Genomic DNA, 57,671 nt, shown 5'->3' with positions numbered 1-57,671 from the left:
CAGCTCCGTCGTCAAGCTCGCTCTCCCCGGCTACGGCGCCTACGCCGCCACCAAGAGTGCAGTCGATGCCCTGACCTTGATCCTGGCCAAGGAACTGCGCGGCCGACACATCACCGTCAATGCCGTCGCACCCGGACCCACCGCCACTCCGTTGTTCCTCGACGGTAAGCCACAGCAGGCCATCGACGCCATGCGGAACATGACTCCCCTCGAACGACTCGGCCGGCCCGAGGACATCGCCGAGACCGTCGCCCACCTCGCCGGACCGGCCCAGTGGATCAACGGCCAGGTGATCTACGCCAACGGCGGCATCATCTGAATTCGATGGCCGCGCAACCTGCCAGGAACACCAGTGCACTGCTCGAGGCAGAGGGTTTCCCTGACCCACGACTTTTCGGCGAACACAAGCTCCTCGCACTTCGGCCCGCGCCCGGTTGGCCACCGCCGCTCGACGGCCAACGTGCGAGTGAGGTGCGTTGGCTACCGGCCTCTCCCCCGAAGCCTGGCTGTCCTACGTGTCAGCTGCCATGACCCGAAGCGAAGACATCGGTCTCGATACGCAGGCTCTGCGCGTCATTCAACGCCGCACGCTCCTGCCCATCGCCTTCGCCCCACTAACGTCGACGCACCGGCGGCTGCCGAACACCGCCGAACGTGTCATCGCAAGAAATGACGATAACAACGGACAATTGGTACAGTTGGTTATGAAGACGTCGACGAAGCCTGCGGGATTCGCCGGTCCGATCGTGTTTATGTACCTCGGGTATGCAGCCTCGGTGCCCTTTACAGTGGGCGTCGTACGAAATCTGGGAAATCCGGAAGTCTCGTTCGACGGTCTTCTCCCGCTCAGCCTGTTGGCCGTTGTCGGATTCGCGGCGTGTGTCTCGGCGGTTCGGCTCTTGCTCGTGAACGGGAAATTTCGTGGCTTTGCCGCCGACCGCACGTCAACTCCAATGCGGAAGCTGACAGCTGTCTCCGTCACCGCTGCCGTCCTCCTCATCTCCGTGTGGTACCTATTCGGTGGCGCACCAGGATTGGGGCTACTGGCCCCGATCGCTATCGCATGGTCCGTGGTGAACGCGATCAGATTGCGCCGGTCATTGCGGTAACCACACGTTCCCCGGGTGAAGATCGACGAACCGCCATGTCGTAGACCATTGAGCAACAACTATGTTGACGCGTTTCGTCAATCTGAATCGGGTACCGGCGGCCTCTTCGGAGACGTGTGCGTCCTGGACGGCGCGTTCGTTTTCCGCCTCTTGCTCTCGGCACTCCAATGGCCTCGGGATCGCAAACTATTCGCATCGAAGCTGCACTCCGCCAGTTTTTGAACCGTTCCTCCTCCCGGTATGGGAGGAGAGTGAGGAGCCGCCTGCGACTCCGGCCGTGAATAGCTCCTTGGTGGACTGGAAATCGTTGATCGACACGGCTGGAGCAGCACTGATCACGGTCTGATGTTCTCCAGGTCGTCGAGGAGACTCGCGTGCGTCGGATGCCATCCGAGCTCGTCACGAGTGAGGGCGCTGGTCGCCGGCTGATCCATCGCGAAGATCGGGCCGAAGGGGCCGAAGGTGTCCTCCGGCACCGGCCGGACCGGCAGGGCCAGTCGGCGACCGATGACGGTGGCGATGTCACGCACCGCATCGCCCTCGTCGTCGACCGCGTGCCACGCGGTCCCGGCTGGTGCGGACTCGAGGGCGAGTCGGAACAGTGTTGCCGCGTCGAGTGCGTGCACGGCCGGCCACCGCTGCGTTCCGTCACCCGGGTATCCCGCAACGCCTGTGCGGCGGGCAGCATCGGCCAGCAGTCCGGCGAACCCTCCCTCGCCATTGTTGTGGACCGTGCGCGGCATGCGCACTGCGGTCGCCCGGACACCGCGAGATGCCAATGCCAACAACGTGTTCACCGATTTACCGCGGCCGCCTACCGGTCCGTCGGTGGGGAGAGAGTCGGCTTCGGTCGACGCCCGGCCCGGTACCCACGGAGTGCCCGAAACAGTCACGATGGGGCGGCCGGTTCCCACGAGCGCGTCACCCAGGGTGGCCATCGCTGCGCTCTCCTGCGAGATGGACCGGGCGAGCGCCTCGGCGCTGCTGTAATCGCTACCGAACGCCAGACTTACGACGCCGTCGCACTGCTCGGCACCCGCCCGGAGAACCTCGAGGTCGTCCAGATCCCCGCGAACCGACTCGGCACCTGCCGCCTCGAGCGCCCGCGCAGATTCCTCCGACCGAGCCAGCGCGAGAACGGTGTGCCCGTGACCGAGCAGTTCGGAGACGACCGGTGTTCCGATAGTGCCGGTACCACCGGTGATGAAAACGCGCATGGAATGCTCCTGAAGTGATGGGATAGTTGTCCCATCACTGTACACCTGACGGGACCTTTGTCCCGTCCACTATGATGATGGCATGGCTCGATGGGAACCCGGTGCTACCCAACGACTCGTCGTTGCGGCAGTCGACCTGTTCAACGAGCAGGGGTACGACGCCACCACCGTCGCCCAGATCGCCGAACGAGCCGGGGTCACCAAAAGCACCTTCTTCCGCCACTTCTCGGACAAGCGCGAACTCCTCGTCGCCGGTCAGGAAACTCTGAGCCGACTCCTCGCCGACGGCATCGCCGACGCACCCGAGGGGTCCACCGCGCTCGACGCGGTAGCCGCTGGCCTCGAGCGAGCATCCAACGCGATGGGGCCGACCAACCGAGAACTCGGTCCCCGAATAAAAGCGGCCGTCGCCGCGAGCACGGAGCTACAGGAACGCGACGCGCTGAAAACCGTCGGCATGGCTGCGGCGATGACCAACGCCCTCGTCGACCGCGGCTTCCCCGAGCCCACCGCCCACCTCGCCGGCGAACTGGGAGTTCTGGCCTTCAAGCGCGGCTACACCGCGTGGTCCGAGAACGAGTCCGGAAAATCGGAATCGTTGGCACCGTACGCAGCAGCCGCCCTGCACGAAATGCGTTCCATCGCAACCACTTTGAATTGATCGCTGAGCCCATTGCCGCCCACACGGCTCTCAGTGCCAGTCGGCCCATCGGGTCGCTTGCTCAGTATGCGTGGGCAGGCGCCGAGGACATCAGCGGAGAACGCGGAACACAGCCGCGGCCATCGCTACGGGATCGTCGTTGAAGCACAGCCGAACACCGGTAACGAGATCGATTGCCATCGAACAGCTCGTGCGCTAACCATCACCGGGCAACGCGACCGAACAGCGACCGCTGCGCCTGGGGCTCGACTCCCCCGACAGCCAACCAGGGTGGGCACTGGCCGACGCAGCAGCTGCAGCCATGTACGGTGCCTCCGCCGCTTTCCGCGCAGACCAACGGCTGGACTTCTTCGTCCCTGACCAGACAGTCGTCCGCCGTGCGGTCACGCTGCTCGGAGCCGCAGAGACCGCCGCAACCGCCCAAGCCTCCGTGCGTGTCGCGCCCGTTCCCGCAGTAGCGCAGCTACGAATCGAGCTCGACACCAACACCCTCGAACGGCCACTCGCACATCCCGTGTTCGTCGCACTCGACCTCGCACAAGACGCTGGCCGAGGCGGAGGCCGAGGCCGAGGCCGAGGCCGAGAAATCCTCGGCACATGGACGCCCGACGGGTGGATCCGTGTCCGGTAACGACGTCTCGGGTCGATCCCACACCTCGAAGTCCTGCGAGGCTCCGCCGGAGCGGTCTCTGTAGAACCGGCTGCCGTCCTCGTTCCTACGGTGCGCTGTCCGGTCGAAGTCGACATCCTCGAACTCGTCGCCGAAATGCTGACCGACGCAGCACACAAGTGAAACATCTACTGCACAGGTGCGGCAGTCCCCGTCAGGTGAACACCATCGAAGCCAACAAGCCCAGTCGCAGTCCCGGGTGTGCCTACTGTGGGCTCGTCCAGTGCGATTCGGAGGTCTGCGGTGCACTGGATGTCCCGGTGCGGTCGGCGGTGGTCATAGTGAACTCACCTCATCATTGGTCGGTTTCGAGGGTTCAATGTATCCGAGTGGCGAGTCATCGTCGACGCGCCTGCCGCCCCATTCAGATCGTGGCTAACCGTGCCACGCTGCGCTGCGGTAGCGGAGCACAGCCCGCCCCGGGGTACGGCGGAACCTGGTGACGTCGAGTCGAAACGTTTCATTGTCGGTTCCAAGAAATCCTCGTGCGAAAAATTGTTCCGTCAATGAAGCCCCATCCTGGAGCGCGGACACGTGGCCAATCTCCGATTTCATTGCCGTCAAAGTATTCACCGTGACGGAAGACCGGTCAGGAGGACTCGTCATCTCAAGGACGTCGTTCAAACTGTTGTTTTCATATGATCCAGCCGCGAACGTTCCTGTTGACGCAGATTTAAAGCCCTTACGACTCCGTAACGCACGGACTCAGATGCCCCGATTACGATTCCAAGCTATGTCTGAAATCGCACCGTTCCGCATATTCCTGGCGTCTCCCGGTGACGTCCCCGACGAACGCGCCACCGTAGGTGCGTGCGTCAGCGAGTTCAATAACCGGGCACGAGAGGCTCCCGGCGCGAGCTTCGAGGTGGTGGGATGGGACCGTGTTCGCGGCACGGCACGTCGCCCGCAAGAAGCCATCAATGAGCTGATTGGTGAATCCCACTTCATGATTGTCCTGTTCAAGTCATCCTGGGGTAGCGAACCCGGCAGCCGATGGGGGTACACCTCCGGAACAGAGGAGGAACTCTTCACTGGCTTCCTCGACTTGGCCGAACCCGCCCAGCCTATGCGTGACGTATGGATCGCATTCCTCGACGGCCCCACTCCAGACCAACGGATACTCAGTCTCAAACAACAGATTGTCAACCACCACGCGGCGTTGTTCGAGTCAATATCGGGCGTACGCGATCTGAAGACGAAGTTGACTGCGCGACTCACGTCATGGGCATCGTCCGCAACGACAAAGACACCGCGTTTCGTGGACTTGCTCCCTTCCTCTGGGAGGGACGTACTTCGAGCCGCGCACAGCCGGCTCCGCGGAGAACAACTCATCGCGCTAGGGCAGGCTGAGGCCGGAGGTTCGCTACTGACAGAAGCTTCAGCGATCGGGGGCCCCTTGGAGCAGCTAGCTTTGGCACGATTCCTACGGCGACAAGGCGACCTCGCAGGGGCATACGACCAAACTCAATTAGCAATCTCGACTCACGCCGAAGGGGATACGCTACATACCTTTCAAGCAGCAGACGCGTTCTCTGCGCAGGCACGTGTCCTCGATGCTCAAGGGCGCCACCACGATGCTATCGGGCGGCTACAGCACGCACTCGGACTGTTGGTGTCGACTGACCACTCCACCACCACTGTCCGCAGCCGAATTCTCGATGATCTCGGTCTGGCCCACCGCAAAATCGGTGACAGTGGAAGTGCTCGGACATACTTCCAACAGAGCCTCCAACTGAGGCGCGAGGCTGGTCTGCTCAGCGAGGTACCCCAGTCGTCTATAAATCTGGCGAGGCTTGAGGTTGCAGAAAACAGACTTGCTGCGGCGCGGGAGCACGCGGATCGAGCTCTCGCTGACCTAGAGACAACACCCCCCTCCAGCATCCACGCCAATGCGGGCGTCCTGGTTGCACAGGTGAGCCTGCGTCAAGGCAAAGCATCCGAGGGCCTCACCCCCGCAGAAAGGGCTCTGTCGATAAATCGTCAGATCGGCAACCGGCAGGGCGAGGCGATTTGCCTGCTGGTACTTGGCCAATGCTACCGCGAAGTAGGTCGCATCGAGGATGCAAAAACTCAATTTCAAGCTTGCTTGACGCTCAACATCTCAATTCAGGATAAAAATGGGGCTGCCAAGGCACAATAGGGGCTAACGTCGATAATCTCCACTAGCTCACTCGACCTTGCTTCAGATCACCCATCAACGACACGTCCTACCTCGTCGACTTGCACGTATGTGCGGGACGGCCACAGAAGTGCCGTCAGCCGGCCGCCGTGGCCACCACAGCCCGTGTCTATCTGGGCTGAATAATTGTTGATGAGCGGCAACCGACCTACGGGCAGGTGCGCGCTCACACAGTATTTGTGAGTTATCGATCTTGGCGGAATATGTTGCGCAATAACAGTATCAGATTCATATCGGGTCGGCATCTGCCGAAGCGCATCAAGCACAAGGACCGGAAGGTTGGACCGCAGATCCGCCAGAACCTCCGGTCCGACTTGCGCCCCAGCATACGAGCGAATAGTTGCTGCTCCGCCCATCTTGAGGAATGCGCTGAGATCGTGGTTGTCGAGGGACTCAAGCAGGGCTGTTTCATGATTCCCAGCGAGCAATGTCGCTCGCCCAGATCTTGACCGAACGATCAATTCTTCTAACACGCCTGCCGATTCAGTACCCTTGTTGATGTAGTCACCGAGGAAGACCGTATGTCCGACGCCTCGCCGGTCGAGTACGCACTGAATGCCCCGCAGAGCGCCTAGGTTTCCGTGGATGTCGCCCACGAACGCGAGCTCGCCAGTCATAACAGAATTTTCCCCACTTCCGCGTAATCAGACCCCTGGCCCGTAACCCCGAGTGCGAGGAATGCCATCGACAGCAAATCGCCTGGGCTTTCCCACTCGTTCACAATTGTGGCCTCAAGCGATCCATGCTCGCTCCGCGGGAAGTCACCCAAGACCCCACGCAGTCGAGCCAAACATTCGGTCAATTCTCGCACTGAAGGTTCCTGTTGATGTCTCGACGCAAGGAGACGGACAAGGACCGGGTCCTTATGTCGCTTAGCGAGTTCACGGATAGAGAAGCATGGTTCCCCGTCCGAAATTGCTCGTGCGTAATAGCAGCTTCGCAACAGATACCGAGCTTCGCGTACTAGGCCTGGCAGATACTTGGGCAGATCCCGGTCGAGACTGGTGAACAGCTGCGACATTCGTCGTGCTCGCTCAAAAAGCCGATCTGTGTCGACCTCGCCCATCGAGTCGATCGCAGTACGAAGCTGGTTGTCCTTATCGATCAGAATCTTTCCGTCGCGGTTCAGATGCGCGCCGAACAGTGTCCCAATCCCGGTCTCCAACATTTGACTTGTGTAGAAGCTGATGCTTACGAGTGCGACTTGGATACTTGGTCGCGGAGCTACAGATAGCGCCAACAGGTCGAGGTCTGAGTCGTCAACAGCGTCGCCCCGCGCCTGGCTGCCGTAGACCATTAGCCCAATGACGCCACTCGGCAGGTCCGGTAGGTCGGCTGCGACGCCAGACTCCACTCCCAACCCGAGGAGCGCACGGACAATTTCATGTCGGTTCACGACCACTACCGTATCGCTCGGTAAATTCACCGGTAGTGGCACTGTTGATCTGCACCGGCTTTCGCATCGAATGCCGGGCTTGTCGCGTTTACTGGCTCGGACACTACTGGCGATGTATCCCCAATGTCAGGTCAGATATCGTCGGACAACTGCACCGACCTCGAGCGTCCGGGCGTTAGGTCCGCCACCGCATGCGCTCGTCGGGAACTCGACGAGTTGGCAAGCGTTGACGACCGATTGCGTTGGCAATGCGGATCGAGTTGTGCGTTCGCACCACGCGGTAGATCGAACTACGTCTTGCGCAACCTAGGAGAACACCGTCCATGCCTTCAGTATCGCAGCGTCCGGCGTGCATCACGCTGCGCCGATCTGGTCGAGGGCTTTCCGCGTTTCACTGAGGTGCCTTCGGTGGCCGTCAGCTATCGAAGACAGGATGTAAAGCGAAGTTTGCGACTAGGCTTCGTCTACTGGACAGTTGATATGCCTCGCTTTCTCAGCACCCACGCTCGTTGCAGATAGTCATCCATGCCTTTGTCGACACCGTTCCGGGTTAGCCTTACGACTTTCCAATAAGCACTCTCGACGTCCCTGTCGATTACCGAAAGCCATTCCGCGTTTTCAGAATTAAGGAATACTATTGAATTGATGAGCGTCGATGTCTTACCTCTTTGACGGGCCGCAGGCTTCGTAAGGTCTGCCTGCAGCTGAATAAGGGTCTCACGAGCCGAGTCCCAATCAGAATTCTTCAGGCCGTGCGCGTAGCTACCCAGAGCCTCGTTAAGTGCGGCTAACCGTTTCCAACCTGACTTTTCGATCCAGTCACGCGGAGTCGACAGTTTCCCTCGGTCATGTAGGCGTTGCGCGACAGTTGGCTTCAATCTCCACGTTCGACTGGAAGCGATCTGTTCCACCAGCACGCGAAGGCAACCCATAGATCGCTCATCGTCTTCTAACCATAGGTTGACTGCCGACCGCAGCGAATTCGCAGCAATTACCAGAGCATCAGCAGCATGGATGGTTTCGGGTGCCTCGCGAAGCCAGACCGCGATCAGGCCAGCCATCTCGCACGCAAGGATTGATTCGATGAAGGTATTCTCAATCCCGCGATTATCGAAGCTCTCACCGAACTGGTCGGCTTCAGCCAGGAATGCTTGCTTAGCGGCGTGCGCAGCTCTTGCGCGACGTTCCGCAAAACCTAACGGCCCCCATCCGTCAGAACTGAGTCGAATCGGAAAGTCCTTAGCGCCGCGGTCGACTTCACCTCTATACGCAAAGCCATAGGAGGTTAGCGCGTAGAACGCAGAGTCGTTCATGAAAAATGAAGGCAGAAGGGGCATCAGCAGGGGTTGGATGTCATCTAAGCGCATACTGACTCGACTATGTGCCCGTGTATTCCATGCATCGGCAGCAACACTATCCAGTTGCCTCGCCGATGCCGCGGTGCAAATGGCTGCATGGATGCGCTTGACTGACAGATCGAGCGCATCATGAACGAAGTCGAAGGCCTGGACCGCGGCAGCATCTGCCGCGGACAGGAGTTCGACGCTTTCCCACCAAGCTGCCCTCACTAGCTGTCCACGTCCGTGGACCAGCTCGCTCATCTCCGAAAAAGAGCGCCCTGCGTCGATCCCTGACGGACCACCAAAACTGTTCCGTCCCCCATCCTGTACCCCGTGGATCGACCACAGCCGGCCGATCCAGTCAGCCGTTTTCTCTCCTGGGTACGGCCCGGCTGCGTTGTCGTGGGCGATGTTCTCCGACCATCTCTCCAGCTGCGACCTCGCAATCACACTGGCTCCCACCACCTGGCCCGTCATCATCAATCTGCACGCGGCCGCGACGCTGTCCAGACCCCAACCCAAATGATCAACCCATTGTCGCCCTCTGAAGGCTGGTGCCCGGGATGAACTAGCACTTAACCGCGCAAGTGCAATGTCCAGGGGAAGGAACCCGTTCAGCGTCGGCAGCACCATCGATTGCATTTGATCGGCTAACAACGCCTGATTAGCTAGCCTGCGGTTGTGTCGGGCGAGTAGCGCCTGCGCCAGCCTGTCGTGGCCGTGGATGACGACCGCTTGACGCACTCCACTAACGGTCAAGTCCACTGAATCGCCAAGCCTATCGGCACGCTTGCCGATTTTGACCTGCTTTCGCAGCTCGGCTCTACGTATGGTCCGCTCCTGCCGGGCCCTCGATCTGCCGGACACACGGACCTCCTCGTGCTCAAACTCAACCTGCCTGCCTGCCTGCCTGCCTGCCTGCCTGCCTGCCTGCCAGCCAGCCAGCATAATCTGTCGCTATTTCATCCTGCACGCCTCAGCAGCTGGTGCGGAGCGACGCAGATCAGGGCGCTTCCCGCGATCGGTCATCGCGGGGTGAAGCTCTCGCCTGCGAGGATGAACACGGTGTGCAATTTGACGACGACGGACAAGGCGGTCGTACGGTCACCGGGCCGAGATCCTCACCACCGCTTGTCCGAGCAGCTAGGCAGCAGCAGAATGCCCTCCGATCGCTAAAGAATCATGCACGCGAGCTGTTCTTGCTCGATCGCCGGCTCCGCGTTGCACAAACGGGGCCCGCTCTTGCTCAATTTGCAGCCTCCTTACGACCAGCGGTCGCCAATTCCGCTGGCCGTCCCAAAAGCGACGTCCGTTTATTCGGACGGACTCATTTCAGTAGATACCTATTCCAAGCGAGTCCACTGTCCGAAGCACTGAACCAATCAGATTACTTCTCCGCAATTGGTCTGCAATATTTAACGTGTGCGAATTTTAAGAGCAGTATAGTGTTATTCCAATAGGGTCTACACGCAGGCTACGAACCAGCTTAATCAAACTACATCGTGAACCCTCACTTTCTTTGTGATGCGGGAGACCCTCCATTCCTTGTAACTTCTCCAAATAACTTTCGGCTTCAACCGATACTTGACCCGTGACGTCAGCGAGCCAGCTCGCGGTTCCAGTTTACTGTCGCTCACCCTCAACCTCCATCCTTTACCTCTGGCATCTGTGAACAGCAGATACAGAGGCATGGTGTCAGAGGTAGCCCATACGCCACCTTTGAAACTCTTCGACTCACCCGCAGATACTGCCAGCTGACCGTCCTCTGACTTTAAACCCACAGCCACAGGCCAGTATTGGTGACCCTGAATTGGCTTTCGCCTCTTCAACTCCTTCCGGAGCCGTCTTGGATTAGTACGTATATTCGCGGCCATCTCGGACACGACTTGTTCAGCAACAGAAACTTCGATCAACTGCGCATCGACGTTCAAAATCGCCGCGTCGGAAAAGTTGTGTACTGTAATTACCTCTTCTTGTGAATTGCTGGGTATCTCAACCCTGATGCTCTGGGCTTGGGACCGCGAATCGAGGTGCTTATCATATATGTAATAGGCGGCTGCGGCCGCAAACGACAGACCGGTAAGCAGCGAGCCAACCCATGCGGCGACCGTTCCGTAGATGTCTACGGGGAACGGGTACTGCCACAGATCACCCAAGTTCATCCGCGAAGTATGTCAGACCACCTGACGCACTCGGAACTCCTTGTTCGTATGCCGCGGGCGCGCCGTAAGCGGCGAAGCGAAAGCGTCCTTCATAGGGCCGCTGAGCGGGTTGTTCGGCAAATCGAGTGGCCAACGGCGTGCGGGTGATTCCCCCGAATACGCCCCGAAGCGATGAGCAGAGGATGACCCCCTTCGACTGTCTCCTGGTCCAACAACGTCGCACTTAATCCTCGATCGTCCAAGGGACTGCAATGGCCATTTGGCTCCACCTCGTATCAAAGCGATGACCTGAGACCTGGTCGAGTTCTGACAACTGACGGTACTCCCGCAGAGGGTGAGCCCGTGATTGCGGGCTGTGTCCCACACACGTGCCAATGAGTTAGAGAACCCTTGGTCCCCTATCCGTCGAAGCGGACGCAGAGCGCCCTTTGGTGTACCCGGCCTCGCATCCGCTCCGAGTCTAAAGATCACCACCCGTGGGTTCCTGGCCGCAGACAAGCCCGCAGCGCTCGTACCCGTTCACGACACCAGCGCCGTTGCGATCCTCCTCGGCAATTTGTGGATACCCACCGCCCGGATTGGGGTTGGTCGGCACGAGCTCAAGGTTCACCCAGGCGGGGTCGCCCGTGGAGAACGAGTCGCCCGTATAGACAGCAGTTCCGCGGTAATCACAGAACTGGAGGGGGCACCTGAAGCGCGGCCATCGATGTGGATCGGCTCATGCGATGCCGCGGAATGCCCACGGGCGCCGGCCACGTTCGATTGTGGGGCTCAAAAAGATGAGTAAGTGATGACTGGAGCGTCCACAGACGTCCATCAGCTATCCGGCGGTGCGAATCCGGCACACAACTCGCAGGTCAGCGGCATAGCAGCCGGAACCTGACTCCCGGTATTTGCGATTAAGAGTCAAGTCTCCGAAACGCTCAACGCCGCTTGTGAACCCGCAGGTCACAGAGTTGTCCATTCTTGCCAAGCTTGCGCTCGCCTACACGTACCCGGACAACAAAAAGTGCCCCTGACCAGCAATTATGCTGTTCAGGGGCACTCGTTGTGCGCCATCAGGGATTCGAACCCCGGACCCGCTGATTAAGAGTCAGCTGCTCTAACCAACTGAGCTAATGGCGCCGATCCGCACCGCGTGTTCTCTGCGGTGCGGGAGAAACATTAACAGCAGATGCCGCCAGATGTGAAATCGGCAGGTCGGAGCACCTGTTCGGTCAGCTGAAGATCCTGCGAACCACGAGAACCGCTACCACTGCGCCGACTCCGAGCAGGGTGAACTTCACTGCCGGCTCGTTGAGCTTGGCCACCACGGACTGCTTGGTGTTGGCGACGATGTTCTTGGGGCTGGCACGGACGCTCAGCTCGTCCAGGGTGCTGGCGAGCTGGTTGCGAGCGGCCTCGATCTCGCGCTCGATTCGGTCGGTGTCCTTGGCCACGTGTCCTCCAACTTGTTGCAAATAGTCTCGGTCGTAGTCGAGCCTAGAGCACGCCGATATTTCGATAGTCTCGTGCGGTGACCGAATACAGCAAGCTCGAGCCGGGCGACACCGCTCCGGCGTTCACCCTGCCCGATGCCGACGGCAACGACGTCTCCCTCGCCGACTACGCCGGCAAGAAAGTGATCGTGTACTTCTACCCCGCCGCGAGCACCCCGGGCTGCACCAAGCAGGCCTGCGACTTCCGCGACAGCCTCGCCGAGCTGAACGGCGAGGGCCTCGAAGTCATCGGCATCTCCCCCGACAAGCCCGCCAAGCTCGCGAAGTTCCGCGACAAGGAAGAGCTGACGTTTCCCTTGCTCGCCGACGAGGACAAGACGACGTTGCAGGCATGGGGCGCATTCGGGGAGAAGAAGAACTACGGCAAGGTCTACGAGGGCGTCATCCGCTCCACGTTCCTCGTCGACGAATCCGGCAAGATCGAGGTGGCGCAGTACAACGTCCGCGCCACCGGCCACGTCGCCAAACTCCGCCGCGATCTAGCCGTCTGACTCGGCCAATCGCTGCAGGAACAACGCCTCGGCGACGGCCATCTTCTCGATTTCCGTCGGGTCCACGCTCTCGTTGGGGGCGTGGATCCGGCACCGAGGTTCCTCGACTCCCATGAGTACGATTTCGGCGTCCGGCACGGCCTGCGCCAGCGCGTTGCACAACGGAATCGATCCGCCCTGCCCAGCCGTTCCCATCGGATGCCCGAAGGCCTCCTCCAACGCCTCCGAGAGCGCCGAATAGCCCAGCCCGTCGGTCCTGGCCCGGAATGGCGACCCGATCGCTTCACGTTCGACGGTGACCCGCGCATTCCATGGCGTGCGCGCCTGAAGATGAGCCACCAACGCATCCTGGGCCCGCTGCGGATCCATGCCGGGCGGCACTGGCAGGTTGAGCCGGGCCGACGCACGAGGCGAGATCGCGGCAGCCGACCCCACCACGGGTGGGCAGTCGATTCCCAGGATGGTCAGCGCCGGACGCGCCCACACCGCGTCGGCCACAGTGCCCGAACCTGCAAGATCGACGCCGTCCAGCACCCCGGCGTCGGACCGGAACTGATCGGCCTCGTAGGCGACTCCGTCCCAGGTCTGCGCTGCGTCGAGACCGTCGACCACGGTGTCGCCTTGCTCGTTGCGGAGCGTGGAGAGTACCTGCACGAGCGCGGCGAGTGCATCGGGTGCCGGCCCGCCGTACATGCCGGAATGCACTTCTCCAGCAAGCGTTTCCACGTGCACCACTACATTGGCGATACCGCGAAGGGTGGTGGTGACCGTCGGCAGACCAACTTTCGCATTACCCGTATCGGCGATGACCACGACGTCGGCGGCGAACAATTCCGGTCGCTGATCCACGAGCGCTTCCAGCCCGCCCGTGCCCATCTCTTCCGAACCCTCGCAGACGATCCGAATGCCGACGTCGAGGGACTCCCCCAGTGCGCGCAGCGCCAACAGATGCATGATCACGTTGCCCTTGCAGTCCGCCGAGCCTCGTCCGTACCAACGGCCGTCGCGCTCGGTGAGCTCGAAAGGATCACTGCCCCAGACATTTCGGTCACCCGGAGGCTGTACGTCGTAGTGCGAGTACAGCAGAACGGTCGGCGCGCCTGCCGGTGCCGGACGCGAGCCGACCACGGCGAGCGAGCCGTCGACCGTCTCGATCAGCTGAACGTCCGGAATACCCGCGTCGCCGAAGGCCCGCTGCACCCAGCGCGCTGCTCCGACACATTCTTCGAACGGAAACTGTCGCGGATCGTGTACCGATGTGAACCGAACCAGCTCGGCCAACTCGGCTTTCGCTCGGGGCATAGCGGCTTCGACAGCGGATCGAACGTCGATGGGTGATGCATCGGCGGGCATTAATCCTCCAGACAAGAAAATGACAGACGGGCCTTTGCCAGTCTGTCATCACTCGTCATCGTGAACTCCTGTCGTCAGTTCCCGGAGAGCTCCTGGTGAATCCACGCATCGGTCTGCTGCCAGTGCCGATCCCACGCTTCCTGTTCGAGCTGCGCCTGCGATTTACCCGGCTCGGGAACGACTACCGGCACGGTGAACTGGGGAGGGGCCACCGGTGCCGGTGCCGCAGTCGGAGCTGGCACCCACTGTGGGGTCGGCACAGCAGCGGGAGCATCCTCGGTCGCCCAGGACTGTGTTGTCGGCGCGCTCTCGACAATCGTTGCCGGATCCCGAGTCGGGGGAATTGCCTCGGGCGGCGGTGCAACCAGCGGCGGCGGTGTACTCAGGGCCGCAGCCGGGTCGGTCGTCGGATCCATGGGCCGGGTTGCGCCGACCATGTCTGCACCGGCGTTGCGCTGTCCGACGGCGTTCTCGGCGGTCGATTCCGAATCACCCGGCAGTGTTGCCGCGACTGCCGCACCTGCCGAGAGCACGCCGGCCAACAGCACGGCGGCCAACACAAGCTTTCGACCGGACCTTCCCGATCGCACGGGCTTCGCTGCGACCGCCGGCGGCACCGGCACCGCAGTCACGGGCGGTGGCACATCGGCAGCGTCGAGATCGACAGCCTCCTCTGCTGCGACAGCCTCAGGTTCCACAGCTTCCGGGGCGGCAGCCGCGAGTAGCTCCGGTTCATCGGGCGACGCCTTCGTCGGCACGACAGCCGGTGTCTCGGTTGCCTCCACCGCCGCCGGGGGCATGTTCTCGAGAGCCAGCAGCGCAGCCCCTCGTGCCGCGATCCGATCAGCGTCCGCGACTCGCACAACGGGCACACCGAGCCCGAGAGAAAGAATGTCGACCAGGTCCCGATTGCTCGACGGGTCACCGAACAGGCCCACGAACTCGGGCTTCGTGCCGGACTGATCGACCACTTCCCACGCCAGTGGGATGGTGCTGCCGATGCGCTCGGGCGACATCGAATCCAGCGTCGCAGTCCGGACGGGGGTGAGCGACGCGTCTGCAACGTCGGCGAGCGAGATGGAGACGCCGGCGTCGCCCATGTAGTACAGGAGCACCGCCGTCGCGTGTGCGAATTCGTTCGATCGAGTCAGCCAGCCCAGAAAAGACTCCGACGCGGAGTACAGCGTCGCTTGTTCGTCGCCCAGAGCGGTGACGAATTCGGCGCGCTCGGCATCGGACCGATACACCACGCCCAGTGCGTCCACATCGATGTCGAGAGTCGACGCTTCGACGCGCATAGTCTCGATTGCTGTCGTCAGTGCGGTTGCCGCGTCGGGGTCGAGCGGCAACGTTCGATCGGCGAGTACGTCGCCTGAGGCCGGCTCGAAGACAACAGTGTGCATCGAGCCGGATTCGATCGCTATACCAATAGCTGCCATGGCAGTCTCCCTGTGCTCAGGGTGGAGGCACCCGACCATGATCGTCATCCAGCGGTTCCGAATGACGATCACCCTGCACGGAATTTGATTCGCTTGCGTTAACCGTACCAGTTGACCTTTAAATTAGGCCAGAGAAGTCTTGGAGTTTGTCACGAGAACTGGAACATGCAGCTGTCATCGAATCCAGCGTGGATGGAAGCGCCCGGTTTTTTACAGGCCTTTCCAGTCCAGAGTCGAAACCTGTGCAGCGACCCGGAGGGCAGGTGTGGATACCGAGCACCCGCGCCGGATAGCCTGACCGGGTGGAATCCTCTGCTCGTGCCCAGTCCTCGCGCCGTCTCGACGCCGCGCTCGAGTCGACGGCACAGACTCAGGAGCTGATGCCACGACGCAGACCCACCCAGGAACGCAGCCAACGCAAGTTCGACGCTCTGCTGCAGGCCTCCCGCGAGTTGCTCAGCGATGTGGGGTTCGAGTCGTTCACCTGTGAGGAAGTGGCCTCCCGCGCCGAACTCCCGATCGGCACGCTGTATCAATTCTTCGCCAACAAGTACGTCATCGTCTGCGAGCTCAATCGTCAGGACCTCGTCGGAGTCCAACAGGAACTCGCCGAATTCGACGGCGAGGTCCCGTCGCTGGACTGGGTGAGATTCCTCAACAATTTCGTCGACCACATGGCGGGTATGTGGATGACTGACCCGTCACGGCGTGAGGTGTGGCTGGCCATGCAGTCGACGCCGTCGACGAGGGCGACCGGAGTGATCCACGAGCGCGAGTTCGCCGAACAGGTCTCGCGCATGCTCGGACCGCTCACACCGCGCACCCCGCGGCACCGTCGCAACCTGATGGCACAGGTGCTGGTGCACATCGTCTACTCGATGCTCAATTTCTCGGTGCAGGACGGCCAGAGTCACGAGGACGCCGTCGCCGAGCTCAAACGCATCATGATGGCGTATCTGCTCGTCGCCGAGAAGGAGAGCAGGCGTTCCGGCGGATCGCCGAGCGAGGACGCCTGAATCGCCCGAATCCGCACAGACGAAAGGCCCGTCCGATCTCGTGGATCGGACGGGCCTGACTCGTTTCAGCGCAGAGTCACTCCTCCAAGATCGCCACCGCAGCAGCGATGTCGCCGTCGTGCGTCAGCGACAGGTGGATCTTGACCGTCGGCAGAAACTCCTGCGCCATGCCGTGCAACTTGATGGACGGGCGACCCCACGCATCGTTGACCACCTCGATCAACGGGTACGGGTTGTCGCCGATCTGCGGCGGTCGAGCAAATCGCGATGTCGCCCACGCCTTCAGAACTGCTTCCTTGGCGGCCCACCGTGCCGCGTAGTGGCGGGTCGGATCGGAACTCTTCGTCGCGGCGTGTCGACGCTCACCCGCGGTGAAGCTGTCGCGGATCATCGTCGTGCCGACCTTCTCCATCTGCTCGGCAAAGTCGGACACCGTCACCAGGTCGAAACCCACTCCCAGGATCGCCATCAGATGGCACCCGGCAGACCGGTGGAGTAGACATCGTCGTCGCCGAGGCGAGCGGACTCGTTGAGCAACACGTGTGCCTCCAGTTCTCGCGACGCCTTGGCCGGCGTCCCGTCATGTCCCAGCCGTCGGTCGTCGGGCCGCTCGTACAGGGAGTCGCCTCCCACCATTGCCGAGATCAGCCTGCGCTGACCGGCGATCCGACGCTCGTTCGCCTGAGCGATGTACGCAGCACGCCTCTCCGCCGGAACGGCCTCGAGGAATGCCTGCGGGTGCACCAGTGCGATGAGCCCGGACACGTGCCCGAACCCGAGCGAGGTGAGCAGACCTGCCTTGAGCGGAACCGAGTCACCGAAGCGCAGCGGCTCGCGAGCCCACACCAGGTGCTCGAATCCGGTCATCTTGTCGTCGACGCAGTCGAGGCTGCGGTTCGGCGGAATGACGCCGTTGGCCAGCACCTGGCACAGGCCGATCAGCTGCCAAGCAGCCGCTCCGCCCTTCGAGTGACCGGTGAGGCTCTTCTGCGAGACGACGAACAGCGGAGCGCCGTCCGATCGGCCGATGGCCTTGGCGAGCCGGGTGTGCAGTTCCGCCTCGTTCGGGTCGTTGGCTGCAGTGGACGTGTCGTGCTTGGAGATGACGGCTACATCGTCCGCACTGACGCCGAGGGCGTTGAGCGAGAGCGCCAGCGCCGAATCCTTGCCACCGCGACCGGCACTGAGCGCGCCGAGTCCCGGAGCCGGGATGGAGGTGTGCACTCCGTCGCCGTACGACTGGGCGTAGGCGACCACTCCGAGGACAGGGAGGCCCATCTCGAGTGCCAGGTCGCCGCGAGCGAGCAGAATCGTTCCGCCGCCGTGCGACTCGACGAATCCTCCGCGCCTGCGGTCGTTGGCCCGGGAGAAGCGTCGATCACTGATTCCCTTGGCGGTCATCGCTGCCGAGTCCGCGGTGGCCGACATATCACCGAAGCCGATGATGCCCTCGCTGCTCAGGTCGTCGAATCCGCCGGCGACCACGAGCTCCGCCTTGCCCAGCTTGATCTTGTCGACGCCTTCTTCGACGGAGACCGCAGCGGTGGCGCAGGCGGCGACGGGGTGAACCATCGCGCCGTAGCTACCGATGTACGACTGAACCACATGCGCGGCAACGACGTTCGGCAGAGCTTCCTGCAGGATGTCGTTGGCACGAGCATCGCCGAGCAAGGTGTCGATGTACAGCGAGCGCATCGATTCCATGCCGCCCATGCCGGTGCCCTGCGTGTTGGCGACCAGCGTCGGGTGCACCCAGCGCATCAGTTCCGACGGGTTGAAGCCCGAGGAGATGAACGCGTCGACCGTGGTGACGATGTTCCACAGGGCAACTCGGTCGACCGAGCTGGCCATGTCGGGCGAGATTCCCCACTTGGTGGGATCGAATCCGGTCGGAATCTGTCCACCCACGGTGCGGGTGAGCTTCATCTTGCGCGGAACGCGAATCTCGGTGCCCGCCTTGCGGGTGACCTGCCAGTCGCTCGAATCGGGGACCGGTGTGATCAGCGTGTGCTCGGGATCGGCTGCTGCGAACGACCGAGCGTCGATCTCGGTTCCGACCACGAACGTCAGATCGTTGTCGAGGAAGATCGAGGTCATCAGCGGAGCGGTGTTTCCGACCATCGCGCCGTCGTCGCCGTAGGTGCGGATACCGCACTTCTCGACCACGATGTCGTGGTACTTGTCGGCGATGTCCTCCTCGGGCACCAGGTCACCGGACTCGATGTCGTACCAACCCGGCTTGGGATCGTTCTCCCACGCGATCAGGCCGGTGTTCCATGCGAGTTCGAGAACGCCTGCGGCCGAGAGCTGCTCGTCGACCTCCATCTCGAAGCGGGTACGCGCCGAACCGTACGGTCCGAGCTCACCTGCGCCGACGATGACGATCAGGTCCTTCGGATCGACGTCCAGTGTCGGCCAGGCCGGAGCCGTGGTCGAAGTCGACAGCCGCGGCGGTGCGGGCAACGCGGCGATGACCGAGTTGTCCACTGCCTCTTCGGTGTTCTCGGCAGCGGCCGCAGCCGCATCCCGAGCGAGCTCGACGAGGTCGAGCTTGGTGTTGGCCAAACCACCCGTGAGATCGGCGATGATCGGCTCCTGCGCGGCCTGGCGGCGAGCGGCAGGTGTGCACAGTTCGAGCAGTTCGGTCGCCATCTCCTCGGTCGACCAGGTGCGCACACCCTCGGCCTCGACGGCCTCGACGATGGGATCGTTACCGCCCATCAGCCCGGTGCCGCGGACCCACCCGATATGAGCATGGGCGATGGACACGCGCTCGGCCCAGTTCTTCTCCGAACTCCACTTGGCGACAACCGCGTCGAGTGCGGCCTTGGACTCGCCGTAGGCACCGTCGCCACCGAACATTCCACGGTTCGGCGATCCCGGCAGCACCACGTGCAGGTGGGTGTCGATGTCGGTGTCGTAGCCGACCTTCGACAGTCCGGTGATCAGCCGCTCGACCGACCAGAGCAGCACGCGCATTTCCATCTCGGCGCGAGCTCCGGCGTCGGACATCTCGCCCATGACCCGGGGTGCGGCGAACGGGAACAGCATCGTCGGCGTAGCGGCGGCCTTGACCAGAGTCTTTGCGCCACCGGCAGTGTCGATGTAATCGCTACCGATCCACTCGATGAGCGCATCGACGTCGGTGTACGACGCGATGTTGGCCGGAACCACCCACAGCGACGCTCCGCTACGCGCGTTGTCGCGGTAGAGCGAGCGGTAGAAGCCGAGCCGCTCGTCGTTGAGTTTGGACGTTGTGACGAAGACCGTCGCTCCCCCGGCCAGCAACTTGGCGGTCACCGCTGCTGCGATGGACCCCTTGCTGCCACCGGTGACGACTGCGATCTCGTCGGCCCACTGCCCCTTGTCCTCGGACGCGACCGCGATATCGGCGATACGTCCGTAGGTCTCGGCGAGCACGGTCTTGTTCTCGTAGTCGGCCTTGGCCTTCCACCACTGGGCCTGAGCCGCAACGGCATTGCCTGCGCCGGCGAAAGATTCGACGGCGACATCGCCTGCGGTACCGAGCCACAACCGGGCCAGATCCTCACGGGCGGTTGCCCACCGGTCGTCGATCAGGACGGCACGCTTGGCGTCGAACGAGGGGGCGACCAGGCGAGGCCAGTCGGAGCCGAGCTCTGCCGAGACCAGTTCCACCAGTGCAGCATCGGGATCCTCGGCCAGCAGTGCATTGGGAGCATCTGCGAGTCCGAGCTGCTCGAGCACCAACCGGGCAGCGGAGGCGAGAACGCCGTCGCGGCCGGTGATGTGCTCGGTGAACTCTCCCAGAGCAGCAGCGTCGACGGTTCCGCCGGCTCCACCGCCTGCCTGCGGCATCGAGACTGCGACGCCGCGACGTGCGGCCACCGCGGCCACCGCGGAGTCGATGACGTTGTCGACAGCAGTGCCGTCGGCGAGCGCGCCGTCGGCCAGGCCGCCGAGCGCACCGCCGCGGACCGACGCACCGTCACGGGTACCGAGGGCGACCTCGGCGGTGACGTGATGCGCCCAGCCGTCGCCCAGTTCCCAGGTCTTCTTGACGCGATCGGCAATCGAGGCCGGGCGTCGTCCCGAGGGGCCGAAGACCTTGCGGAGGTGGTCGTTGATCGAGTCGCTGAGCACCGGGCCGAAGGGCTTGTAGGTACGAGCGAGCTTGTTCACCGTGCCCGAGAGTGCGCCCATGTCGGCGTCTGCTGCACCGTCGATGGCACCGAGCGAGAGCTCGGAGCCGAGGTCGACGAGCAGCTGGTTACGGCGTGAGGACACGCCGTCGCACAGTGCCTCGATGGTGTCGGCGGGGCCGATCTGATCGAGCTGCAGTTTGGTCCACAATCCGATGAGGATCTTGGTGGCATCGGCGGCGACGAAGGCGATGTCGTCCGGACGAGGTCCACCCGAGGGTGCTGCTGCCGGGGCGGGTGCGGCGGCCGGGGCGGCCGCTGCCGCGGGAGCGGCATCTTCTGCCGGGGCCGACTCGTCGACGTCCTCGGCCGGAGCCGGGTCGGTGTCCGTGCCGTACACGATCGCGGCTTCACGCTCGAGGTTGAGCACCTCGACCGGGTGACCGAAGCGGCCGGGCAATTTCAGGGTCTGCGATGCGAGGTTCGCCACGGTCGGCGTTGCGCCGAGACCGATCTCGACGAAGCGCTCGACGCCCATGCCGCCGTCGGACTCGTCTGCGAACAGCAGGTCCTGGGTTTCGATCCAGCGGACCGGGCTGGCGAACTGCCAGGCCAGCAGCTCGGTAAGAATCACGCGGCACAGATCGCTCGGCCGTGCTGCCCAGGAATCGAAGTCCGCGAGCACGGTGTTCAGCGGCTCGGACGGCACAAGATCGGCGATCTCCTGTGCGAACTCGCGGTCGAGCGAGAAGGGCTTGGGCACCAGGTTCGGGATGTAGCGCCCCACCAGGATCGCCGGATCGAGCTGCTCGGGCAGCAGTGTTTCGAGGCGGTTGCGGAAGTCGTCGACTCCGCCGCGCAGCACCGTGGAGTGGAACGGCACGTCGATGCCGGGAACCATTATGTAGGCGGCCTTGCCACCGAATTCTGCGCGGCGGATCGCGATCTTCTTCTCGAGCTCGCCGAGGCCGGCAACCGTGCCTGCGATGGCGTACTGCGAACCGCGCAGGTTGAGGTTGACGATCTCGAGGAATTCACCGGACTCTGCTGCGACACCGGCGACGAAGCCCTGCACGTCCCCGTCGGCCAGGCCGATCTGGGACGGGCGAATGGCAGCCATCCGGTAGTCGCTCCGGCCGCTGGCGTCACGAGGGACCAGTGCATGCATGGCCGAACCGCGCTGGAAGACGACCTCGAGGACGGCTTCGAGCGGAAGCACACCGGCAACGGCTGCGAGTGCGTTGTACTCGCCCACGGAGTGGCCGGCGAGGATGGAGTTCTCCACGAACGCTCCGGATTCACGCAGTTCGGCAACCTGTGCGACGCCGAGAACGGCCATCGCAACCTGGGTGAACTGGGTCAGGTGCAGAACACCGTCGGGATGCTTGTGCGTGACGCCGCGCGCCTTGAGCGACGTCGGGTTGTCTCGCACCACAGCGAGAATCGAGAATCCGAGGGCGCTGCGGGTGTGCTTGTCGGCACGCTCCCACACTTCACGTGCGGCCTTCGAGCGAGCCCGTGCGTCCAGTCCCATACCCGGGCGCTGGATGCCCTGGCCGGGGAAGGCGTAGACGGTCTTCGGCGCGGCAGTGCGGGCGGTGGCGACCATGACGAGTTCGCCGCCGACACGGCAGGAGACCTCGACCAGTTCGGCACCCTGATCGAACCCGGTGCGGTCGACCCGAACGTCGATCTCGGCACCGGGACGAACCATGCCGAGGAAGCGTGCGGTCCACGCAGTGAGGCGACGCGGCGGAATCTTGGTGTCCGCGTGATCGACTGCGGTGACCGTCTGCTGAGCAGCAGCCGAGAGCCACATGCCGTGCACGATGGGGCTGCCGAGGCCGGCGAGCAGCGCCGCGGCGTCGGAGGTGTGAATCGGGTTGTGGTCACCCGAGACCTGAGCGAAGGCCGCCATGTTGCGCGGTGCGACGATCGTTGCCTGACGGCGACGACGACGAGGGGTGTCCTTCGCGTCGGCGCTGAGCGATCCGCCGGCGCGGGCCGGATCGGACAGCTCGCCCTTGCCGGTACGTCCACGAATCGCGAAGCGCTCCACCAGGGTTGCGATGGCGGGAGCGTCGAGACCTTCGCCGAGCATGGCACCGATATCGACCGTGACCTCGACGACGCGGCCGAGGTCGGTGTCGAGCACCTCACCGGAAGCGGCCTTGACGACGAGAATCGAGGTGTCGGTGGGCAATTCGCCGACCAGATTGACGCTGTGATCGAGGTGCACCAGGTCGAGCATGCCTTCGATGACGTCGATGCCCTCAGCAGGAGTGGAGCCTGCGGAATGACCCGTCTGGCCAGTGCGGGTGGCACCCAGGACGGCGAACACGGCGGGCCAGCATGCACCGACGAGAACGTCGGGGACGGCCTTGCCACTGACGGTCAGCGTCTCGGGCAGCCCGGAGCCGGTGACGCCTGCGTGATCGGCGATCAGATCGGGAATCCACGCGATGTTGAGCCGTGCGACACCGCCCTTGACAGACGGAAGCTCCTGGCCTGCAGCAACTCCGAGCAGAGCCGACATGGCCTGCTGGGCATCCTGCGCGGTGACGACGGGTGCGCCGCCGTCGATCGTGGAGGCGGGCACCGTCAAACGGATGCGCACTTCCTTGCCCGGAGCGAGGGGAACCAGCAGCTCCACATGTTCCGAATCCAGCACGGTCAGCGAGGAGCCGGTCTGCGGATGCGAGGCAACAGTGTCGGAATCCACGGTCCAATCGGCCGGATCACCCAGTCGTGCAACGGGGTTCTGCGTCATCCGCGAGGCCCAGGTGACGTCGGGAGCTGCCAGCACGATTCCCAGCAGTCCGGGCGCGATCTCCGCGTGGCGACGGCTGGCGACAGCCGAGGACTCGACACCCTCGGCGAGAAGCTGATCCGCGGTGGCCTTCTCGAACCGGTTCAGCAGCTCGCCGACCGGCTCGTCCACGCGGGTGATACCTGCGACGGCCACGGTTCCGGGGATGATGCAGACCTGATCGGCGGAGTAGCGCGCATCGTGTGCCTGCCACAGCGAGTCACTGCGCCACCAACGGCGCACATCGCCGTCGACGACGGGGACGAAGTTGACCGGCTTGCCGGGCATGCGGCACAGCGAGGTGAAGAAAGTGATGTCGGCCGGGTGCAGCACTACCTCGGCGGCGTCGGGGAACTGTGCGAGCAGCGATTTCAGTGCTGCACGCGGGCGTTCGAGCGCCTCGGCATCGGCGAACAGGGTGGGGATGGGGCCACGATCGACCGGGTGCAGACGAGCCTCGGCGCGCTGCAGCATCTCCAGGAAGCGAGTCCGCCAGGTGACGTCGAGCCAGACCGATTCGCGTGCCTCGGACACGGCATCGGTGAACTCACCGCCGCAGTCGAATTCGCTGCGCGAGTCCGTACCGATGGCCAGGTCCAGGTAGCGAGCGAGCCATTGCTGGTAGGTCATCTCGGCGACGTCGCCGAAGAACGGCTTGGCGGTTCCGTCGAGTGCGGCGATGATCTCGTCGCGGCGCTCGGCCACGGCGTCGGCGTTTCCGGCGACCTCGTCGAGCAGTCGACCGCAGCGCGAGGCCGCGTTGTCGATTTCGTGGATGTCGGCACCGAGCTGGCTACGGCCGGAGGCCATTCCACCGTTCGCGGTACCGGCACCGACCCAATCGGGAGTTCCCGGTGTGTCGACGAGAAGCTGCTTGACCTCGGGAGCCGTCGTGGCTTCGAGGGTGGCCATGGCTGCGGTACCGACGAGGATGCCGTCGAGCGGCATCTTCGGGTAGCCGTGCACAGCAGACCAGGTGCCGGTGAGGTACTCCGCTGCGCGCTCGGGTGTACCGATGCCGCCGCCGACACAGACGACGAGGTTGGGCCGCGCACGCAGCTCTGCGTAGGTGGCCAACAACAGGTCGTCGAGGTCCTCCCACGAGTGGTGTCCGCCTGCGCGGCCACCCTCGATGTGGACGTTGACCTGGTAGGACGGCACCTCGTTGGCGATGCGGATGACGGCGCGGATCTGCGCCACGGTGCCGGGCTTGAACGAGACGTAGCTGATGCCTGCCTCGGAGAGCTCCTCGATGAGAGCGACGGCTTCGTCGAGCTCGGGAATGCCTGCGGTGACGACGACTCCGTCGATGGCGGCACCGGCGGCGCGAGCGCGCTGCACGATGCGGCGTCCGCCTAGCTGCAGCTTCCACAGGTAGGGATCGAGAAAGAGCGAGTTGAACTGGATGGCGCGGCCGGGCTCGAGCAGAGTGGAGAGCTCGGCGACCCGATCGGTAAAGATGTCCTCGGTGACCTGACCGCCGCCGGCGAGCTCGGCCCAGTGGCCTGCGTTGGCAGCTGCGGCAACGATCTTCGCGTCGACCGTCGTCGGCGTCATGCCGGCGAGCAGGATCGGCGAACGTCCGGTCATCTTGGTGAAGGAGGTCTCGACCACGACGCGGCCGTCGGGAAGGGTGACCGGCTTGGGTGCAAACGCCGACCATGCGGGCTGCACCTCGGGAGCAGCTCCCGGGGTGAGCAGATTGCGGTGGCCCCCACGCGAGGATGCGGCGATGATGCCGACGCCCTGTCCGCGCAGTGCCGGAGTGGTCATCCGGGTCAGCAGGTCGCCCGGACCGAGATCGAGGATCCAGTCGGCACCGGCATCGACGACACCGTCGATGGCGTCGACCCAATCCACGGAGTCGACGAGGATCTTCTGCGCGAGGTCGCGAGCGAGTTCGACATCGAGTCCGCAGCGCTGCGCCCAGGCACTGACGAGTTCGACAGCGTCGGCCAGGGCGGGGTGGTGGAAGCCGATCTCGACCGGAAGCTGCTCGAAGACCGGAGCGAACACGGCACCGCCACGCTTCTTGGCGTCACGCTCGTGCTCTTCCTCGGCAGCGATCTGCTCGCACTTCTCCTGCACGCGGGCCAGCTGGGCCGGTGGTCCCGAGAGTACGACGCGACGGCGGCCGTTGCGGATGGCGAGAGCCGCGGATCGCTCCGGCGCTCCGGGAACAGCGAGTTCATCGATGATCGCCTGCAGGCGTGCGGGTTCGACGTTGGCAACAGCGACCATCGGAGCACGGTCACCCGCACCGATGATGCCGCGGCGACGCCCGACGAGACCTGCTGCCGCACCGACGAGTTGAGCGATGGCGAGGAAGTTCGAGTCCTGCGCGCCATCCGCAGCGACGGACTCGGCAGCAATGAGACCCTGCGAGTGTCCGACCACCTTGACCGGCGGGGTCTGGGCGGGATCGAGTCCCTGCAGCTTCAACGCGCGCAGCGCTGCTACCTGAGTGAGGAACACTCCGGGAAGCGAGACGGCTGCGGACGTCAGTGCCGCCTCGGACGGTCCGTACGAGGCGGCCGTGTCGTCATCGGCGAGATCCTGCTCGAGCATCCAGCCGATCGGATCGAACCCGACCGAGCGGACGACCAGCAGCTCGTCGGAGACGGGCGCGAGCACTGCTGCGGCCTCGTTGACGAGATCGGTGAGTTCGGGCTCGAGGGCGGAGTCGCGGGCCAGCTCTTCGAGCGAGCTGAGCCACGGTGCACCCTGGCCTCCGAATGCCAGTGCATACGGCTCTCCTGCGGCGAAACGATCTGCCAGAGTCCGAGAGCCGCCACTGCTTCTAGGGGATTTGCCTGCGTCGCCGTTGCTCCGCGTGCCTCGTCCGTGTGCTGGTGTGCTCTCGTTGATCGTCAAGGCTGAAGATTCCTCTCGTGGACGCCTCGGGGGTCAAGGCGCTCGCTGTGATGGTTGCCAGAGTGCGTCGTGGGCTACAGGGGCGATGCGGTGAGCCGGTCTTCGTCGACAGGTCTCTTCCGCGCTGCTCAAGACTGACACAAAATCATGAGGAAATCCTCAGGTTTGCTCGGACGTCCGAGTGCTACCAGCGAGTACGCCGATCGAAGCGCATTTACTTTCGGTTTACCCAACCCGTCGGTAACCGACGTCGATGCTGGCGAGAGCGTCGCCCGAGGATTCAGAACATGAGGAAAGCCTCGCATTTTTCGTTATCGTTCCGTTATGTGACCTCGAGCACATGCTGCGGCCGCGCGACCTTGTCGGTGGGGTCCTCTAGCTTCATCGGACGACCCACTCCGCGAATGAGTGGTCGACGGAATCCGGGGGGAAATTCATGTATTCATCGGTAACGGACATCTGCACGGCGGACGAACTCGAGGCGATACTGCTACTCATCGAATCGTCTGCGCCACAGTCACGTTCACCGCACTGGACACCGGGGTGGCGCGGCGAGAGCGAGGTTGCACTGTTGGATGCAGTCTTCTCCGCGCGCGCACCGTACGGCGGACCCACCAGTGGGGTCCGCGCGGTGATCAGTCGGTGGCGATCCCATCGAGGCGATAACCGACTCGACGACTTGACAACCCTTGCCGAACTGACCACCGATCCGGATTCGCTGGTGGAGATTCTATCCAACCGGCAACTGGTTCCGGGAAACAGCCGAACCAAGGGGGCCGCCGTCGCTGTGGCTGCACACACCTTGGTCTCGCTGGGGTTGTTCTGTTCCGCCGACTTCGAACAGCCCACCGAGGAACAGTTCGATGCGTTCCGTGCGATACCGGGTCTCGGCGAGACCACGTGGGAGTGCATGCTGATGCACCTCGGCGTACGGACCGACAAGGCGGTCGGCCACCTGCACTCGTTCGTCGCAGACGCACTCGAGCCGCTCCACCAGAATCTGGCCGCCGAAATTACCGAGGACCGTTGTGCCGTCGTCCTCGGAGCCGCGGCCGAGGCGCTCGGCACGAACCTCGCCTCGCTCGAGCACGCAGTATGGCGCTATCAGCACAAGCTACGGAGACCGAAGCGGCGTCAGTCCGAGGTAGCGCTTCGATCGGCGGGATGAGTTCGCGACATCAACACCTCTACGCCGTCGAGGATGCACTCCAACCCGAAACGGTAGGCATGCACGGGGTCGCCGGCGGCGTCGTACGACGTCGCCGCGGCCGTACCGACCCGAGACGACACCGGAAAGCGCTCACGATCCATCACCTGTTCGATGATCGGAGCCGTGGCCGCCCACCACTGCGCGTCGGTCATTCCCGACTGTTCCTTCACCCGAGTGGCGGCGGCGAGGGCGCGCGCAGTACCGGAGACATGAGTCAGCACCAGCGTGAGCACAGAGTCGATCTCGATGTCGCTCAGACCGGTGTCGACCAGGGTGCGCAACTCGGCCTCGTACTTGTCGTTGGTGTGCGGACCCAGCACAGGACGCGCACCCTCCGCCTCCAGGAGCCACGAATGCCGTTGATACAGAGCCCAATTGCGCTCGGCAACGAAACGCAGCGCGGGACGCCACCCGCCAGGATCAGCGGACGGCTCGTCCACGTGCGAGTAGAGGCCTGCGATGGATCGGTCGATCATCAGATCGGCCAGTTCTTCTCGACCCGGAACGTGGGTGTAGAGCGACATGGCACCGACACCGAGATGCTCGGCCACGTTGCGCATCGAGACGAACTCGAGACCGTTCGCGTCGGCCAGCTCGATGGCGGCGTCGACGATTGCGTCCACGCTCAGCCCTGTTCGACTCGTCTTCGTCCCCACTCGCCACAGCAGTTCGAGAATGCGCGCCGGGTCGAAGGGAACGCCATTTTTCGATGCCATTCGCCGAGTGTAAATCCGCCGTACGCCGTACCTTGCGACGTACACGGCGCGGAGTCGCGCAAGACGGACCAGACGAAGCCCTGTCAACGCTCGCCCGGTCCGACTCCGGGAACAGCCAGTGCGCCGGCTTCGATGTGCCAATTTCTTCCGGTTGACAACTTCTTCGGCGGCGTAGTTCACAACGAATCAGTCGGTGCTGACAATGAGTTTCCCGGCGCTGGAGGTAGTCGCGTGCTCGAGATCGATAAGAGCCGGGATTGCGTCGCCAAGACTGACGGTGCGGAGATGCGGGTGGCGATCTCACCTCATCCAGCGGCATCGGCGAGGTGTTGGAGGTTTTCGCTGTCCGGCCGGCCCATGAATGCGCCGCATGGGCCAGGCACGATGCTGCGTGCGAACTTTGCTACGGAAGGGACGATGTCGACGATTCGCCCACCTGGCTCGAGCATCCGACGTGCGGTGTCGAATGGCAGAGTCCCGCCGTGTCGACAACGACATCGAACCGACCGTTGAGAGGTGCGGGGTCGCGATCGAAGGCGACGACTGTATCGACGCCGAGTTGGTGGGCGTCTGCTTCCGACCCTGACCGGCAGCTACCGGTCACGGATGCGCACATGCCGGCTGCGAACTGCACGGCAACTCGGCCGACGCCACCGAGACAGCCATTGATGAAATGCTTTGCCCCGACTTCAGTTTGCCGGCTTCGACAACAGCCTGGTCAGCGGTGGGCCCTACGACGGACAGGGTGGCGGTTTGGGCGAACGTAGGACCGTCGGGCATGTGAGCGACGGACCGGTCCTCTGCAATCACGAACTCGGCGAACGCTCCGGCCTGTCGCAGGCCCGCCGCACCCAACACTTCTTCGCCGACCTGGAGACGAGTCACACCCCCTCCGACCCGTTCGATGACCCCGGCAAAATCGTGGCCCGACACCGCGAGGGAACTATTGCCCGGTCATGGGTCGCATCTCGCCGTTGCGGATCTTCCAATCCATTGCTTTCGCGGCGGCCGCACGCACTCGCACCAACACCTTTCCTCGGCCCGGTATCGGGGTATCCGCGTCTCCAAGGACGAGGACGTCCGGTCCGCCGTAGCAGTGGTATTGAAGGCGCTTCATCGTGTTCTCCTCGTAGCGTTCAGGCCTCGGCGCGCCACGGCGTAACCGGAACCGACGGCAGTCAGTACAGGGATCGTGCACCACAACTGCGGCCAGTCGTCTCTCCCCGGCGGGTCCACGCTCGCCGTCCCGGGGCAGAAGGTCGCAGACAGCTGGCTCGACCGTACGCCGACGCAGAAAGCGCAGCCGCGTCCAAAGTCACACGCCCGGAGCCGGGCCGCCGGGCCGCCGGGCGGCCGGCACCGGACGCAACGGAGCGCGCGCGGTCCAGGGCGTTTCCGAATTCATCGAAGCTTGTCGGCGGGCGCGGCGTGGATGGGCAAAATGACCCGGCTCGCGATCATCCAGCGCCCCTCGTACAGGCAAAACGTGTCGTCGTACACGACAGCGTGCAGGGCACCATCGTGCATGATCATCAGCCCCTTCGATCGTACGGAGGCCGTCGTCTCGCCGGTCTCCGTGATGACGATGTTGGTTACGAAATGTGACAGCGGTGCCCGCCCGGCAGCGAACATCTGCGCCGCAGCAGCACGCATGGCTTCGACGCCTCGGAAGGCACCCATCCCTGAGCGGGTCATGTCGTACGTGGCCTCAGGGGTGAACACGTCCCCGAGCCGGTCCAACCGGTTCTCATCGACCACGAACGCGTGGAGGGAAAGAGTTTCGGTGATCTGCTGGTGATCGTTGACAGTGAGCATGAAGCCTCCTTGTTTGGTACTCAGTACCGTAACAGACTCAGTACCTTTTGAGACTCGAGTCGGAGGCGGGCTATAGTTTCGACATGGCCGAACGACCATCCGAGGTGAAGAAATCTCCGCTGTCCTTGGTCGAACGCAAACAACACGCAGCACGAAATCGGATCATCGATGCCGCGGACGCCCTATTCGCCGAACGAGGCTTCGACAGCGTCTCCGTCACGGACATCGCAGAGCGTGCAGAGGTGGGTCGTACCACGTTTTTTCGGCATTTCGGGGACAAGACCGAGGTCGTCTTCGCTAAGGAACAGGCCATGTTCGACGCAATCACCGACGCAACATCCGTAGTGTCGACTCCCCCGGAATCCGTCAACTCCCTTGCAGGCGCTTTGAGCGCACTCGAACCCCTCGTGATCCAGCTGTGCAGGCAGGCAACTGCTGACCTCGCCGCCTACCAGCGGCACATGCTCCTCCTCGATGCACACGAGGAAATGCGCGCACGCGCCGCGCTGAAGCACCAGTACATCTCGGACGAACTCGCGAAAGTACTCCTCGCGCACGAGACTCCCCCCGCCATCGCTACCGTGGCGGCGCAGCTTGCATTGGCCTGCTACTCCAGCGGCCGCATCCTGGCCACGTCCCCCAGCGACCTCATCACCAAGACAAGCGCCGCCTTTCGCAGCACACTCGCGATCAATTCAGCGCCGACAAAAGGTTGACTCCTTCACGCCGACGCATCTCCAGCAGACGCCGTGAAATGGGTGCGATAGAACTATGAGTCGAGAGCAGCAGAGACACCGAGCCGCGTGCAGGTGTGGTGCCGTCGCAGTTCGGCCAGGCTGTAGACTTCACCGGCACGCGCGAGTGGCGGAATTGGCAGACGCGCTGGATTTAGGTTCCAGTGTCTCAGGACGTGGGGGTTCAAGTCCCCCCTCGCGCACGACGGTCGTTCGGACCTGTCCTCACGGCTACCAGATCGACACTTCCCAAGCAGCGAAGGCGGTTCGCGTGCCCGGTGATCCGAACGACGACGCCATCTTCGCCGAAATCGCGGACGAGCGACGCTCCATTGCGCAGACTCTCGATGAGTTCACACCCGAGCAATGGGACACACAGTCGCTGTGCAAAGCCTGGACCGTAGGCGACGTCGCGGCTCATCTGGTCGTTCCACTGATCGTCCCGACCTGGCAGTTCGGACTCGCCATGGTGCGCACCCGAGGCGATTTCGACCGAGCCAATCAGCTGATGACTCAGCGCGTACGTCGCCGGCACAGTGACGAGCTGCCTGCATTGCTGGAGGCCCACGCAGACAAGAAGTTCACGCCTCCCGGGCGTGGCCCGTCTGCTCCGCTGACCGACGTCATCGTGCACGGGCTGGACATATGCACGCCGCTCGGTATCGAGCACCGCATTCCGGAACATCGTATGGGCATGCTGCTCGATTTCCTGGTGCCCGAAACCGGCGCGGCTCCGTTCAAGGGCCCCGAGCTTCGACTGCACTGGCGCGCAACCGATCTCGACTGGAGTCGCGGTGACGGACCCACCATCGAAGGATCGGCGGCCACCCTGGCGCTGGTTCTGACCGGACGCAGCAGCGCGCTCTCCGGCATCGCCGGGCCTGGTGCCGAGCAACTCGCCGCCGCGCGGGCGAGCCGTCGCTCATAGATCGACCCTGGCCGTTCATGGTGAGAATCACCGCCGATCCGCACCACGCGACTACCTGCAGTAGTAGTAGCTCCGGTACCGTCGAAGGGTGACTTCATCCCGCCCGAACCGTCGACCTGCGTTGATCGCGCTGGTCATCGTGTCCGCGGTGGTCTGCCTCGGCCTCGGTTGGTGGCAGTGGGAGCGCTTCGAGGCTGTCGACGGCAACGGTCAGAACCTCGGCTACGCGTTTCAGTGGCCTCTGTTCGCAGCGTTCGTGATCTACGCCTATCGCAAGTTCGTTCGTCTCGAGGACGAGGACTCGGACGAGCTGGCCGCGACGCGGCCAGACGGGCCCACCGAAGTACCCCTCGATCTACTCCCCCGGCGCAGCGCCCCGGCGGCAGACGCGAACGACCTCGAAGATCCAGAGGCTCGGCAACTTCTCGAATACAACAGCTACCTCGCGGAGCTGAACGAATCCCGCGGGACCGACAGGAGCACCACGTGAGTTCGGCACCGGAGAAGACGCAGGCGGCTGCGAACAAGACCCAGAAGATTGCATCCGCATTGCTGCGGTACCGCGTGCTCGCGTATGCCACCGGCATCTGGTTGTTGGTCCTCGTCACCGAGATGGTCGCGAAGTACATATTCGAGGTCGAGAACGTGCCGACCTGGATCGCCGTCGTGCACGGTTGGGTCTACCTCGTCTACCTGGTTCTTACGATCGATCTCGCGATCAAGGTGCGGTGGCCTGCAGGCCGCACCATCGGAACGCTCCTGGCCGGCACCATCCCGTTCCTGTCGTTCTATGTCGAGCACAAGCGCACCAAGCAGGTCAAAGCCGACTTCGCCGTCTGACGTCAGCAGCTGACCGGCTGCGCGTTCTCCGGATCCAGGGCGTTGCGCACCAGCTGCTGAGCGAGCGGATCGTACGAGATTCCGGTGTGCTCGGTGACGTTGGCCGGGCACAGGTCCTGCAGGACGATGTTGGTGTTTCCTGCACCGCTGAGCAGCGATGCCGTATACGGAACGACGATCTGGTCGTAGCGGGTGACGATCGTCGTGTACTCGATGCCGGCGACGGTGTCACTGCCCTCGTTGAGGCGCTCGAGCACGTCGTTGCCGAGGGGAGGCCCGGCCGTGGGGTAGTTCGGCGGCGACAATGCGATGACGCGGGACACCGTGCGATCCCCGCCGAGGAAGCGCGCGTAGTAGCGCGGCACCGTGCCGCCCTTCGAGTGGCCCACGATCGACACCTTCTCGGCTCCCGTCGCGTCGAGGACGGAATCGACGAACGTCGAGAGTTCCTGCGCACTGTCGGGAATGGGTTCGAGCGCCCCGAAAGCCGGCACCGGCCCGGTGTTGCCGTAGTCGATCGCGAACACGCAGTACCCGGCGTCGACCAGCTCGGGCGACAGTGATGCCCAGTTGTCGTACGAGTTCTCCAGGAAGCCGTGCACCAGCACCACGGGCTCGGGGTGCTGCGCACTGGGAACGCACGAGTAGTCGTTCGCGCCCGCCGGCGTCACGCCCGGGTGCGCGATCGAGTAGGCGAACGCCTCGGCGAAGGAGCCCGCCGCCGGTGCCGCCGAGGCCGGTGCACCTGCCAAGCACAGTGCGGCGGCGGCGAGCGCAACCGTCGCCGTTGTCAACACTGCACGCGTCGCCACGAGCTACCGACCTGCCAATTCTTCGAGGGCCGGTACGAGGGTGCGCAGCGCGCGACCGCGATGTGAGGCTGCGTCCTTCTCGTCCGGGCTCAGCTGCGCTGCACTACGACCGTCGCCCTCGGGCACGAAGATCGGGTCGTAGCCGAAACCGTTGTCGCCCGAAGGCTCTCTCGCGACAACGCCGCGCCACTCCCCGCGCACCACGGTCTCGGCTCCGCCGGGAACCACCAGGGCGCATGCCGATACGAAGGCCGCTCCGCGACGCTCGTCCGGGGTGTCGCTCAGCTGCGCGAGAACCAGCGCGGTGTTGGCATCGTCGCGTCCGTGAGTACCGGACCATCGCGCCGACAGCACGCCGGGCATCGCGTTCAAGGCATCGATTTCGATACCGGAATCGTCTGCAACACAAGGCAATCCGGTAGCCGACGCCCCGTCGCGAGCTTTCGCGAGCGCATTGTCCTCGAACGTCGCTCCGGTTTCGGGAGCCTCCGGAAACGGCGGCACCTCGTCGAGGCCGACCAGTTCGATCCCGGTAACTCCGGCGGCGTCGAGCACCCGCCGGAGTTCACGCAGCTTCTTCATGTTCCGGCTGGCTACCAGCAGCTTCGAGTCAGCCACCGAACTTCTTCTTCGACTCCGCGACTGCCGGCTCGGGCAGATCGCCGGGGTACGGCAGTTCCAAAGCTTCCCGCTGCACCTCGAACAGCTTCTCGATGCCGACGAACGCCGAGTCGAGCAACTTGTCCAGTGTGGTTCGCGGGAAGGTCGCGCCCTCGCCGGTTCCCTGGATTTCCACCAGCGTGCCGGTGTCGGTGGCGACGACGTTCATGTCGACCTCGGCGCGAGAATCCTCTTCGTAGGGCAGATCGAGACGCACCCGGCCGTCGACCACACCGACGCTGACCGCGGCGATCATGCATGAGATCGGCTGGGGATCGGCGAGGCGTCCGGCTGCGCGCAGATACGTGACGGCGTCGTTGAGAGCCACGAATGCGCCGGTGACAGCCGCGGTCCGGGTACCGCCGTCGGCCTGGAGAACGTCGCAATCGAGCGCGATGGTGTTCTCACCGATGGCAGCCAAGTCGATGCATGCACGCAGCGAGCGTCCGACCAACCGGGAAATTTCCTGGGTTCGCCCGCCGACCTTGCCCTTGACCGACTCGCGGCCGTTGCGGGTGTGCGTGGCCGCCGGGAGCATCGCGTACTCGGCGGTGAGCCAACCGAGGCCGGACCCCTTCCGCCAGCGCGGCACACCCTCCTCGACGCTGGCCGTGCACATCACCCTGGTGTTACCGAACTCGACCAGCACCGACCCTGCCGGGTGGCTGGTGAATCCACGGGTGATCTTGATGTTGCGGAGCTCGTCGTCCGCTCTGCCGTCTTCTCGTCTGGACACGTCTCGAAGCCTAGCGCGTCCTCAGACGGTGAATACGTCCCCTGGGAGAACCGCATGCACCGGTCCACTGAACTCTGCTTTGGCCTCGGCGATCACGTCCTCGCGAGACGTCCACGGCGGGATGTGGGTGAGCAGCAGCTCCCCGACCCCGGCCTCACGGGCGATCCGGCCGGCCTCGGTTCCGGACAGATGCACTCCCTCGGGACGCTCGGGACTGTCGGTCCACGATGCTTCGCACAGGAACACATCGGCCCCGTTCGCCAGATCTTGCACCGCCTGACACATTCCGGTGTCGCCGCTGTACGCGAAGATGCGACCCTCGCCCGTGGTGACTCGCATGCCGTAGGACTCCGGCGGATGGAACACCTGACGGGTCAGAATCGACAGCTTCCCGAACTCCACGGTGCGACCGTCGACCCAACGCCGGAGGTCGATCGTGTCGGACATGTCGTCGATCTGCCCGCCGCACTCGGCCGAGGCGACTCCGAGCCGAAACGCCGTGTCCTTCGGCCCGTACACGATCGCTCGCCCGTCAGGCGGGTTCGGATGGTAGCGACGCCACACCAGCAGACCAGGAACGTCGAGGCAGTGATCGGCATGCAGATGCGAGAGCAGGACGCTCACATCTCCCGGGTCGGCGTAGCGCTGCAACGCCCCGAGAACGCCGGGACCGAAGTCGAGAACGACCGGTGAGGTCTCCTCTTCTTCCATCAGGTAGCCCGACGCGGGTGAATCGGGTCCGGACACACTGCCCGAACATCCCAGGACGGTAATTCGCATGAAAGCCATGCTGCCACGCCGAGCGCGTCACTCGAAACGTTCGGGCAGTATTCCTCGCGCGAGTCGGCGAAATTCACCGGCGAGCGTCGGTGTGTCGGCAGTTACGTCGAGCTCAGAGAGTGGGCCGATCGAGCGACTCGACGCGTGTTCGCTCGGCCCGCGCGTCGGCCGACAAGAGCCGAGCAGCGATCACGCCACCCACTGCGCCGAACAGATGGCCCTGCCAAGAGATGTTGGGATCACTCGGAAGCACCCCCCACAGCGCACTGCCGTACAGCACGAACACCACGACACCGATCGCGAGTTGACCGAGTTTGCGTGTGAAGAAACCGCGAACGAGCAGATACGCGATGAATCCGAAGATCAGAATCGACGCACCGATTGTGGTCCCCGCCCCGGCCGTCAACCACGTACCGAAGCCGCCCACCAACCAGATGATGCCGGTGGCAGCCAGACCACGCGCCATCCCCGAGAGCAACACCAGAAATCCGAGCACCACGATCGGCACGGTGTTCGCGATCAAATGCTGCCAATCGTCGTGCAACACCGGCGCGAACAGGATTCCCCACAGTCCGTCGACAGAGCGGGGGTGAATGCCGCCCTGTTCGAGTTTCGATCCGCTGGCGACATCGATGATCTCGATGATCCACAACAAAGCGGTGAATCCTCCGACGAAGATGGCGGCCTGCATCCAGACCGGCCGCTCACGCTCGCCGGGCAGCTTGCCGGTCTCGCTCATGTTCGCCTCCAACGTCGGTCCCTCCACGGTACCGGGCAGGGCGGTCGACGTGATCAGACTCGGAATCAGGTGAACGCCGACGGGAAGATCTGCCGGTAGGTGGGGATGCCGGCCACCGAGGTGGCGTCGAGCACGGCGCGCACGATGGCCCGCTCGACGACGATCGCCGCGGCCTCGGTGACCGCGGCCAACACGGGCAGTTCCGCCGAGAACGCGGCCGGAACCGAGGACTCGGCCGAGACGGCCCTGGTGCCCGTCGACACCGCGAAGATCGTGTCGCCGTCGAGTGGCGAGTGCGCCGGCCGGATGGCTCGGGCCAGACCGTCGTGACCCGCCACGGCAATCCGCTTGCACGACGCCGACGACAGCGCAGCATCGGTGGCGACCACACCGATCGTGGTGTTCAGAGCGGTCCCCTTGGGTTCGAGTGCCAGCGCGTTCCACACCTCGTCGACGTCGGGTGTACGCATACCGAACGCCGCGGGCCCGAGTGTTCCGGTGCCCCAGAGCAGTCCGGTACGCGGATCGAACACAGCGCCCACGGGATTGGCGACCATCAGCGCCGCCACCGTGACCCCGTCCGCAGGACCCCCCTCGATCACCGTGCTGGCGCTACCCACGCCACCCTTGAGCACTCCGGCGCGAGCGCCGACACCTGCCCCGACCGATCCTGTTGCGAACCCGGTAGTCGCTGCTGCCGCGGCGAGGTAGCCGAACTCCGCCGTCGGACGCGCGGTCCAATCGCCGACCGGAAGATCGAAGATCACCGCAGCCGGCACGATCGGGACGACGTGATCGGGACTGCCCATCGCGATGCCCTGACCGTGCTCCTCGAGCCACTGCATGACGCCGTCGGCGGCCGCGAGACCGTACGCACTACCCGCGGTCAACAGAATCGCGTTGACGTGCTGAACGGAATGGCTCGGATCGAGCAGATCGGTCTCACGGGTTCCCGGCCCGCCGCCGCGAACGTCCACTGCGGCGGTGGCACCGCCGAGCGCTCGAACCACGGTGCAGCCGGTGGCCGAACCGGATCCCATCGCGGCGGTGTCGTCGAGTTCGTGATGGTGACCGACCAGCAGACCGGCGACGTCGGTCAGGCAGTCCCGCGGTCCGGGCGTCGAGAAGGCAGTGATGGAGTGGGCAGCGGTCACGCGCGCGTCCTAGGGGATGAGGACCTGTACGAGTGAATCCTGCATCCAGGTCAGCCAGTGATACACGTCGAGATGCGGAGCGCGAGGATCACCCTCGTCGAGCTCGTCGGGTGTGTCCGCACTGATCCCCAGCGTCGTGCCGAGCGCCAGCCTCACGTCGTTGAGGCCGGTCAACCATGCGTCTGCCTGCTCCTGGGTCAGGACGATCTTGCCACCGGAGTCGGGAAGCGTGGCCAGGATCATCGATCCGGCAGCCAACTTCTCGTCGATGATCTCGGGCTCGTGGAGTCCACGCAGTGCGCCGTTGAGGTCGGCCGGGTCCTCCGCGTCGCGGGTGGGGTCGGCGCGGTGGAAGTCCGGCAGCAGCCGTGCCAGCGCGGCATCCTCGGGCGGACTGTTGTGGCCGGTGCGCAACCCCGTCAGTGCAGCGAGTTCGTCGGTGGGGGCAGCGGCGGAACGGTCGCGCAACAGTCCGAGAACCGAGCCGACGAGAGACCGCAGCACGGCGGCCTCACGAGCATCGATCTCGGATTTGATCTTGACCCCGGACAACGAATTCCGTCTCGTCCACGTGCGCACTGTTGCTGATGTCCTTCTCTACTTGTCCTGCTGCATGGTGGCCCACAGACCGGCCGCGTGCAGGCGTCGAACATCGTTCTCCATTGCGTCGCGCTCACCGCTCGACACGACGGCCTTGCCCTCGGAGTGCACCTGCATCATCAGCTCGGTGGCCTTGGCCTTGCTGTAGCCGAAGAGCTTCTGGAACACGTAGGTCACGTAATGCATCAGGTTGACCGGGTCGTCCCACACGATCGTCACCCATGGGGTGTCGTGCGATTCGTCTGCGGCGACGGCCTCGGTCTGGGCCGGGACTGCTTGTGGTGACGCCGCGAGCACCTCGCCTGCCGAGAAGCCGTCCACGGGCAGAAGCGGTCCGTCCACCGTCAACCAAGGCATGGCAACAGGGTACGGCGTATCGGGCCAGCGTCCCACGCTCGCCCCTGCGCTCGTAGTGTGGGCGAGGTGAGCAACGACGCGACCACCGATCACGCGAATTCCAGCGACATCGCCAGCACCGCACTGCTGACCGATCAGTACGAGTACACGATGCTGTCGGCCGCTCTGGCCAGCGGCTACGCCGATCGTGTGTGCAGCTTCGAGGTGTTCGCGCGACGGCTGCCCGGTGGCCGCAGATACGGCGTCCTCGCAGGCACCGGGCGCATTCTCGACGCGATCGCCGCCTTCCGATTCGGCCCCGACGAGCTGCGTGTCGTCTCCGAGTTCCTCGACTCCGACACCGTCGAGTGGCTGCGCAACTACCGATTCACCGGCGATATCGACGGCTATCGCGAGGGCGAGCTCTACTTTCCCGGCTCACCGGTACTGACCGTCCGCGGCACCTTCGCCGAGTGCGTCGTCCTCGAAACCCTCGTGCTGTCCATCCTCAATCACGACAGTGCCATCGCGTCCGCCGCAGCCCGGATGGTGGCGTCCGCGAAGTCCCGGCCGATCATCGAGATGGGATCGCGTCGCACCCACGAAGAGGCCGCCGTTGCCGCCTCGCGGGCGGCATACCTCGCCGGATTCACCGCGACGTCCAACCTCGAGGCCGTACGCAGGCACGGAGTTCCGGGCGCGGGAACGTCGGCCCACTCCTTCACCCTGCTGCACACCACCGCCGAGGGCCCCGACGAACGGTCGGCGTTCGCGGCACAGGTGCGAGCCCTCGGAGTGAGCACCACCCTGCTCGTCGACACCTACGACATCACCCAGGGCGTTGCCAACGCCATCGAAGTGGCGGGGCCCGAGCTCGGCGGGGTGCGCATCGACTCCGGCGATCTCGGCGTGCTCGCGCGCCAAGTTCGCGACCAACTGGACGCTCTCGGTGCGCCGAAGACCAAGATCGTCGTCTCGGGCGATCTCGACGAGTACGCCATCGCGGCACTACGCGCCGAGCCGGTCGACTCCTACGGCGTCGGCACGTCCCTGGTCACCGGATCCGGTGCCCCGACAGCAGGGATGGTCTACAAGTTGGTCACCGTGGACGGCATTCCCGTCGCCAAGCGCAGCAGTCACAAGGAATCGCGCGGCGGCACCAAGGCGGCGCTGCGCACCGCCCGCCCTACCGGCACCGCAGTCGAGGAGCTCGTGCACCCGTTCGACGCTCCCCCGGCCGTCGACGGCGATCTGGTGGTAGAGACCTTGACCACGCCCCTGATCCGCGGCGGCGAACGAGTTGCCGACCTTCCGACGCTCACCGATAGCCGTGACCTGCTGGCTCGACGCCTGGTCAGCCTTCCGTGGGAGGGCCTGAAACTGTCTCAGGGCGAACCGGCGATACCCACCCGCTTCGTGGAGGCGTAACGGCGGTGTCGGTGCCGAACCGGATGGACGATCGGCAGTAGTCTGCTTCGGTGCCGTCGAAGACCGAGTTGCCCACCGTCCCCGCGCTCCTGCAGGTCGCGGTGCACTCGCTCGGCGGCAAGGAACGCAGCAATCAGCTGACGATGGCCTCGGCGGTGGCGCATTCGATCGATACCGGCGAGCATTTGGCTGTGCAGGCCGGCACCGGTACCGGCAAGTCCCTCGCCTACCTCGTCCCGAGCATTCGGCACGCGGTCGAATCCGGTAAGACCGTCATCGTCTCCACGGCCACCATCGCGTTGCAGCGACAGTTGGTCGACCGCGATCTGCCGCGCTTGTCCGATGCGTTGACCGAGGCCCTCGGCCGTCGACCGAAGTTCGCGATCCTCAAGGGCCGCAACAATTATCTGTGCATGAACAAGATCCACACCGGTGCCGCTCAGGAAGCACCGGACGCGGAACTGTTCGACCCGTTCGCCGTCTCGCGCATGGGCCGCGAGGTGGTTCGGCTGACGAAGTGGTCGTCCGAGACCGAGACCGGCGACCGCGACGACGTAGTTCCGGGCGTCAGCGACCAGGCCTGGCGGCAGGTCAGCGTCACCGCTCGCGAGTGCCTGGGCAAATCACGCTGCCCCGTCGGTGAGGACTGCTTTGCCGAGCGCGCCCGCACCGAGGCCGCGCAAGTCGATGTCGTGGTGACCAATCACGCCCTGCTCGCGATCGATGCGATCACCGGAATTCAGATCCTGCCCGAACACGACGTCGTTGTCGTCGACGAAGCTCACGAGCTGGTCGATCGAGTGACCGGCGTTGCAACAGAGGAGCTTTCGGCGGCCACCGTCACAGCTGCGGCCCGTCGTAGCGCCAAACTGATCGAAGAGGAAACGGTCGACCAACTCGAAGGAGCCGCCGAGAACTGGGCCGCGATTCTCGACGACCTACCCCCGAGCCGCTGGCAGTCTCTGCCTGACGGGGTCGGGCCTGCGCTCGCCTCCATCCGCGACTCCGCCTGGGCAGTGCGTACCGCGATCGGGCCGAACAAGCAGGGCATGGCCGCCAGCGATCCCGAGGCCGCCGCGGCTCGCAGCGCCGCACTGGTCGCGGTCGACGAGGTCCACGACAGCGCGGTCCGAGTGCTCACGGCCTTCGACGAACCCGACCCTGCCAAACGCAAGGACGTCGTCTGGCACGCCGTCGACGACTTCCGCGGCAACGTCAAGCGCACCGTCCGCATTGCGCCGCTGTCGGTGGGCGGGCTACTTCGCGCCCGACTGTTCGCCGAATCCACCGTGGTGCTCACCTCCGCGACGTTGACCGTCGGTGGATCGTTCGACGGGTTGGCCATCAACTGGGGTCTGCCGGCAGAGAAGCCGTCTCGCAGCGACCCCGCGATGGCCTCGGGAGTGGAGCCGCCGTCCGATACCGGGTCGATTCGCTGGAATTCCCTCGACGTCGGATCGCCGTTCGACCATGCCCGCGCGGGCATCATGTACATCGCCAAGCATCTGTCGCCGCCCGGGCGCGACGGTCTCTCCGCGTCCTACCTCGACGAGATCGAGTCTCTGGTGAGCGCCGCGGGAGGCCGCACGCTCGGGCTCTTCTCGTCCATGCGTGCCGCCAAGGCGGCCGCTGAGGAAATGCGGGAGCGCCTCGACACGCCGATCCTGTGTCAGGGCGACGACTCCACCGGTGCGCTGGTACAGAAGTTCGCCGACGACGAGGCCACCTCACTGTTCGGGACGCTGTCGCTGTGGCAGGGCGTCGACGTGCCCGGCCCGTCGCTGAGCCTGGTCATCCTGGACCGGATTCCGTTTCCCCGGCCCGACGATCCACTGCTCGTCGCCCGGCAACAGGCCGTCGAATCTCGGGGCGGCAACGGGTTTCTCGCGGTCGCCGCGAACCATGCGGCCCTGCTGCTGGCGCAGGGCGTCGGCCGGTTGCTCCGCAGCGTCGACGACAGAGGCGTTGTGGCAGTTCTGGATTCACGCCTGGCCACTGCCCGCTACGGCGGATACCTGCGCGCCTCGCTGCCTCCGTTCTGGGAGACCTCGGATCCGGAGGTAGTGCGTAAGGCGCTCACCCGCCTGGCGGGAAAGTAGCGCGCCACGCTACGCAGTCGCCACCAGACCCAGCTCTGCATCCGAGGCGAGGCCGTCGTGGTGGGGCAGCACGCGCACCGTGTATCCCACTGCGCCGCTGTGCGGCAGCCGCGTCTGCCCGGCGTAGACGTGCTCGCCGCCCTCGGTGCCCACGTGCGCCATGGCCGTCGTCCGAATGTCGGTGAGGTTCTCCTCGTCGTCGGCGCGGCCCACCACTGCCTGCACCACGACGTCCGCCGCGTCCAGGCCGCCGAGATCGACGTTGGCGCGCAGCGACAGCTCCGCACCGATCACCGGGGCGTCGGGCATCCCTTCACTGTCGACTCGGGTCACTTTGACTGCGCCCCACGCCTGTTCGACGCGTCGACGGTACGCCGCCACGCCGGTGGCACCGCGGTGTCCGTCGGCCGAACCAGCGCGGGCCGACGCGGCTGCAGGCGCGTAGTAGCCCAGCGTGTAGTCCTGAACCATCCTCGACGCCAGCACCTTGGGACCGAGCTGTTCGAGAGTGTGCCGCACCATTTCGATCCAGCGGCCGGGCACTCCGTCCTCGCCTCGGTCGTAGAACTTGGGCAGCACCGCCTGCTCGAGCAACTCGTAGAGCGCAGCGGCCTCGAGATCGTCGCGTCGATTGTCGTCGGTGACGCCGTCCGCTGTGGGGATGGCCCAGCCGTTCTCACCGTCGTACATCTCGTCCCACCACCCGTCTCGGATCGACAGGTTGAGGCCTCCGTTGAGCGCGGACTTCATGCCCGAGGTGCCACAGGCCTCCAGCGGTCGCAGCGGATTGTTCAGCCACACGTCGCATCCCCAGTACAGAAAACGCGCCATGGACATGTCGTAATCGGGCAGGAAAACGATGCGGTGCCGCACGTCGGCCTGGTCGGCAAATCGGACGATCTGCTGGATGAGCGCCTTTCCGCCGTCGTCGGCGGGGTGGGACTTTCCGGCCACCACCAGCTGGACCGGCCGCGCCGGGTCCAACAACATGGCCCGCAGTCGCTCGGGTTCACGCAACATCAGGGTCAGACGCTTGTACGTCGGAACCCGTCGAGCAAACCCGACAGTCAGCACGTTCGGATCGAAAACATTGGCTGTCCAACTGATCTCGGCCTCGGTCGAGCCGCGTTCGAGTTCCGAACGCCGAACCCGACGCCGCACCTCGTCCACCAGCTGCCCACGCAGAGCGTTACGCGTGGACCACACCTCGTTCGGGGACAAGGGCCCGCCCGCACGATCCTCACTCTCGGCCCACTCCCGCGCGGACCACGTAGCCGCGTGCACACCGTTGGTCACCGAACCGATCGGCACCTCGGACGCGTCGAATCCCTGCCACAGGTCGTTGAACATGTCGCGGCTGACGATGCCGTGCAATTTCGACACCCCGTTGGCGCGTTGACCGAGGCGCAGACCCATGTGCGCCATGTTGAACACCGAGGCGTCGCTCTCGCCACCCAACGCGAGAATCCGGTCCATCGGCAGTCCCGGCAGCAGCGCAGAATCCGGGCCACCGTCCGTGTTGCCGAAGTAGTGCCGCACCAGATCGGCGGGGAATCGATCGATCCCGGCCGGCACCGGAGTGTGGGTGGTGAAGACGGTGCCCGCCCTCACCGCAGCCAGTGCCGAATCGAAGTCCAAGCCGCCTGCGGTGACGAGTTCACGGATGCGTTCGACGCCGAGGAAGCCTGCATGGCCCTCGTTCATGTGGAACACCTCGGGGTCGGGCAATCCGTGCGCACGGGTGTAGGCCCGAATTGCTCGAACTCCGCCGATACCGGCGAGGATCTCCTGCTTGATGCGGTGATCCTGATCCCCGCCGTACAACCGATCGGTCACCCCGCGTAGTTCCGGATCGTTGTCGGCGATGTCGGAGTCGAGCAACAGCAGCGGGACGCGTCCCACCTGGGCGATCCACACCCGAGCCCGCAGGACCCGCGATCCTGGCATCGACACGTGGATCAGAACCGGAGAATCTTCGTCGTCGGTGAGCAGCCGCAGTGGCAGACCGTGTGGGTCGAGGGACGGGTAGCGCTCGGCCTGCCAACCGTCCGCCGTCAGCGATTGCCGGAAGTAGCCGGAGCGGTAGAGCAACCCGACACCGATCAGCGGCAGTCCCAGGTCGGACGCCGCCTTGAGGTGGTCACCGGCGAGGATGCCGAGTCCACCGGAGTAGTTCGGCAAGACCTCGCTGACGCCGAACTCCATCGAGAAATAACCGATGCCCGACGGCAACGCCCGCCCCTCCGACAACTCGTTCTGGTACCACAGCGGGCGCGCGAGGTAGTCGTGCAAGTCCGCCTCGGCGGCGTCCAACTCGGCCAGGAAGCGCTCGTCGGCCGCGAGTTCCTCGAGGCGTGAGGGCGCGACCGCTCCGAGCACGGCCACCGGATCACGTTCGAGTTCGGTCCACAGCAACGGATCGATGTGCTCGAAAAGATCCTGCGTGGACGAGTGCCACGACCACCTGAGGTTTGTCGAGAGCTCGGCAAGGGCACTCAAGCGGGCGGGAAGGTGTGCTCGGACGGTGAATCGGCGCAAAGCTTTCACAGGATCGAACCCTACCCACGGACACCTGCATCGATGGGCGGCTCGGCGAAATCTGCTCTACCGAGCCGGTGACGAGCAGTATGCGTCGGCGCACGCGCCATCTGCGCGGCTGCATTACGGTTGACGAGTAGAAGCACACCAGTATCGGTTCGACAAGAGGTTGCGCCCGCGCAGCCATACCTCTAGCGAAGAATGGAGTGTGAAGTGACAGGTCGACTTGGTATCGACAATGTCCTTCCAGATACGACGACCGGAAAGTACCCCGCGAAAGCGGTGGTGGGCGAGACCTTTCCGGTTTCCGCCGACGTCTGGCGCGAAGGTCACGACGCAGTTGCCGCGACGCTGTCGGTGCGCGGACCGGGAGGCAGGCTCGAACGCATCCCGATGACACCGGGCCGCGAACCCGACTCGTTCGACGCGGTGTTCGTTCCTTCTCGGCCCGGCTACTGGATCTGCCGGATCGAAGCGTGGAGCGATCCGATCAGTACTTGGCGCCATGCCGTCGAAGCCAAGCTCGGAGTGGGACAGAGCGCGCACGAGCTCGCGAACGATCTCGAAATCGGAGCGCGACTGTTCCTGCGTGCTGCCACCGGCGTTCCTGCCGAGAGCAGGCAACTACTGGCCGATGTCGCCGGCGCGCTGCGCGACACCGACCGCCCGTTGCCGGCGCGAGTGTCCTCGGCGTTCGCATCGTCGGTCACCGAACTACTGTTCGCACACCCGCTCCGTGAGCTGGTGACGCGGTCGCGTGCGGTCAACATCTGGGTCGACCGCAATCTGGCGCTCAACGGTGCGTGGTACGAGTTCTTCCCTCGGTCGACGGGTGGCTGGAACGAGGACGGCTCACCGCGGCACGGCACGTTCGCAACATCGATCGAGCAGCTGCCCCGCATCGCGCACATGGGCTTCGACATCGTGTATCTACCGCCGATTCATCCGATCGGTGCCATCAATCGCAAGGGTCCGAACAACACGTTGACCCCTGGCCCGGAGGACGTCGGCTCGCCGTGGGCGATCGGATCGACGGACGGTGGCCACGACGCGATCCATCCCGAGCTGGGCACCGAGGACGACTTCCGCGCTTTCGTCGCCGCCACGCAGGAACACGGCATGGAAGTGGCGCTGGATCTCGCTCTCCAGGCTGCTCCCGACCACCCCTGGGCTGCAACGCATTCCGAGTGGTTCACGGTGCTCCCCGACGGCACGATCGCGTACGCCGAGAATCCGCCGAAGAAGTACCAGGACATCTACCCGGTCAACTTCGACAACGACCGGCGCGGCATCTACGAGGAAGTCCTGCGTGTCGTTCGATACTGGATTTCCTTGGGAGTCAAGGTGTTCCGAGTCGACAACCCGCACACCAAGCCACCGGACTTCTGGGAATGGCTGATCGCCGAGGTCAAGAAGACCGACCCGGACGTGCTGTTTCTCGCAGAGGCGTTCACTCGGCCGGCGCGCATGTACGGGTTGGCGCAACGCGGTTTCACGCAGTCCTACACGTACTTCACCTGGCGGACCGCCAAGTGGGAGCTGACCGAGTTCGCCGAGGAACATGCCCGACGCGCAGACGATGCGCGCCCCAACCTGTTCGTCAACACCCCGGACATCCTGCACGAGAGTCTGCAGCACGGCGGGCCCGGGATGTTCGCTCTGCGAGCAGCTCTGGCGGCAACGATGGCACCGACGTGGGGTGTGTACTCCGGCTACGAGCTGTTCGAGCATCAGGCGGTGCGCGAGGGCAGCGAGGAGTACCTCGACTCGGAGAAGTATCAATTGCGTCCACGCGACTTCGAGGGTGCCCTCGCCCGCGGCGAATCGCTCGAGCCGTGGATCACCACGCTGAACGCGATTCGGCGTGCACATCCCGCGCTGCAGCAGCTGCGCAACATCCACTTCCACACCATCGACAACGAGGCGCTGATCGGGTACTCCAAGTTCGACCCGCAGACCGGTGACTCGATCCTGGTGGTGATCAACCTGAACCCGTTCGGAGCCGAAGAAGGCACGATCCACCTGGACATGCCGGCCCTCGGTCACGATTGGCAGGACACGCTCACGATCAAAGACGAGGTGAGCGGCGTCCACTACGACTGGGGCCACACCAATTTCGTCCGCCTCGAGCCCTGGACATCGGTGGCACACATCTTCACGCTCCCGCACATTCCTTATCCGGCACGAATCGAACTGGCCTACCGCGGCAACCGAAAGTGAGTGGATTCAACGTGACCGAGAATCCGTCGACGCCGAAAGACACCGTCGCAGCCCCGTCCGACAACGATCTCGAACTCATCGCTGCGGGCAGGCACTACAACCCGCATTCCGTACTCGGTGCCCATCCGGTGACCGGCGGAACCGCCATCCGCGCCCTCAAACCCGACGCCGAGAAGGTCGTCGCACGCGTCGGTGGGGTCGACCACCAGTTGACCCACGTCGCGGACGGTGTCTTCTCTGCCATGATCCCCGTCGAGGACTTGATCGACTATCGACTGGTGGTGACCTGGCCCGGTGGGCATGTCGTCGAATCCGCCGACGGATACCGATTCCTTCCCACTCTCGGCGAACTCGATCTGCATCTGTTCGGCGAGGGCAGACACGAGCGTCTGTGGGACATCCTCGGTGCCCATCAGCAGTCGTACGCAACGCCGGACGGTCCTGTCACCGGCACGTCGTTCGCGGTCTGGGCCCCAGCGGCGCAGGGTGTCACCCTCGTGGGCGACTTCGACGGCTGGACCGGCCGAAGCTGGCCTATGCGAGTACTGGGCTCGACCGGTGTGTGGGAGCTGTTCGTACCCGGCATCACGCCGGGCGCGCTCTACAAATTCCGGGTGCACGGTGCGGATGGTTCGGTCAAGGACAAGGCCGACCCGATGGCCTTCGCGACCGAGATTCCGCCGTCCACCGCATCGGTCGTCACTGAGTCGTCCTACACCTGGAACGACGAGAAGTGGCTCGACACCAGAGCCGGAGTCGAGCCGACTCAGGCTCCGATGAGTGTCTACGAGATCCACCTGGCGTCCTGGCGACCGGGCCTCGGATACCGCGAACTCGCCGAACAGCTCGCCGAGTACATCACCGAAACCGGCTTCACCCACGTGGAGCTGCTCCCGGTGGCCGAGCATCCCTTCGGTGGGTCCTGGGGCTACCAGGTGACGTCGTACTACGCACCGACATCGCGCTTCGGCAGCCCCGACGATTTTCGTTATTTCGTCGACCATCTGCACAGTGCCGGGATCGGCGTCATCGTGGACTGGGTGCCCGCGCACTTCCCCAAGGACGAGTGGGCCCTCGCCCGTTTCGACGGCGGCCCTCTCTACGAGCACGGCGACCCGCAGCGAGGCGAACAACTCGACTGGGGCACATTGGTTTTCGACTTCGGACGCCGCGAGGTCCGCAACTTCCTGGTCGCGAACGCCCTGTACTGGATCGACGAGTTCCACATCGACGGACTCCGCGTCGACGCCGTGGCCTCGATGTTGTACCTGGACTACTCCCGACCCGAGGGCGGCTGGTCACCGAACATCTACGGTGGCCGAGAAAATCTCGAGGCCGTCACCTTCCTGCAGGAGATGAACGCGACGGTGCACAAGAAGCATCGCGGCGTCGTCACCGTTGCCGAGGAGTCGACGGCATGGCCCGGCGTCACCCGTCCGACGAACGTCGGCGGGCTCGGGTTCAACATGAAGTGGAACATGGGCTGGATGCACGACACCCTGGGCTTCCTCGGGCGTGATCCCATCCATCGCAGCTACCACCACCACGAGATCACCTTCTCTCTCGTCTACGCCTGGAGTGAGAACTATTTGCTCCCGATCAGCCACGACGAGGTGGTGCACGGCAAGGGAACGCTGTGGACTCGGATGCCCGGTGACGACTACACCAAGGCTGCAGGACTGCGCGGCATGCTCGCCTACATGTGGGCACACCCGGGCAAGCAACTGCTGTTCATGGGCCAGGAGTTCGGCCAGACCCGAGAATGGTCCGAAGAGCGCGGCCTGGACTGGTACCAAATCGACGAGGAACCCCTGCACGGAGGCGTCAAATCCCTCGTTGCCGATCTCAACTCGACGTACCGTTCGCACCCGGCACTGTGGACGCTCGACACCTCGCCGAGCGGATACTCGTGGATCGACGCCAACGACACCGAGAACAACGTACTGAGCTTTCTGCGGTACGGGTCCGACGGTTCGGTCATCGCGTGTATTTTCAACTTCTCCGGTTCCGAGCACGGCAGCTATCGTGTGGGACTACCGGAACCCGGACGTTGGATCGAGATCCTCAACACCGATGCAACGGAGTACGGCGGCTCCGGCGTGGGCAACCTGGGTGAAGTGACGGCAACATCGCACTCGTGGCACGGACGACCGGCTTCCGGCCAGGTTGCGCTTCCTGCCAACGGGGCGATCTGGATAAAACTGGAGCAATAGATGAGTGGCGGCCGCAGACCCCGACTACTGGCTGCGGCCGCCACTGCCGGACTGCTCCTGCTGACCTCCTGCGCGCAGACCGTCAGCGGAAATGCGGTATCGATCTACGAGAACCCGTTCACCGTCGCCGGCCTTCCGGTCACGAGCGGGCCGAGTGGGCCGCGTCCGGGTGTCCCCGATTCGACGATCACCGTGGAGAACGCCGAGGGCACCGACTCGGACCTACTCGCCACCAACGCGATCGACGACATTCAACAGTTCTGGGCCGAGCAATATCCCGCCGTCTTCAAGGGCTCGTTCACTCCGATCTCGACCTTGATCTCGTGGGACGCATCCGAGGACGAGGGATCGGGCATCAGATTCTGCGGTGACCGAACTGGCGGTATCCCCAACGCCGCCTACTGCACCCGTGACGATTCGATCGGATGGGACCGCACCATCCTGCTCCCGGCTCTGGTCGATGCATTCGGACCGATGTCGGTGGTGATGGTCATCGCCCACGAATACGGCCACGCCATCCAGCATCAATCGGGGCTCGTGGGCGACGACACTCCCACGATCGTGGCCGAGCAACAGGCCGACTGTTTCGCGGGCGCTTTCATCCGCTACGTCGCGGAGGGCGACGCGCCGCACTTCACGATCAACACCTCGGACGGACTCAACGGCGTTCTGGCCGCCACCGTCGCCGTGCGCGACGTCGATCCCAACGATCCCGAATCGGTGCACGGCTCTGCCTTCGAGCGAGTCACTGCCGTACAGATCGGCTTCACCGACGGTGCCGCAGCCTGCACCGCGATCGACGAGGCCGAGATCGATTCGCGTCGAGCATCGTTGCCGCAGAAGTTCAGCGATCCCGGCGACTCCGGTGAACTACCGGTTACCGAGGACTCCCTCGCTGCGTTCACCCGATCATTCGAAACGGTGCTGCCCGTCAGCGATCCGCCGATCGTCGACTACTCGGGAGCAGACATCGATTGCTCCGACGCCAGAGCCACCGCGCCGGTCTCGTACTGCCCGTCGACCAACACCATCGGCGTCGACGTCGCGGACCTGGCCGAGCGCGGTCTGCCCGAAACCCCGAAGCGCGGAGACATCTTGCCGCTCAACGTCTCCGGCGACTACAGCGCCTACGTTCTGTTCGCGTCGCGCTACACGCTCGCAGTACAGAAGGAAGCGGGCCAGACTCTCGACGACCCGCAGACCGCCCTACGTTCGGCGTGCCTGTCCGGCGTCATCACCTCGGCCATGAGCGCCGAGAACGGCGCTACGGGACTCGACATAGTGCTCTCCCCCGGCGACCTCGACGAAGCCGTCTCCGGTCTGCTCAGCGACGGTTTGGCAGCGAGCGACGTGAACGGTACGACGCTGCCGTCCGGCTTCTCCCGAGTCGACGCCTTCCGCTCGGGAGTACTCGGCGGCAAGGCCCTCTGCGACTCGCGCTACAGCTGAGCGGTTCGGTGCTCGGTCGGTCGAGTGCTCAGCGGGTTCAGTACAGAGCGGACGCCAGCTTGCGCCGCGCGGACACCACCAGCGGATCTGCCGCGTCGAACAGCTCGAACAGCTCGAGCAGCCGGGTGCGCAACGCCGTGCGGTCATCGCCCGCACTGATCTTGATTCCGTCGATCAGCCGCGCGAAGGCCTGCTCCGGCTGCTGAGCAGCCATCTCCGCGTCGGCGGCGTCGATACGAGCCTGCACGTTCGCCGGGTCGGCGTCCGCGATCTCGATCGCATCGGGCGCAACATTCTGCACACGAGCGAGAAACTTGACCTGCCGCAGTGCGGCGACCGCGTCGGTGTTGTTGGGTTCGGCGTCGATGATCGCTTGGTATGCAGCAGCTGCCTTGTCGAAATCGCCGTCGTCGATGGCCTCTTCGGCAGCAACGATTCTCGGGTCCTCGATCTCGGGCTCCGGTTCGGCGTCGGCCACCCCGGGTGGGCCGGTGAGCTTTCCCGCGGTCGCCTGCTCCACTGCCTGCAGCCACTGACGCAGCTGCTCATCCGACTGCGTGCCCTCGAAGTCGGCCAGCGGCTGGCCGGCGGCTACGGCAACCACCGTCGGGATGGCCTTCACGCCGAAGGCCTGGGCTATCTGCGGACTGGAATCGACGTCGACCCGAGCGAGCACCCACGCACCTGCAGCCTCGACGGCCAATTGTCCGAGCTGACGCGTCAACGCCTGGGACTGCGGCGAGCGGGCCGAACCCAAGTCGACGATCACCGGGACCTGAGTGGATCGCTGGAGCACCTCGGCCTCGAACGTCGCCGCGGTCACGTCCACGATCGGTGCCACACCTCCCGCATCGCCTCCCGATTCAGCGGGAGGAGCAGGTGTCGGGCGGTCCTTGAGAACGGACAGGTCGACGGCACCGGCGATGGAGGCGGGAACGACAGCTGAGGGGCGGACGGGAGGACGGGAACCGGGTCGAGTCACGCCCTACAGTTTGTCACTAACGCGACGCGTCATCCACTGGCGGGAGGCGCGGTGGGTCAGGACTGAACTTTCGCGTCGGCTGCGGGCCTGTCCGTGCTCAGCTCGGCGAGACGGCCCGTGCGCACTGCCCAGATCTCGAAGATCACGGTCCCGAACGGCGGAAATGCCGCGACAAGCGCAAGCAGCGTGGCCTTGACGTCCCACTTGAGCTTGACTGCCGTCAACACGGCGATCGCCAGGTACACCACGAACACTCCGCCGTGAATCGGTCCGAAGATCTTCACACCGATCTCGTTGCCGTCGGCCGGAATGTATTTGAACGCCATTCCGATCAGCAGTCCGAGCCAGGTGAACGCTTCGAGGACGGCGATGAAGCGGAAGCGTTTGGCGGTGCTGCTCAGGTCGAAGAAGTTGGTCATGCCCGCTATTGTGCCCGGTTTGCTACGACAGAACGTAGTGGCTCTGGTCTCAGTCCGACCAGAGCCACCGCCGCATTACTGCTTCGGTACTCGAACGATGAGGGCGTCGCCCTGTCCACCGCCGCCACAGAGTGCCGCCGCGCCGACCCCGCCGCCGCGTCGCTGCAGCTCGAGAGCCAGATGCAGCGCGATGCGAGCGCCCGACATACCGAGGGGATGTCCGATCGAGATCGCTCCGCCGTTGACGTTGACGATTTCCGGATCGATGCCGAGTTCACGCGTCGACGCGATTCCGACTGCCGCGAATGCCTCGTTGATCTCGATGACATCGAGATCCTTCGGGTCGATACCGTCCTTCTCGCACGCCTTGGCGATGGCGCGGGCCGGCTGCGACTGCAGTGTGGAGTCGGGACCGGCCACCACTCCGTGCGCCCCGATCTCGGCGAGCCAGGTCAGCCCGAGCGACTCCGCCTTCTCCTTGCTCATCACCACGACGGCTGCGGCACCATCGGAGATCTGCGACGCCGATCCTGCGGTGACGGTGCCGGCCTTGTCGAAGGCGGGGCGAAGCTTGCCGAGGGAATCGACGGTGGTGTCGGCGCGGATTCCCTCGTCTGCGGTGAACTGGATCGGCTCACCTTTGCGCTGTGGGATCGACACGGGAACCACTTCGTTGTCGAAGACGCCGTTCTTCCAGGCAGCGGCGGCCTTCTGATGCGACGCGGCCGCGAAGGTGTCCTGCTCCTCGCGGCTGATGACCTCGGCGCTCTGATTGCGCTGCTCGGTCAGTGCCCCCATCGCTTGGTCGGTGAAGATGTCGTACAGACCGTCGTAGGCGAGGTGATCGCGCATCGTGACATCGCCGTACTTGAATCCCGCACGCGACTTCTCGAGCATGTGCGGAGCCTGAGTCATCGACTCCTGGCCGCCTGCGACGACGATCTCGAATTCGCCCGCGCGGATCAGCTGATCGGCCAGTGCAATGGCGTCGACTCCGGACAAGCACACCTTGTTGATCGTCAGCGCAGGCACCGTCATCGGAATGCCTGCAGCCACGGCTGCCTGGCGGGCCGGGATCTGGCCTGCTCCGGCGGTGAGAACCTGTCCCATGATCACGTAGTCGACCTGATCCGGTGCAACTCCGGACTTGTCGAGTGCCCCCTTGATGGCAATTCCGCCCAGGTCGGATCCCGAGAAGTCCTTGAGTGCGCCCGAGAAGCGGCCAACGGGCGTGCGAGCACCGGCGACGATGACTGTTGTGGTCACGATTTCCTCCGAAAGTGTGAAGACGGCCTTGTCGAGATCAACGCTCCGACGCCCCCGACCGATACCGGCCGGGCAGAGCACCCAAACGCAGCTGGCGCTAACGTCATGGCCATGACCTCCAGCACGCAGTCTTACACGGGAGCTCCGCTCCGCTCCGACCTGGTGACGGCGATCGACCATGTCGGCATCGCGGTGCCCGACCTCGATGCAGCCATAACCTGGTACACCGATCACCTCGGCATGGTCGCGGTACACGAAGAGATCAACGAGGAGCAGGGCGTCCGCGAGGCTATGCTGTCGTTCCCCGGCAGCGGGGACGCGTCTGCTGCATTGCAGTTGCTCGCACCGATCGACGAGTCGTCGACGATCGCCAAGTTCATCGGCCGCAACGGACCGGGACTGCAGCAGCTGGCGTACCGCGTCACCGACATCGAGGAGATCTCGACCGAGTTGCGCGCCCGTGGCGTCCGGTTGCTGTACGACGCCCCGCGCCGCGGCACCGCCGATTCTCGGATCAACTTCGTCCACCCCAAGGACGCCGGCGGGGTTCTGATCGAACTGGTGGAACCGAATCACCGAGCTCACTGATCGAACCCGGTGAACAAGCCGTATGGCCCTCTACTTGACGCACCGGTAAATTGACGCCCATGGCAATCGATCATGAGCGCAGTTCTACGGTGCAACTTCCCTTTTCCATCGTCCGGAAGGGGTTCGATCGCGACGAAGTCACCAACTACTTCGAGCGATTCGACGCCGAGCTCCGCCTGACCACCGCCGACCGTGATGCGGCGGCGGCCCAGGCTCGTGATCTGGCCAAGCAACTCGACGACGCACGTGACGAGATCGACGAGCTACGCAAGGACATCGATCGCCTTTCGGTTCCACCCACCACCGCGGAGGGCATGAGCGATCGCATCTCGCGGATGTTGCGGCTCGCCTCGGACGAGGCATCCGAGGTACGTGCGAAGGCGCACTCGGAGTCCGAGGAGATGATTTCGGTTGCGCAGCAAGAGAGTGCGCGACTGCGCGGTCGGCACGAGTCGTTGGTTGCAGAACTCGAAGAACGCCGGTCGGCAGTCGAGACCGAGCACGAGCAGACCATGGCCCAGGCACGTACCGAGGCAGCAAGAGTGGTCGAGGCCGCACAGGCCGAGCGCGACAAGCTGGCGGCAGAGGCCGAGGCCAAGCGTACCGAGGTGCAAGAGGACTTCGAGATCACGATGGCCGAGCGTCGCACGAAGGTGCTCTCTGCACTCGAAGACCTCGAGGCGTCGAGCAAGTCCGACGCTGCCCGCCGCATCGAGGAGGCGACGACCGAGGCTGCTCGACGGCTTCAGTCCGCCAGCGAGCAGGCAGAACGGCGGATCGCACATTCCAAGGAATTGGCCGAGGAGTTGCGCGTGTTGCGTAGCCGGGTGCTCGCCCAGCTACTCGGCATCCGCGGCCAGCTCGATTCGGTTCCGGCAATGCTGGCCTCGGTCAACCGAGAGAGCGAGCTGCTCGACAATCCAGACCCGACGGCAATCCTGAAGAAGGAAGAAGAGAAGGCCGAAGCGAAAGCCGAGGACGAGAAGGAAAAAGAATCGGCTGATTCGGCGTCCTGAACCACCGACTCACCCGAGGCCTCCCCGCTAGGACCATCTGCGGGTGAGGCCTCGCGTGTTTCTGCCGGACCAACATCCGGTGTGCCAATGCCGGCGATTGTCCGCACCGCCGAAATCGTCCGAGGGCCACGCAACGATGTGCGCAACGCCGGGCCGCACCTCGTGATCGCACCCGGGGCACCGATAGGTCTTGACTGCCTTGGCACCCGGGACCATTCGAGTGGTGTAAGTGTCTCCGTCCGGACCGACCTCGGTCCGATTGCCGCCCAATACCGAGTCGGTGCCGGGACCGACATCACTCGGGCCGCTCCGATTCGCTTTGCGGGGCTGATTACGACGAGGCACCTGTCCAGTGTAGAGAACCGCCCGATCACGGGAGTGGAGCCCGCAGAAACGACCGGGTCGTGCCGACAGTCGTCAGAACAGCCGGAACTCGGTGCTGTCGGTACCGCGCAGGACGTCGTAGTCGAGAGTGAGGCAACGAATGCCGCGATCTGTGGCCAAAGTCTTCGCCTGCGGTTTGATGACCTGCGCGGCGAACACTCCGCTGACCGGAGCCAACAGGGGATCGCGATTGAGCAGATCCAGGTAGCGAGTCAGTTGCTCGACGCCGTCGATCTCACCGCGTCGCTTGATCTCGACCGCCACGGTTCCTCCATCCGCGTTGCGGCACAGCAGATCCACCGGTCCGATTGCCGTCATGTATTCACGTCGCACGAGGGTGTATCCGTCGCCCAAAGTACTGACATGCTCGGCCAACAGCTCCTGGAGGTGTGCCTCCACCCCGTCTTTCACCAAGCCGGGGTCGATGCCCAACTCATGACTCGAGTCGAGCTCGACGTCGTCGATGGTGATGCGGAGTTCCTCGCCTGCCTTGTTGGTGACAACCCAGTTGATCGTCTCGTCCTCGGTGGTCTCGACCATCCAGCAGGGCGGAGACATCCAATTGAGCGGCTTGTAGGCCCGGTCGTCCGCGTGCACGCTGACCGATCCATCGGACTTGACGAGAAGCAGCCGCCGAGCCGACGGTAGGTGTGCGGTGAGGCGGCCGACATAGTCCACTTGGCAACGAGCAATAACTAGACGCACTCGACCACCATAAGGCAGGGTGCCCGATAGTCTGTGACGACCATGCCGCAACTCAGACGATCTGCCGCCCCGCTGGGTTCCCGACTGTTGGGCGACACGAGCGAGTCGCCGCGCAGACGGCGGATCCGAATCCAGCTGCTGCTGACGGTCTTCCTGGTCCTATCCAACCTGATCGGCGCGGTCATTGTCGGAGTGCTGATCAGCGTCGTCGTTCCGGGCCCTGACGTTCTGAAGATGGATCACTACTGGTGGGTCAACTTCATTGTCGTCCCGGTGTACGTATTCCTCGCATTCCTGGTCGGCGTCCTGTGGGGCACCACGCGGGCGCTCAGCAGTCTGCGGTGGGGCATCGAGGATCGCCAACCCACGCGATCCGAGCAGGTCGCGACCCTCGCCATGCCGTGGCGCCTGACGCGCATGCAGGTAGCCCTGTGGACCGGCGCGTTGGTCTTGCTGACCACGATCGACGGCATCATCGATCCTCAGGCGATCCCCAAGGTCGCGTTCACGATCGCCGCGGGCGGCACGGTGGTCTGCGCGTTCAGCTACCTGCTCAGCGAGTTCGCGCTCCGTCCCATCGCGGCGCGGGCCCTGGAAGCGGGCGACCCACGGCGAATCCGGATCGCTGGCGTCATGGGTCGTTCCATCCTGTCGTGGCTACTGGGAACCGGCGTTCCGGTCTCCGGACTCATGATGATCGCAATCTTCCGTTTCCTCAGACCCGAGACGAGTGCCGATCAGCTCGCAGTGTCCATCCTGGCTCTCGGCGGAATCACCATCGTCTTCGGTTTCGCACTGACCGTGCTCGGAGGCTTCGCGACCACCTCTCCCATCAACAACGTGCGAGCAGGCATGGCCGAGGTGGAGAAGGGCAACATGAATGTCCGTCTCGCGGTGTACGACGGCACCGAGCTGGGCGAACTCCAGAGTGGGTTCAACCGGATGGCCGACGGCGTGCGCGACAGGGAGAAGATCCGCGACCTGTTCGGCAGACACGTCGGACACGAGGTTGCGGAGAAAGCGCTGCAGTCCGACAGCGAGCTCGGCGGACAGGAACGCGACATCGCCGTGTTCTTCATCGATCTGGTGGGTTCGACCGAGCTGGCCGCGTCTCGGCCACCGACCGAGGTAGTACACCTGCTCAACCGATTCTTCGCAGTGGTCGTCGACGAGGTCGACGAGCACGGTGGATTCATCAACAAGTTCGAGGGTGACGCGGCGCTGGCGATCTTCGGAGCACCGAACGAAATTCGCGACCACTGCGGCTCCGCACTCGCAGCCGCCCGAGCTATTGCTCGACGACTGCTCGAGGAAGTCCCCGAATGCAGCGCAGCAGTCGGCGTCGCGGCTGGACGCGCAGTCGCCGGCAACGTCGGTGCGAAGTCGAGATTCGAGTACACCGTCATCGGAGACCCGGTGAACGAAGCCGCTCGTCTGTCCGAACTGGCGAAAAATGCGCCCGGTGCAATCCTGGCCTCCAAGACCGCGGTCGACGGTGCCGAATCCGGCGAAGCACAGCGTTGGGAATTCGGTGACGCAGTGACTCTGCGCGGACGATCGGCAGAGACAATTCTCGCCAATCCCAAAGATGTCGAAATCGAGGCCGAAGAGGCTGTTGCCGTTCACGCTTGATCGAAGCGTTGCGAGCACATCACCTCCGCGACACTCCCCTGCAGCCGGTCTCCTCATCCGGTCCGACGATGCGCGAATGCGCGCGCGTTCGTCGGAAGCGCGGGGAATAGTGCCCGGTGGTGTGGCGATTGTGGACGCGTGTGGCGAATGCGCGCGCGTTCGTGCAGGGGATCTCCGCGCCGGTCCCCTTCACCTGGTCCGAGGATTCGCAGGTGCGTGCGCGTTCGTCGGGTGCGAGCGGAATGGTGTCCGCCGGTGTGGCGATTGTGGACGCGTGTGGCGAATGCGCGCGCGTTCGTGTGGCGATCTCCGCGCCGGTCCCCTTCACCTGGTGCG

50 protein-coding genes and 2 tRNA genes (1 of these 52 running past the window's edge) are annotated in these 57,671 nt (G+C 64.3%); 22 read left to right on the top strand and 30 right to left on the bottom strand.

The window, feature by feature from the left end; all coding sequences use genetic code 11:
* Together RHODMAR_RS12940 and RHODMAR_RS12935 are read left to right on the top strand one after the other, a co-directional pair.
* Positions 1–319, top strand: partial view of an SDR family oxidoreductase gene (locus tag RHODMAR_RS12940; RefSeq protein ID WP_008715208.1) — the final stretch only. The gene continues 461 nt to the left of window position 1, outside the view; 319 of the gene's 780 nt are visible here — the last part of the coding sequence; the start codon falls outside the window, past its left edge; it ends in the stop codon at positions 317–319.
* Between the two features lie 385 nt (positions 320–704).
* Positions 705–1,109, top strand: a complete 405-nt coding sequence (locus RHODMAR_RS12935) for a hypothetical protein (protein ID WP_157226090.1) — start codon at positions 705–707, stop codon at positions 1,107–1,109.
* Between the two features lie 335 nt (positions 1,110–1,444).
* Here RHODMAR_RS12935 and RHODMAR_RS12930 read toward each other — a convergent pair whose 3' ends face one another.
* Positions 1,445–2,326, bottom strand: a complete 882-nt coding sequence (locus RHODMAR_RS12930) for an SDR family oxidoreductase (protein ID WP_008715204.1) — start codon at positions 2,324–2,326, stop codon at positions 1,445–1,447.
* A gap of 82 nt (positions 2,327–2,408) precedes the next feature.
* Here RHODMAR_RS12930 and RHODMAR_RS12925 point away from each other — a divergent pair, with 82 nt between their 5' ends.
* From RHODMAR_RS12925 to RHODMAR_RS12915, 3 genes are all read left to right on the top strand, one after another.
* Positions 2,409–2,987, top strand: coding sequence for a TetR/AcrR family transcriptional regulator (locus RHODMAR_RS12925; RefSeq protein ID WP_008715201.1), 579 nt, complete (start codon positions 2,409–2,411; stop codon positions 2,985–2,987).
* Positions 2,988–3,288: 301 nt separating this feature from the next.
* A complete protein-coding gene (locus RHODMAR_RS28270) occupies positions 3,289–3,618 on the top strand; it encodes a hypothetical protein (protein WP_008715198.1) in 330 nt (109 codons plus the stop codon).
* Between the two features lie 772 nt (positions 3,619–4,390).
* Positions 4,391–5,797 (top strand): tetratricopeptide repeat protein, encoded by a 1,407-nt coding sequence (locus RHODMAR_RS12915; RefSeq protein ID WP_008715197.1) that lies wholly within the window; start codon positions 4,391–4,393, stop codon positions 5,795–5,797.
* 47 nt (positions 5,798–5,844) lie between these two features.
* On the opposite strand, the gene RHODMAR_RS27555 is transcribed toward RHODMAR_RS12915, so the two are convergent.
* From RHODMAR_RS27555 to RHODMAR_RS12885, 6 genes are all read right to left on the bottom strand, one after another.
* Positions 5,845–6,453, bottom strand: coding sequence for a metallophosphoesterase (locus RHODMAR_RS27555; protein ID WP_008715196.1), 609 nt, complete (start codon positions 6,451–6,453; stop codon positions 5,845–5,847).
* On the bottom strand, positions 6,450–7,190 hold the full coding sequence (locus RHODMAR_RS29600) for a nucleotidyltransferase domain-containing protein (protein WP_442970051.1): 741 nt from the start codon (positions 7,188–7,190) through the stop codon (positions 6,450–6,452). The genes RHODMAR_RS27555 and RHODMAR_RS29600 overlap by 4 nt, the downstream gene beginning before the upstream one ends.
* A gap of 506 nt (positions 7,191–7,696) precedes the next feature.
* The gene (locus tag RHODMAR_RS12900; protein WP_157226089.1) at positions 7,697–9,439 is read right to left on the bottom strand and encodes a hypothetical protein; all 1,743 of its coding nucleotides are present in this window, start codon (positions 9,437–9,439) and stop codon (positions 7,697–7,699) included.
* 623 nt (positions 9,440–10,062) lie between these two features.
* Positions 10,063–10,734, bottom strand: coding sequence for a hypothetical protein (locus RHODMAR_RS12895; protein ID WP_008715191.1), 672 nt, complete (start codon positions 10,732–10,734; stop codon positions 10,063–10,065).
* 1,051 nt (positions 10,735–11,785) lie between these two features.
* Positions 11,786–11,859: transfer RNA gene (locus tag RHODMAR_RS12890), tRNA-Lys, on the bottom strand.
* Between the two features lie 92 nt (positions 11,860–11,951).
* Complete coding sequence (locus RHODMAR_RS12885; protein ID WP_008715190.1) at positions 11,952–12,173, bottom strand: DUF3618 domain-containing protein; 222 nt, start codon at positions 12,171–12,173, stop codon at positions 11,952–11,954.
* A 77-nt stretch (positions 12,174–12,250) separates the two neighbouring features.
* On the opposite strand from RHODMAR_RS12885, the gene bcp reads away from it, so the two are divergent.
* Positions 12,251–12,724 (top strand): thioredoxin-dependent thiol peroxidase, encoded by a 474-nt coding sequence (gene bcp / locus RHODMAR_RS12880; RefSeq protein ID WP_008715189.1) that lies wholly within the window; start codon positions 12,251–12,253, stop codon positions 12,722–12,724.
* Here the strand turns inward: bcp and RHODMAR_RS12875 are convergent.
* Both RHODMAR_RS12875 and RHODMAR_RS12870 read right to left on the bottom strand, forming a co-directional pair.
* A complete protein-coding gene (locus tag RHODMAR_RS12875; RefSeq protein ID WP_042939028.1) occupies positions 12,713–14,077 on the bottom strand; it encodes a dipeptidase in 1,365 nt (454 codons plus the stop codon). The two genes, bcp and RHODMAR_RS12875, sit on opposite strands and share 12 nt — an antisense overlap.
* Before the next feature lie 74 nt (positions 14,078–14,151).
* A complete protein-coding gene (locus tag RHODMAR_RS12870) occupies positions 14,152–15,516 on the bottom strand; it encodes a hypothetical protein (RefSeq protein ID WP_157226088.1) in 1,365 nt (454 codons plus the stop codon).
* Positions 15,517–15,896: 380 nt separating this feature from the next.
* On the opposite strand from RHODMAR_RS12870, the gene RHODMAR_RS12865 reads away from it, so the two are divergent.
* Positions 15,897–16,532, top strand: a complete 636-nt coding sequence (locus RHODMAR_RS12865; protein ID WP_442970050.1) for a TetR/AcrR family transcriptional regulator — start codon at positions 15,897–15,899, stop codon at positions 16,530–16,532.
* Positions 16,533–16,608: 76 nt separating this feature from the next.
* Here the strand turns inward: RHODMAR_RS12865 and acpS are convergent, their stop codons facing one another.
* Together acpS and RHODMAR_RS12855 are read right to left on the bottom strand one after the other, a co-directional pair.
* Positions 16,609–17,001, bottom strand: coding sequence for a holo-ACP synthase AcpS (gene acpS, locus RHODMAR_RS12860; RefSeq protein WP_008715184.1), 393 nt, complete (start codon positions 16,999–17,001; stop codon positions 16,609–16,611).
* Positions 17,001–26,336, bottom strand: coding sequence for a type I polyketide synthase (locus RHODMAR_RS12855; RefSeq protein ID WP_008715182.1), 9,336 nt, complete (start codon positions 26,334–26,336; stop codon positions 17,001–17,003). Before RHODMAR_RS12855 ends, acpS begins: the two co-directional genes overlap by 1 nt.
* A 436-nt stretch (positions 26,337–26,772) precedes the next feature.
* Here RHODMAR_RS12855 and RHODMAR_RS12850 point away from each other — a divergent pair, with 436 nt between their 5' ends.
* Positions 26,773–27,504 (top strand): hypothetical protein, encoded by a 732-nt coding sequence (locus RHODMAR_RS12850; protein ID WP_008715180.1) that lies wholly within the window; start codon positions 26,773–26,775, stop codon positions 27,502–27,504.
* Here RHODMAR_RS12850 and RHODMAR_RS12845 read toward each other — a convergent pair.
* From RHODMAR_RS12845 to RHODMAR_RS12835, 5 genes are all read right to left on the bottom strand, one after another.
* Positions 27,471–28,262 (bottom strand): TetR/AcrR family transcriptional regulator, encoded by a 792-nt coding sequence (locus tag RHODMAR_RS12845; protein WP_008715179.1) that lies wholly within the window; start codon positions 28,260–28,262, stop codon positions 27,471–27,473. The genes RHODMAR_RS12850 and RHODMAR_RS12845 overlap by 34 nt on opposite strands.
* 600 nt (positions 28,263–28,862) lie before the next feature.
* Positions 28,863–29,147, bottom strand: a complete 285-nt coding sequence (locus RHODMAR_RS29095) for a hypothetical protein (RefSeq protein ID WP_232433651.1) — start codon at positions 29,145–29,147, stop codon at positions 28,863–28,865.
* A gap of 58 nt (positions 29,148–29,205) precedes the next feature.
* Positions 29,206–29,379 carry an NADPH:quinone reductase gene (locus tag RHODMAR_RS29085; protein WP_008715176.1) on the bottom strand — a complete coding sequence of 58 codons (174 nt, stop codon included), beginning with the start codon at positions 29,377–29,379 and terminating at the stop codon, positions 29,206–29,208.
* On the bottom strand, positions 29,376–29,531 hold the full coding sequence (locus RHODMAR_RS29595; protein WP_442970049.1) for a DUF6640 family protein: 156 nt from the start codon (positions 29,529–29,531) through the stop codon (positions 29,376–29,378). Before RHODMAR_RS29595 ends, RHODMAR_RS29085 begins: the two co-directional genes overlap by 4 nt.
* A gap of 132 nt (positions 29,532–29,663) precedes the next feature.
* The gene (locus RHODMAR_RS12835) at positions 29,664–30,077 is read right to left on the bottom strand and encodes a nuclear transport factor 2 family protein (RefSeq protein ID WP_008715175.1); all 414 of its coding nucleotides are present in this window, start codon (positions 30,075–30,077) and stop codon (positions 29,664–29,666) included.
* An 83-nt stretch (positions 30,078–30,160) separates the two neighbouring features.
* On the opposite strand from RHODMAR_RS12835, the gene RHODMAR_RS12830 reads away from it, so the two are divergent.
* The 5 genes from RHODMAR_RS12830 to RHODMAR_RS12810 all read left to right on the top strand — a co-directional run bounded on the left by RHODMAR_RS12830 (position 30,161) and on the right by RHODMAR_RS12810 (position 32,579).
* Positions 30,161–30,793 (top strand): TetR/AcrR family transcriptional regulator, encoded by a 633-nt coding sequence (locus RHODMAR_RS12830; RefSeq protein WP_051048001.1) that lies wholly within the window; start codon positions 30,161–30,163, stop codon positions 30,791–30,793.
* A gap of 139 nt (positions 30,794–30,932) precedes the next feature.
* Positions 30,933–31,014, top strand: a tRNA-Leu gene (locus RHODMAR_RS12825).
* Positions 31,015–31,082: 68 nt separating this feature from the next.
* Positions 31,083–31,739, top strand: a complete 657-nt coding sequence (locus RHODMAR_RS12820; RefSeq protein ID WP_008715173.1) for a maleylpyruvate isomerase family mycothiol-dependent enzyme — start codon at positions 31,083–31,085, stop codon at positions 31,737–31,739.
* 88 nt (positions 31,740–31,827) lie between these two features.
* Positions 31,828–32,229, top strand: coding sequence for a glucitol operon activator (locus RHODMAR_RS12815; protein WP_042939023.1), 402 nt, complete (start codon positions 31,828–31,830; stop codon positions 32,227–32,229).
* Positions 32,226–32,579 carry a DUF3817 domain-containing protein gene (locus RHODMAR_RS12810; protein ID WP_008715171.1) on the top strand — a complete coding sequence of 118 codons (354 nt, stop codon included), beginning with the start codon at positions 32,226–32,228 and terminating at the stop codon, positions 32,577–32,579. The genes RHODMAR_RS12815 and RHODMAR_RS12810 overlap by 4 nt, the downstream gene beginning before the upstream one ends.
* 2 nt (positions 32,580–32,581) lie before the next feature.
* Here the strand turns inward: RHODMAR_RS12810 and RHODMAR_RS12805 are convergent, their stop codons facing one another.
* From RHODMAR_RS12805 to clpS, 8 genes are all read right to left on the bottom strand, one after another.
* Positions 32,582–33,187: an esterase/lipase family protein gene (locus RHODMAR_RS12805; protein ID WP_442970048.1), complete on the bottom strand. Its 606-nt coding sequence runs from the start codon at positions 33,185–33,187 to the stop codon at positions 32,582–32,584.
* Positions 33,188–33,394: 207 nt separating this feature from the next.
* A complete protein-coding gene (rdgB, locus tag RHODMAR_RS12800; protein ID WP_008715169.1) occupies positions 33,395–34,009 on the bottom strand; it encodes an RdgB/HAM1 family non-canonical purine NTP pyrophosphatase in 615 nt (204 codons plus the stop codon).
* On the bottom strand, positions 34,002–34,787 hold the full coding sequence (gene rph / locus RHODMAR_RS12795) for a ribonuclease PH (protein WP_008715168.1): 786 nt from the start codon (positions 34,785–34,787) through the stop codon (positions 34,002–34,004). Before rph ends, rdgB begins: the two co-directional genes overlap by 8 nt.
* A gap of 21 nt (positions 34,788–34,808) precedes the next feature.
* Positions 34,809–35,567, bottom strand: a complete 759-nt coding sequence (locus tag RHODMAR_RS12790; protein ID WP_198289439.1) for a cyclic nucleotide-degrading phosphodiesterase — start codon at positions 35,565–35,567, stop codon at positions 34,809–34,811.
* A gap of 112 nt (positions 35,568–35,679) precedes the next feature.
* A complete protein-coding gene (locus RHODMAR_RS12785) occupies positions 35,680–36,306 on the bottom strand; it encodes a rhomboid family intramembrane serine protease (protein ID WP_008715165.1) in 627 nt (208 codons plus the stop codon).
* 65 nt (positions 36,307–36,371) lie between these two features.
* Positions 36,372–37,460: a P1 family peptidase gene (locus RHODMAR_RS12780; RefSeq protein WP_008715163.1), complete on the bottom strand. Its 1,089-nt coding sequence runs from the start codon at positions 37,458–37,460 to the stop codon at positions 36,372–36,374.
* 9 nt (positions 37,461–37,469) lie between these two features.
* Complete coding sequence (gene aosR / locus RHODMAR_RS12775) at positions 37,470–38,039, bottom strand: oxidative stress transcriptional regulator AosR (RefSeq protein WP_008715161.1); 570 nt, start codon at positions 38,037–38,039, stop codon at positions 37,470–37,472.
* 18 nt (positions 38,040–38,057) lie between these two features.
* Entirely contained in the window at positions 38,058–38,417 is a 360-nt protein-coding gene (clpS, locus tag RHODMAR_RS12770; protein WP_081605990.1) for an ATP-dependent Clp protease adapter ClpS, read from the bottom strand.
* Positions 38,418–38,474: 57 nt separating this feature from the next.
* Between clpS and RHODMAR_RS12765 the strand changes: the two genes are divergently transcribed.
* The gene (locus tag RHODMAR_RS12765) at positions 38,475–39,824 is read left to right on the top strand and encodes a nicotinate phosphoribosyltransferase (protein WP_008715154.1); all 1,350 of its coding nucleotides are present in this window, start codon (positions 38,475–38,477) and stop codon (positions 39,822–39,824) included.
* 50 nt (positions 39,825–39,874) lie between these two features.
* Positions 39,875–41,923, top strand: a complete 2,049-nt coding sequence (locus RHODMAR_RS12760; RefSeq protein WP_008715153.1) for an ATP-dependent DNA helicase — start codon at positions 39,875–39,877, stop codon at positions 41,921–41,923.
* Between the two features lie 9 nt (positions 41,924–41,932).
* Here RHODMAR_RS12760 and glgP read toward each other — a convergent pair whose 3' ends face one another.
* A complete protein-coding gene (gene glgP, locus RHODMAR_RS12755; protein ID WP_042939022.1) occupies positions 41,933–44,470 on the bottom strand; it encodes an alpha-glucan family phosphorylase in 2,538 nt (845 codons plus the stop codon).
* Between the two features lie 204 nt (positions 44,471–44,674).
* Here glgP and RHODMAR_RS12750 point away from each other — a divergent pair, with 204 nt between their 5' ends.
* The 3 genes from RHODMAR_RS12750 to RHODMAR_RS12740 are packed head-to-tail and all read left to right on the top strand — an operon-like array spanning position 44,675 to position 50,343.
* Positions 44,675–46,681 (top strand): alpha-1,4-glucan--maltose-1-phosphate maltosyltransferase, encoded by a 2,007-nt coding sequence (locus RHODMAR_RS12750; RefSeq protein WP_042939055.1) that lies wholly within the window; start codon positions 44,675–44,677, stop codon positions 46,679–46,681.
* 11 nt (positions 46,682–46,692) lie between these two features.
* Positions 46,693–48,894 carry a 1,4-alpha-glucan branching protein GlgB gene (gene glgB, locus RHODMAR_RS12745; RefSeq protein ID WP_008715150.1) on the top strand — a complete coding sequence of 734 codons (2,202 nt, stop codon included), beginning with the start codon at positions 46,693–46,695 and terminating at the stop codon, positions 48,892–48,894.
* The gene (locus RHODMAR_RS12740) at positions 48,895–50,343 is read left to right on the top strand and encodes an LpqM protein (protein ID WP_008715145.1); all 1,449 of its coding nucleotides are present in this window, start codon (positions 48,895–48,897) and stop codon (positions 50,341–50,343) included.
* Positions 50,344–50,380: 37 nt separating this feature from the next.
* Here RHODMAR_RS12740 and RHODMAR_RS12735 read toward each other — a convergent pair whose 3' ends face one another.
* The 3 genes from RHODMAR_RS12735 to RHODMAR_RS12725 form a co-directional block, all read right to left on the bottom strand.
* Positions 50,381–51,268 carry a tetratricopeptide repeat protein gene (locus RHODMAR_RS12735; protein WP_042939053.1) on the bottom strand — a complete coding sequence of 296 codons (888 nt, stop codon included), beginning with the start codon at positions 51,266–51,268 and terminating at the stop codon, positions 50,381–50,383.
* Positions 51,269–51,381: 113 nt separating this feature from the next.
* Positions 51,382–51,744: a DUF3817 domain-containing protein gene (locus RHODMAR_RS12730; RefSeq protein WP_008715143.1), complete on the bottom strand. Its 363-nt coding sequence runs from the start codon at positions 51,742–51,744 to the stop codon at positions 51,382–51,384.
* Between the two features lie 75 nt (positions 51,745–51,819).
* Complete coding sequence (locus RHODMAR_RS12725; protein ID WP_008715142.1) at positions 51,820–53,010, bottom strand: acetyl-CoA C-acetyltransferase; 1,191 nt, start codon at positions 53,008–53,010, stop codon at positions 51,820–51,822.
* Positions 53,011–53,115: 105 nt separating this feature from the next.
* On the opposite strand from RHODMAR_RS12725, the gene mce reads away from it, so the two are divergent.
* Both mce and RHODMAR_RS12715 read left to right on the top strand, forming a co-directional pair.
* Positions 53,116–53,598 (top strand): methylmalonyl-CoA epimerase, encoded by a 483-nt coding sequence (gene mce / locus RHODMAR_RS12720; protein WP_008715141.1) that lies wholly within the window; start codon positions 53,116–53,118, stop codon positions 53,596–53,598.
* Positions 53,599–53,657: 59 nt separating this feature from the next.
* On the top strand, positions 53,658–54,614 hold the full coding sequence (locus RHODMAR_RS12715) for a hypothetical protein (protein ID WP_042939020.1): 957 nt from the start codon (positions 53,658–53,660) through the stop codon (positions 54,612–54,614).
* 27 nt (positions 54,615–54,641) lie between these two features.
* On the opposite strand, the gene RHODMAR_RS29080 is transcribed toward RHODMAR_RS12715, so the two are convergent.
* Together RHODMAR_RS29080 and nucS are read right to left on the bottom strand one after the other, a co-directional pair.
* Complete coding sequence (locus tag RHODMAR_RS29080; protein WP_008715138.1) at positions 54,642–54,959, bottom strand: hypothetical protein; 318 nt, start codon at positions 54,957–54,959, stop codon at positions 54,642–54,644.
* A 72-nt stretch (positions 54,960–55,031) separates the two neighbouring features.
* Complete coding sequence (gene nucS / locus RHODMAR_RS12705; RefSeq protein ID WP_008715124.1) at positions 55,032–55,703, bottom strand: endonuclease NucS; 672 nt, start codon at positions 55,701–55,703, stop codon at positions 55,032–55,034.
* Between the two features lie 42 nt (positions 55,704–55,745).
* Between nucS and RHODMAR_RS12700 the strand changes: the two genes are divergently transcribed.
* Together RHODMAR_RS12700 and RHODMAR_RS29075 are read left to right on the top strand one after the other, a co-directional pair.
* Positions 55,746–57,335, top strand: a complete 1,590-nt coding sequence (locus RHODMAR_RS12700; protein WP_008715123.1) for an adenylate/guanylate cyclase domain-containing protein — start codon at positions 55,746–55,748, stop codon at positions 57,333–57,335.
* A 140-nt stretch (positions 57,336–57,475) separates the two neighbouring features.
* The coding region (locus tag RHODMAR_RS29075; RefSeq protein ID WP_232433646.1) for a hypothetical protein at positions 57,476–57,671 on the top strand (196 nt) is incomplete at its 3' end.

The sequence above is a fragment of the Rhodococcus sp. AW25M09 genome, from assembly GCF_000333955.1.
Lineage (GTDB): Bacteria > Actinomycetota > Actinomycetes > Mycobacteriales > Mycobacteriaceae > Rhodococcoides.
Note: the sequence above shows the minus strand (reverse complement) of the source record. Positions and strands in the feature narration are given on the sequence as shown.

Excerpts from the sequence above, each read along its gene's own strand:
- RHODMAR_RS12930 (WP_008715204.1), bottom strand. The coding sequence starts at position 2,326 with ATGCGCGTTTTCATCACCGGTGGTACCGGCACTATCGGAACACCGGTC.
- RHODMAR_RS12785 (WP_008715165.1), bottom strand. The coding sequence starts at position 36,306 with ATGAGCGAGACCGGCAAGCTGCCCGGCGAGCGTGAGCGGCCGGTCTGG.
- clpS (WP_081605990.1), bottom strand. The coding sequence starts at position 38,417 with ATGCCTTGGTTGACGGTGGACGGACCGCTTCTGCCCGTGGACGGCTTC.
- acpS (WP_008715184.1), bottom strand. The coding sequence starts at position 17,001 with ATGGCGATCCTGGGAGTGGGTTTCGACCTGGTGACGGTGTCCGACTTT.
- RHODMAR_RS28270 (WP_008715198.1), top strand. The coding sequence starts at position 3,289 with ATGTACGGTGCCTCCGCCGCTTTCCGCGCAGACCAACGGCTGGACTTC.
- RHODMAR_RS12790 (WP_198289439.1), bottom strand. The coding sequence starts at position 35,567 with ATGCGAATTACCGTCCTGGGATGTTCGGGCAGTGTGTCCGGACCCGAT.
- RHODMAR_RS29085 (WP_008715176.1), bottom strand. The coding sequence starts at position 29,379 with ATGAAGCGCCTTCAATACCACTGCTACGGCGGACCGGACGTCCTCGTC.
- RHODMAR_RS12740 (WP_008715145.1), top strand. The coding sequence starts at position 48,895 with ATGAGTGGCGGCCGCAGACCCCGACTACTGGCTGCGGCCGCCACTGCC.
- RHODMAR_RS12700 (WP_008715123.1), top strand. The coding sequence starts at position 55,746 with ATGCCGCAACTCAGACGATCTGCCGCCCCGCTGGGTTCCCGACTGTTG.
- RHODMAR_RS12925 (WP_008715201.1), top strand. The coding sequence starts at position 2,409 with ATGGCTCGATGGGAACCCGGTGCTACCCAACGACTCGTCGTTGCGGCA.
- RHODMAR_RS12715 (WP_042939020.1), top strand. The coding sequence starts at position 53,658 with ATGGCAATCGATCATGAGCGCAGTTCTACGGTGCAACTTCCCTTTTCC.
- mce (WP_008715141.1), top strand. The coding sequence starts at position 53,116 with ATGGCCATGACCTCCAGCACGCAGTCTTACACGGGAGCTCCGCTCCGC.
- RHODMAR_RS12875 (WP_042939028.1), bottom strand. The coding sequence starts at position 14,077 with ATGCCCGCCGATGCATCACCCATCGACGTTCGATCCGCTGTCGAAGCC.
- RHODMAR_RS12845 (WP_008715179.1), bottom strand. The coding sequence starts at position 28,262 with ATGGCATCGAAAAATGGCGTTCCCTTCGACCCGGCGCGCATTCTCGAA.
- RHODMAR_RS12895 (WP_008715191.1), bottom strand. The coding sequence starts at position 10,734 with ATGAACTTGGGTGATCTGTGGCAGTACCCGTTCCCCGTAGACATCTAC.
- RHODMAR_RS12830 (WP_051048001.1), top strand. The coding sequence starts at position 30,161 with ATGGCCGAACGACCATCCGAGGTGAAGAAATCTCCGCTGTCCTTGGTC.
- RHODMAR_RS27555 (WP_008715196.1), bottom strand. The coding sequence starts at position 6,453 with ATGACTGGCGAGCTCGCGTTCGTGGGCGACATCCACGGAAACCTAGGC.
- RHODMAR_RS12870 (WP_157226088.1), bottom strand. The coding sequence starts at position 15,516 with ATGGCAGCTATTGGTATAGCGATCGAATCCGGCTCGATGCACACTGTT.
- RHODMAR_RS12935 (WP_157226090.1), top strand. The coding sequence starts at position 705 with ATGAAGACGTCGACGAAGCCTGCGGGATTCGCCGGTCCGATCGTGTTT.
- RHODMAR_RS12730 (WP_008715143.1), bottom strand. The coding sequence starts at position 51,744 with ATGACCAACTTCTTCGACCTGAGCAGCACCGCCAAACGCTTCCGCTTC.
- RHODMAR_RS12835 (WP_008715175.1), bottom strand. The coding sequence starts at position 30,077 with ATGCTCACTGTCAACGATCACCAGCAGATCACCGAAACTCTTTCCCTC.
- RHODMAR_RS12915 (WP_008715197.1), top strand. The coding sequence starts at position 4,391 with ATGTCTGAAATCGCACCGTTCCGCATATTCCTGGCGTCTCCCGGTGAC.
- RHODMAR_RS12850 (WP_008715180.1), top strand. The coding sequence starts at position 26,773 with ATGTATTCATCGGTAACGGACATCTGCACGGCGGACGAACTCGAGGCG.
- RHODMAR_RS12865 (WP_442970050.1), top strand. The coding sequence starts at position 15,897 with ATGCCACGACGCAGACCCACCCAGGAACGCAGCCAACGCAAGTTCGAC.